Origin of the sequence: Pseudomonas floridensis (assembly GCF_002087235.1) — a bacterium.
Lineage (GTDB): Bacteria > Pseudomonadota > Gammaproteobacteria > Pseudomonadales > Pseudomonadaceae > Aquipseudomonas > Aquipseudomonas floridensis.
On the sequence record NZ_MUIO01000115.1, the window covers coordinates 1 to 40,911 of the forward strand.

Annotated in this window: 38 protein-coding genes, 1 tRNA gene and 3 pseudogenes; 17 read left to right on the forward strand and 25 right to left on the reverse strand. The window is 56.1% G+C overall.

The features are described 5' to 3' along the window. Positions 1–1,270 (forward strand): M48 family metalloprotease (locus BZK31_RS24620; RefSeq protein WP_083185882.1); only part of this gene is annotated, 1,270 nt, incomplete at its 5' end. A gap of 78 nt (positions 1,271–1,348) precedes the next feature. Here BZK31_RS24620 and nadA read toward each other — a convergent pair. Both nadA and BZK31_RS24630 read right to left on the reverse strand, forming a co-directional pair. Then, positions 1,349–2,407: a quinolinate synthase NadA gene (gene nadA / locus BZK31_RS24625; protein ID WP_083185883.1), complete on the reverse strand. Its 1,059-nt coding sequence runs from the start codon at positions 2,405–2,407 to the stop codon at positions 1,349–1,351. 210 nt (positions 2,408–2,617) lie between these two features. After that, positions 2,618–3,175, reverse strand: a complete 558-nt coding sequence (locus tag BZK31_RS24630; RefSeq protein ID WP_083185884.1) for a helix-turn-helix domain-containing protein — start codon at positions 3,173–3,175, stop codon at positions 2,618–2,620. A 299-nt stretch (positions 3,176–3,474) separates the two neighbouring features. On the opposite strand from BZK31_RS24630, the gene BZK31_RS24635 reads away from it, so the two are divergent. Genes BZK31_RS24635 through BZK31_RS24660 form a run of 6 tightly spaced genes read left to right on the forward strand, consistent with a single transcriptional unit; the run spans position 3,475 to position 9,644 of the window. Continuing rightward, complete coding sequence (locus BZK31_RS24635) at positions 3,475–4,185, forward strand: iron-containing redox enzyme family protein (protein ID WP_083185885.1); 711 nt, start codon at positions 3,475–3,477, stop codon at positions 4,183–4,185. Between the two features lie 29 nt (positions 4,186–4,214). Beyond that, the gene (locus BZK31_RS24640) at positions 4,215–5,342 is read left to right on the forward strand and encodes a pyridoxal phosphate-dependent aminotransferase (protein WP_083185886.1); all 1,128 of its coding nucleotides are present in this window, start codon (positions 4,215–4,217) and stop codon (positions 5,340–5,342) included. Then, positions 5,342–6,511 carry an NAD(P)/FAD-dependent oxidoreductase gene (locus BZK31_RS24645; protein WP_208617232.1) on the forward strand — a complete coding sequence of 390 codons (1,170 nt, stop codon included), beginning with the start codon at positions 5,342–5,344 and terminating at the stop codon, positions 6,509–6,511. Before BZK31_RS24640 ends, BZK31_RS24645 begins: the two co-directional genes overlap by 1 nt. Further along, positions 6,508–7,377 carry a TauD/TfdA dioxygenase family protein gene (locus tag BZK31_RS24650; protein WP_087881695.1) on the forward strand — a complete coding sequence of 290 codons (870 nt, stop codon included), beginning with the start codon at positions 6,508–6,510 and terminating at the stop codon, positions 7,375–7,377. Before BZK31_RS24645 ends, BZK31_RS24650 begins: the two co-directional genes overlap by 4 nt. Continuing rightward, a complete protein-coding gene (locus BZK31_RS24655; RefSeq protein ID WP_083185888.1) occupies positions 7,370–8,653 on the forward strand; it encodes an ATP-grasp domain-containing protein in 1,284 nt (427 codons plus the stop codon). The genes BZK31_RS24650 and BZK31_RS24655 overlap by 8 nt, the downstream gene beginning before the upstream one ends. Positions 8,654–8,696: 43 nt before the next feature. Further along, positions 8,697–9,644, forward strand: coding sequence for a DMT family transporter (locus BZK31_RS24660; RefSeq protein WP_083185889.1), 948 nt, complete (start codon positions 8,697–8,699; stop codon positions 9,642–9,644). Between the two features lie 13 nt (positions 9,645–9,657). Here BZK31_RS24660 and BZK31_RS24665 read toward each other — a convergent pair whose 3' ends face one another. Further along, entirely contained in the window at positions 9,658–10,920 is a 1,263-nt protein-coding gene (locus BZK31_RS24665; RefSeq protein ID WP_083185890.1) for an alpha/beta fold hydrolase, read from the reverse strand. 418 nt (positions 10,921–11,338) lie between these two features. Between BZK31_RS24665 and BZK31_RS24670 the strand changes: the two genes are divergently transcribed. Beyond that, the gene (locus BZK31_RS24670) at positions 11,339–12,628 is read left to right on the forward strand and encodes a M20 family metallopeptidase (RefSeq protein WP_083185891.1); all 1,290 of its coding nucleotides are present in this window, start codon (positions 11,339–11,341) and stop codon (positions 12,626–12,628) included. A 456-nt stretch (positions 12,629–13,084) separates the two neighbouring features. Continuing rightward, positions 13,085–15,355: a catalase/peroxidase HPI gene (katG, locus tag BZK31_RS24675; RefSeq protein WP_083185892.1), complete on the forward strand. Its 2,271-nt coding sequence runs from the start codon at positions 13,085–13,087 to the stop codon at positions 15,353–15,355. Positions 15,356–15,418: 63 nt separating this feature from the next. Here katG and BZK31_RS24680 read toward each other — a convergent pair whose 3' ends face one another. Further along, complete coding sequence (locus BZK31_RS24680) at positions 15,419–16,336, reverse strand: LysR family transcriptional regulator (protein ID WP_083185893.1); 918 nt, start codon at positions 16,334–16,336, stop codon at positions 15,419–15,421. A 110-nt stretch (positions 16,337–16,446) separates the two neighbouring features. Between BZK31_RS24680 and BZK31_RS24685 the strand changes: the two genes are divergently transcribed. The 4 genes and pseudogenes from BZK31_RS24685 to BZK31_RS24705 all read left to right on the forward strand — a co-directional run. Beyond that, positions 16,447–16,941, forward strand: coding sequence for a YagU family protein (locus BZK31_RS24685; RefSeq protein ID WP_083185894.1), 495 nt, complete (start codon positions 16,447–16,449; stop codon positions 16,939–16,941). 52 nt (positions 16,942–16,993) lie between these two features. Continuing rightward, positions 16,994–17,566 carry a cupin domain-containing protein gene (locus tag BZK31_RS24690; RefSeq protein ID WP_083185895.1) on the forward strand — a complete coding sequence of 191 codons (573 nt, stop codon included), beginning with the start codon at positions 16,994–16,996 and terminating at the stop codon, positions 17,564–17,566. Between the two features lie 19 nt (positions 17,567–17,585). Beyond that, positions 17,586–18,596: an SMP-30/gluconolactonase/LRE family protein gene (locus BZK31_RS24695; RefSeq protein ID WP_083185896.1), complete on the forward strand. Its 1,011-nt coding sequence runs from the start codon at positions 17,586–17,588 to the stop codon at positions 18,594–18,596. 252 nt (positions 18,597–18,848) lie between these two features. Continuing rightward, positions 18,849–19,459, forward strand: a pseudogene (locus BZK31_RS24705) (IS630 family transposase); the annotation flags it as partial. A gap of 447 nt (positions 19,460–19,906) precedes the next feature. On the opposite strand, the gene BZK31_RS24710 reads toward BZK31_RS24705, so the two are convergent. Beyond that, positions 19,907–20,560 carry a DUF1826 domain-containing protein gene (locus tag BZK31_RS24710; RefSeq protein WP_083185897.1) on the reverse strand — a complete coding sequence of 218 codons (654 nt, stop codon included), beginning with the start codon at positions 20,558–20,560 and terminating at the stop codon, positions 19,907–19,909. A gap of 674 nt (positions 20,561–21,234) precedes the next feature. Then, positions 21,235–21,876 carry a type III effector gene (locus BZK31_RS24715; protein WP_083185898.1) on the reverse strand — a complete coding sequence of 214 codons (642 nt, stop codon included), beginning with the start codon at positions 21,874–21,876 and terminating at the stop codon, positions 21,235–21,237. Positions 21,877–22,197: 321 nt separating this feature from the next. Between BZK31_RS24715 and BZK31_RS29095 the strand changes: the two are divergent. Together BZK31_RS29095 and BZK31_RS24720 are read left to right on the forward strand one after the other, a co-directional pair. Continuing rightward, positions 22,198–22,420 (forward strand): annotated as a pseudogene (locus BZK31_RS29095) (hypothetical protein); the annotation flags it as partial. After that, positions 22,412–22,749, forward strand: a pseudogene (locus tag BZK31_RS24720) (DNA helicase); the annotation flags it as partial. The pseudogenes BZK31_RS29095 and BZK31_RS24720, both read left to right, overlap by 9 nt. A 452-nt stretch (positions 22,750–23,201) precedes the next feature. On the opposite strand, the gene BZK31_RS24725 reads toward BZK31_RS24720, so the two are convergent. The 17 genes from BZK31_RS24725 to BZK31_RS24805 all read right to left on the reverse strand — a co-directional run bounded on the left by BZK31_RS24725 (position 23,202) and on the right by BZK31_RS24805 (position 36,877). After that, positions 23,202–23,277, reverse strand: a tRNA-Lys gene (locus tag BZK31_RS24725). 62 nt (positions 23,278–23,339) lie between these two features. Next, positions 23,340–24,029, reverse strand: a complete 690-nt coding sequence (gene queC / locus BZK31_RS24730) for a 7-cyano-7-deazaguanine synthase QueC (RefSeq protein WP_083185899.1) — start codon at positions 24,027–24,029, stop codon at positions 23,340–23,342. Between the two features lies 1 nt (position 24,030). Beyond that, positions 24,031–24,678: a 7-carboxy-7-deazaguanine synthase QueE gene (gene queE, locus BZK31_RS24735; protein WP_083185912.1), complete on the reverse strand. Its 648-nt coding sequence runs from the start codon at positions 24,676–24,678 to the stop codon at positions 24,031–24,033. A gap of 171 nt (positions 24,679–24,849) precedes the next feature. Beyond that, positions 24,850–25,665 (reverse strand): tol-pal system protein YbgF, encoded by an 816-nt coding sequence (gene ybgF, locus BZK31_RS24740; RefSeq protein ID WP_080266022.1) that lies wholly within the window; start codon positions 25,663–25,665, stop codon positions 24,850–24,852. A 6-nt stretch (positions 25,666–25,671) separates the two neighbouring features. Then, entirely contained in the window at positions 25,672–26,169 is a 498-nt protein-coding gene (gene pal / locus BZK31_RS24745; protein ID WP_004879156.1) for a peptidoglycan-associated lipoprotein Pal, read from the reverse strand. 52 nt (positions 26,170–26,221) lie between these two features. Next, positions 26,222–27,523: a Tol-Pal system beta propeller repeat protein TolB gene (tolB, locus tag BZK31_RS24750; RefSeq protein ID WP_083185900.1), complete on the reverse strand. Its 1,302-nt coding sequence runs from the start codon at positions 27,521–27,523 to the stop codon at positions 26,222–26,224. Next, the gene (gene tolA, locus BZK31_RS24755) at positions 27,520–28,590 is read right to left on the reverse strand and encodes a cell envelope integrity protein TolA (protein WP_083185901.1); all 1,071 of its coding nucleotides are present in this window, start codon (positions 28,588–28,590) and stop codon (positions 27,520–27,522) included. The genes tolB and tolA overlap by 4 nt, the downstream gene beginning before the upstream one ends. After that, entirely contained in the window at positions 28,590–29,054 is a 465-nt protein-coding gene (tolR, locus tag BZK31_RS24760) for a protein TolR (RefSeq protein ID WP_002554654.1), read from the reverse strand. Before tolR ends, tolA begins: the two co-directional genes overlap by 1 nt. A 14-nt stretch (positions 29,055–29,068) precedes the next feature. Continuing rightward, a complete protein-coding gene (gene tolQ, locus BZK31_RS24765; protein WP_043305411.1) occupies positions 29,069–29,764 on the reverse strand; it encodes a protein TolQ in 696 nt (231 codons plus the stop codon). Next, complete coding sequence (ybgC, locus tag BZK31_RS24770) at positions 29,754–30,221, reverse strand: tol-pal system-associated acyl-CoA thioesterase (RefSeq protein WP_083185902.1); 468 nt, start codon at positions 30,219–30,221, stop codon at positions 29,754–29,756. The genes tolQ and ybgC overlap by 11 nt, the downstream gene beginning before the upstream one ends. A gap of 136 nt (positions 30,222–30,357) precedes the next feature. Beyond that, on the reverse strand, positions 30,358–31,416 hold the full coding sequence (gene ruvB / locus BZK31_RS24775; RefSeq protein ID WP_083185903.1) for a Holliday junction branch migration DNA helicase RuvB: 1,059 nt from the start codon (positions 31,414–31,416) through the stop codon (positions 30,358–30,360). Further along, positions 31,417–32,025 carry a Holliday junction branch migration protein RuvA gene (ruvA, locus tag BZK31_RS24780; RefSeq protein ID WP_083185904.1) on the reverse strand — a complete coding sequence of 203 codons (609 nt, stop codon included), beginning with the start codon at positions 32,023–32,025 and terminating at the stop codon, positions 31,417–31,419. It abuts the gene before it with no gap. 106 nt (positions 32,026–32,131) lie between these two features. Beyond that, complete coding sequence (ruvC, locus tag BZK31_RS24785; protein WP_083185905.1) at positions 32,132–32,656, reverse strand: crossover junction endodeoxyribonuclease RuvC; 525 nt, start codon at positions 32,654–32,656, stop codon at positions 32,132–32,134. Between the two features lie 129 nt (positions 32,657–32,785). Continuing rightward, positions 32,786–33,532, reverse strand: a complete 747-nt coding sequence (locus BZK31_RS24790) for a YebC/PmpR family DNA-binding transcriptional regulator (protein ID WP_083185906.1) — start codon at positions 33,530–33,532, stop codon at positions 32,786–32,788. A gap of 114 nt (positions 33,533–33,646) precedes the next feature. After that, positions 33,647–35,422, reverse strand: coding sequence for an aspartate--tRNA ligase (aspS, locus tag BZK31_RS24795; protein WP_083185907.1), 1,776 nt, complete (start codon positions 35,420–35,422; stop codon positions 33,647–33,649). Between the two features lie 289 nt (positions 35,423–35,711). Then, a complete protein-coding gene (locus tag BZK31_RS24800) occupies positions 35,712–36,056 on the reverse strand; it encodes a ribbon-helix-helix domain-containing protein (RefSeq protein ID WP_087881694.1) in 345 nt (114 codons plus the stop codon). A gap of 347 nt (positions 36,057–36,403) precedes the next feature. After that, positions 36,404–36,877: a Dps family protein gene (locus BZK31_RS24805; protein WP_004879132.1), complete on the reverse strand. Its 474-nt coding sequence runs from the start codon at positions 36,875–36,877 to the stop codon at positions 36,404–36,406. A 459-nt stretch (positions 36,878–37,336) separates the two neighbouring features. Here BZK31_RS24805 and BZK31_RS30315 point away from each other — a divergent pair, with 459 nt between their 5' ends. Further along, positions 37,337–37,942, forward strand: a complete 606-nt coding sequence (locus BZK31_RS30315) for a cold-shock protein (protein WP_167378099.1) — start codon at positions 37,337–37,339, stop codon at positions 37,940–37,942. A gap of 60 nt (positions 37,943–38,002) precedes the next feature. Here BZK31_RS30315 and BZK31_RS24820 read toward each other — a convergent pair whose 3' ends face one another. Both BZK31_RS24820 and BZK31_RS24825 read right to left on the reverse strand, forming a co-directional pair. After that, complete coding sequence (locus BZK31_RS24820; RefSeq protein WP_083185908.1) at positions 38,003–38,209, reverse strand: SlyX family protein; 207 nt, start codon at positions 38,207–38,209, stop codon at positions 38,003–38,005. A 2-nt stretch (positions 38,210–38,211) separates the two neighbouring features. Continuing rightward, positions 38,212–38,637, reverse strand: a complete 426-nt coding sequence (locus BZK31_RS24825; RefSeq protein ID WP_083185909.1) for an HIT domain-containing protein — start codon at positions 38,635–38,637, stop codon at positions 38,212–38,214. Between the two features lie 894 nt (positions 38,638–39,531). Between BZK31_RS24825 and BZK31_RS24835 the strand changes: the two genes are divergently transcribed. After that, positions 39,532–40,854, forward strand: a complete 1,323-nt coding sequence (locus tag BZK31_RS24835; RefSeq protein WP_083185910.1) for an OprD family porin — start codon at positions 39,532–39,534, stop codon at positions 40,852–40,854. Positions 40,855–40,911 lie beyond the last annotated feature (57 nt).

The window sequence follows — 40,911 nt, forward strand, 5'->3', positions numbered from 1 at the left end:
CAGCCAGCTTTCGGATCCGCAGCTCAAGGATTACGTCGAGACGTCCGTCTATCGTCTGGCCGAAACCAGCCAGGTACAGGACCGCCGCCTCGAGTTCATTCTGATCAACAGCCCGCAGCTCAACGCCTTCGCCGCCCCTGGCGGGATCATCGGTGTCAACGGCGGCCTGTTTCTCAACGCCCAGACCGAGGGCGAGTATGCCTCGGTGCTCGCTCACGAACTCGCTCACTTGTCCCAGCGCCACTTCGCCCGTGGCGTCGAAGCCCAGCAACGCATGCAGGTGCCGGTCATGGCCGCCATGCTGGCCGGTATCGTGATGGCTGCCGCCGGTGCCGGTGATGCGGGTATCGCGGCAATTGCCGGTTCGCAGGCTGCCGCGATTCAGGAACAGCGTCGTTTCTCACGACAGAACGAGCAGGAAGCCGATCGCATCGGCATCCTGAACCTGGAAAAGGCCGGTTACGACCCACGCAACATGCCGACCATGTTCGAACGCCTGATGCGCCAGTACCGATTCGATGCAAGGCCGCCTGAGTTTCTGCTGACTCACCCGGTCAGCGAATCGCGGATCGCTGACACCCGCAACCGCGCCGAGCAGGCCAAACCCGGCGGCAAGGAAGACAGCGTGCTGTATCAATTGATGCGGGCGCGTGTCGCGCTGATCTACGAGGAAACGCCCGGAATCGCCGCCAAACGCTTCCGCGCTCAGTTGGTCGAGAATCCCAAGTCCGATCCTGCGCGTTACGGTCTGGCCATCGCACAGATCAAAGGCGGTCAGCTCAACGAAGCCCGCGAAAACCTCAAGCCCCTGTTGGAAAAGGCACCCAACGACATCACCTACAACCTGACGCAGATCGATCTGGACATCACCAACAACCGCCTCGCCGACGCACAACAACGGGTCGACCGCATGCTGGCGCTGTACCCGAACAACTACCCGCTCAACGATGTGCGCATCGACGTGCTGCTCAAACAGAACCGCACTGCCGAAGCCGAAAAGGGCCTCGAAGCGCTGTTGAAGACACGGCCTGACGATCCGGACATCTGGTATGTGGTGGCGGAAACCCGTGGCCTGAACGGCAACACCGTCGGCCTGCATCAGGCAAGGGCCGAGTATTTCGCGCTGGTGGGCGATTTCCGCCAGGCCATTCAACAACTGGACTTCGCCAAGCGTCGCGCCGCCAGCAACTTCCAGCTGGCGTCACGTATCGATGCGCGGCAGAAGGATCTGATCGAGCAGGAGCGCATGGTCAAGGACATGATGAACTGACGGCGCGCGACTCACAGGCTCGTCAAACGGAAAGCCCGACACTTGCGTCGGGCTTTTCGTTTGTTTTAACGGCGCCTGTCAGGCGTTGCCTGCCTGCCTCATACGCGCTGCCTGGGTGAAATCGAGCATGCGCTGCAAAGGACGTAAAGCATTGGGGATCAGTGCCGGGTCGACGAATATCTCGTTCGAACCTTCTCGCAGACACTGCAAGGTGCGCTCAAGTGTGTTCATTGCCATCCACGGGCAATGTGCGCAACTGCGGCACGCCGCGCCATTGCCAGCGGTTGGGGCCTCGATGAAGATCTTGTCCGGGCACACCTGCTGCATTTTGTAGAAGATGCCGCGATCGGTGGCCACGATGAAGGTCTTGTTGGGCAATCGTTGCGCGGCAGCAATCATCTGGCTGGTCGAGCCTACGACATCGGCCAGTTCAATCACCGCTTCCGGTGATTCCGGGTGAACCAGAATCGCAGCTTCCGGGTACAGCGCTTTCATGTCTTCCAGTTGCTTGGATTTGAACTCCTCGTGGACGATGCAGGCTCCGTCCCACAGCAGCATGTCGGCACCGGTTTCGCGTTGAATGTAACGCCCCAAATGCTTGTCCGGTGCCCAGATGATTTTCTCGCCATTGTCCATCAGGCTCTCGACGATCTCCAGCGCGCAACCCGAGGTCACCACCCAGTCGGCCCGGGCCTTGACGGCGGCAGAGGTGTTCGCGTAGACCACGACCGTCCGCTCAGGGTGCTGATCGCAGAACGCCGAAAACTCATCGACCGGACAGCCCACATCCAGCGAACAGGTGGCTTCCAGCGTCGGCATGAACACGCGCTTTTCCGGATTGAGGATCTTGGCCGTCTCGCCCATGAAACGCACGCCCGCCACCAGAACGGTACTGGCCGAATGGTTATTGCTGAAACGCGCCATTTCCAGAGAATCGGCAACGCAGCCGCCGGTCTCTTCCGCCAGCGCCTGAATCACCGGGTCGCAGTAATAATGGGCGACCAGAACGGCGTCCTGTTTCTTGAGCTCAGCGGCAATTTCGGCACGGTAGCGCACCTCTTCTGCCGGGCTCAACGCCTTGGGCTGCTTGGCATCGAGATGCGCCTGTACCAGAAAGCGTTCGGAAATCTGTGTCATGTTCGCGGGACCTGAAGGCGCGTGAGCGCGAAAGGCAAGTTTACACCCTGCAAGCAGGCATTAAAAAACCGGAAGCCTCGTTTGACGGAATCTTCCGACCTGACGTCGGACAAGCCCGCAGCACACATGGGCGCACGCCCGATCCGCCAGCGAAGGCCGGCAGATTCTAACGCTAAAAAGCTGATTTAACAGGCAAACATGACTCACCGACTAGCGGTACACCAGGGCGATGACATATTCACATACCGCATCGGTCGCATTGGTGAACGTGCAGTCCTCCTCAGGCAACCCCAACTGCAGACAATCTCCGGCAACCAGTACGTAAGCGGTGGTGCCCTTGGTGAAGTTCAATTCTCCCTTGGTCACCCATACCTGCTGATGAAGAAAGGCATAAGCCGTCGCCGGGTAGCTGATACTCACGCCCGCGGGCAACTGCACGTTGAGCAACTCAAGCGGCCAGCCCTCTCGGGGCGACACCTTCTGCCGCCTGTATCCAGTCTCCGGATCGATCCAGACTGGCTGATCGTCGTGCCGGGAAAGCAAGCCGGAGCGGCCTTCCGCACGATGCAACAACGTGGAAAGAGGAAGACCGAACGCGCCCGATAGCTTGCCCAGAATGCTGGAAGTGGGACTGACCTGAGAATTCTCGATCTTGCTGATCATGGCCTTGGACACGCCCGAAAGCGCACTGAGCTCGCCGATGGACCAGCCGCGAGCGGAACGCTCCGTCTTGACTGTCAATGCAATATCGATTGGATTTTTGTTCACTATAGGATATTTCCAGTTTCGAAATGGGCAGACCAAACAGGTCAACCCTTAGGCACGATCACGGTGCCAAAAAAATAATTTTGCCGAAAAAATCACACTCAAAAAGATATGATTATCTACAAGCTATTGATTTTATTATAAAAATCATTAAGCCATCATAAGAGCTTTGCTATCGATATGCAAAACAACGATTAGCAAAATCAATTTGTCGTCTTAACGTTTGCGTTTACTATATGAAACAGACGCGCAACACTTGTCTATCCGCTAATCACCTCACTCTAACGTATTTGGGGGTTCCTATGCTGGCCCGGACAAAACAAACCGATTATCTGTCAGGCGAAGAAATCATCCTATCCATGAAAGCGATGATTGACGAGTCTGGAATCAATACGAACGAGTTTTACCAGACCTTCCGAAAAGCGCCACTGCCGAAAACCACGCTTAAAAAGGTATTTCAACAATACTTTTATTACATTCGTACTTTCCCGCAGATTCTGGCAGGGACCTCTCACCGGACAGAGAGCGAAGTGATCAGAATGAAACTGGCTCGCACAGTGGTTTCAGAACTGGGCGACGGTGTCGGTGAACCCCACTTTATAATGTTCGAGCGGGTCCTTGCCGGCGTCGGTGTAACGCTTGATGACTGGAAAAACATTGATTACATACCCGAGGCCAGACAGTTGGTGGAGGGCCTGCAACGTATCTTTCTCGAAGGCTCGACCGAACAAGCGATCGGCGCCCACTACATCATCGAAGAATTTGGCTTCCCGATGATTGCCAATCTGTACGAGGGCTTCAGGCTCTACGACGGCTGGAAACATGAGGACTTCACCTACTTCTACCTGCACATGCTGGTCGAAACCGATCACGTGGAATGGATTACAGAGGCCGTCATGGAAGCTGCTAAAAATCCCGAGACCGGTACCGAGATTCTGGACGGCGCAGCGGATGTACTGAACCTGCTGACGCAATTCTGGAAGGGACTGGATCGTATCGCAAGACACTCGTAAGTCCACGTGCAAGACAGGGGCGGGAAGCCATGGAACTTTCAGAACTGGTCGGGCGCGCGGCAGTGTTCAAAGACGCCAGCGACTATGCGCGCACAACACAAGCGATCAACTTGTCCCAAGGCGTTCCCGAACCCCGTTTCGACGACGAAATGAATACGTACCTTTGCGCAGAAGCCGCCCTCGGGTGGCAATATGCAGACCCGCGAGGAGATGCGCATTTACGTTCAAGTATCGCCGCTCATTATTGTGCGCAAGGCGATAACTTCAACACTGTTCTGGTGACCTCAGGCTGTACCGAATCGCTGTATATCGCCTTGCAGGCGGCCAACGTCGAGTTCGGAAATCACGTCGCTTTTTTTGCGCCTTTCTATCCTTATTATCCTGGACTGGCAAAACTTTGCGGTCTGACATTTACACCGATAGCCATGACGACGGATGCGGACGCGAATCGCGTTGATTGGGACCTTGTTGAAACATCACTGCGTGCAGGCGTGAAGATCCTGTTAATCAATACACCGCACAATCCAACGGGTTGGTGCATGGGCCAAGACGACTGGTTACAACTCGATGCGCTGTCCGAGCGTTACCATTTTTTAACTATCGTGGACGAAGCCTACAAATATTACACGTACGAACAACGCCAGCCATCCACCACTCGGACACTCAGTGCCCGACTTCTGATCGCGGGCAGTACATCCAAGATGCTGTCCATGACCGGTGCTCGTATCGGCTGGCTGGCAGGGGATCCCGAGACTCTGGAGCAGGCCTACGCTCACCATCTCTACCTGAGCTATTGCCAGCCCCCGCCCCTGCAAAGAGCTGTCGCATCCATTCTTGACGGACTGGATGCTTCACGGATTCAAACGCTACAAGAACATTATCGTCGTAAACGCGACCGTCTGACCGCTGCCCTGTCGAACGCCGGATTCCGGTTTTCGACACCGGAGGGCGGGCATTACGTCATGGCGGACTATTCACTGATAAAGCCACACCTCGATGCACGTACTTTCAGCAGATACATGGCTGAACAGGTGGGCGTCATGCCGCTGACTGCCGAGCCTTTTTATATGAGCAGCAGTCCGCGTCAGGTCAGATTTTCCTTCTCTGTTTCGAACGCTGTTCTCGATGAAGCCTGTGGACGAATGGAGGCAATGTGATGATGGCTCAAGACGTATTCGATGTCATTGTAATTGGGGGTGGTCCTGCCGGTTTGAGTGAGTGCTTACGGCTGCAGGCCACCGATCTGAATATCGCCGTAGTCAGTGATGTCTTTGGCGGATGCATGGGAATGATGGGCGCGCTACCGCTGCAGTCCTACTGTAATGAACTGGAAATTTCCGGGGCGCCGATTCCGCTCAGAAAGTTCTTGAATCGACTGGCAATAAGCCCGACAGGCGAGGAGTACTCCAACTACATCAGGAGCAACTTCGAAACGCTGCCCCTGACCCGGTTCGAAGAACGCGTCATGACCCTGAGCAAATCCGGCGAGTTCTTCGAACTTGTACTGGGAGACGCCAGCGCAGGAAAAACGCTACGAGCCTCACAAGTCATCCTTGCCACTGGAATTCGCCCCAGAGCTGCACCCCTCGAAGCGGAAATGGCCACATGGAGAAGCTGCTTTGACGTCTACACCCAAGTCAGTAATGGGCAGATCGATACGTTCTCGGGCAAGGATGTCTTTATCTTCGGCAGCGGAAACAGTGCCTTCCAGATCGCTCTGTTACTGGCTCCGGTGGCTCGCAATATCACGGTTCTGGTGAAGTCTTATCTGGGCCTTTATCCACAAGAGACAAACGATCGGTTCGCCTTGCGCTCACTTAGCCAGCGCACGCTGGAAATGATCGCAAAATGCGGTTCAGAGTCGGCTCAAGGGCCGATAAACGGCGTGGCAACGACTCATCGCGCGCATGTCTGGCTGCATGCTTACAGCGACGTTCAGGCCTGTGCAGATTCGCTGTTGCTCACGCTCCCTCATCGCCTCAATAGCCACGCTCTTCTTGAGGGATCATGCAATGAAGCACTCAGGAGAGGCCGACTGGGCTTTTTGAATGACGGGTCCGGCTACCGCTTGATGATCGATTGCTCGGCCAGACAAAGCTGCCTGGTCTCGGCAACCGGAGTCACCGCTCAGTTACCGGATACCGAGTGGCCACAACTGATCGACAGTGATTCCGGGTTCGCCGCTCATTGCAATGGCCAGACACCGATCGAAGGCCTGCATGTGGCAGGGGCCGTTTCCGGATATGCGTCGGTCAACACCATGTTGCCCGCCTCCCCCACTACCCTGCGCAACGATAGCGTACAGGAGCGTGTGTCGTGGGCATGACTCAAATGGTGCCGCTGACTCTGGACTATCGGGAGGCAGTGAACATGCCGGATCACCAGCTTCGGCAAGCGATTGCAGAGTACAAAGTGGCGGTTATCAAATGCCGTGATGCAGCGCTGGAACCGTATGTCGATTTGATGAAGCGTCTTGGAAAACCTGTACATCATATTCTGGAAAACTTTTGCCTGACCCATTACCGGGAAGTGCTGACGATCAGCAATGTGTACGAAAAGGGCGCTCCACTGGGCGTACATGACGGAGGCGCTTATTGGCATACGGACATGTCCTATAAGCAAGCCAATACCGTGCTGACCTCCATGCTTTCAGTGAAGGTTCCCGATACGTCAGGTGAAACAGAGTTCATCGACTGCGTATCGGGGCTGCAGCGCGTGCGAAGCTGGATGAAAACCGGTGAGTGTCCGGACTTTATCAAAGAACTGAACCTCGACTCGCTGCAGGCAAGCCATCGATTTGGCAACCGCGACGCCTTGAGAAACGCCGATGCCAAATCCCAAGTGTTGGAAAAAACACAGCGCGACGCGATGGAAGCCCAGGTTCTGCATCCGCTGGTTATTCAACATCCGTTGACCGGTGCTCACGCCCTATACGCGGCCGCAGCGACGTCGTTTGGAATAACAGGATGGCCTGACGAGTTTGCCCGCCAGGTGCTGGACACCCTGTTCGATTTTCTGCTGCTTCACGCCCCCAGGTATAAGCACCACTACCAACGTGGCGACATTGTGATCTGGGACAATCTTTCAACGCTGCACAGGGGACCTGTTATCCCCAAAAGTGAAGGCGGTCGTGATGCTCGTCTTCTCTATCGCATGAACGTGGACTTCAACGAGGGACTTCATCATGGTTAAGACAATCATATTCCTGACACCCCACTACCTGAACTTCGCCTCCGAGGCAGCGCTGAAAGAACTGCACGGCACGTGCCGAACCGTATTGATTGCGTACCACAAGGACACGTTGTCGGCCACGCTCGAACGGCACATGTCGACGATCATTCGCGTTGAGGGCGACCCCCAGCGCAACATTCGTCCGCTGCTGGACCACGAACAATGCAGATCCGTCCTGCGTAACGAACTTCGTCAACTCAATGGCGACGCCGGGCTGATCAGGATCTTTTGCCAGGAAGAATGCCATGTCGAACTCGCAGCCCAATTGCGCGAGGAATTTGGCATCGAAGGCGACCGCATGGAAATTGTAGAAAATTTCCGTGACAAGATAAAAATGAAAGCAGCAGTTGCCAGGAAAGGCATTCGGGTCCCACGCTTTGCAAGACTCAATCAAGCGCGCCTCAGGCAGGACGCCGACACCTATTACGATGAGCTTCGCAGTGAGTTCGGCCTGCCCTTTGTCATCAAGCCGGTCAACGCAGCGGGCAGCTTTGAAGTTTCCATCATTCATGACGAACACGGCTTTGAGAAGGCACGCCAGGAGGTGATGAAATCGCCTTACCACTTTGAATATGAAGTGGATGAGTTCATCCGCGGACAGATGTATCAGTGCGACTCTCTGGTGGTCAAAGGCGATGTCAGGTATTGCGGCGTACTTGAGTTGGGATGCACGAACTTTGATTTCGTCCAGGGAAAACCGTTGAGCGTCATTCCAGTGCTCGACCCCGTCTTGAAGGCTCGTCTGGAGGCTTTCAACCGTGATGTGATCAACGCCTTGAACTTCAGTGACGGCTCCACTCACCATGAAGTGTTCATTGACCATGACAGCGGCGAACCGGTCTTTCTGGAAATCGCGGCTCGCGTGCCTGGCGGCATTGGTGTTCCGTACCACGAAAGAAACAGCGACATCAACCTGATCGATGCCAATCTGTTTTTAACGGCGAACTCTGAAAAACTTGGCAATGTCCGGCCCCACCCGAAAAACAATGTTGTGTCCGCGCTGCTGCCATTGCGCAAAGGCACCATCAAACAGCTTAATGAACCGCCCATTTCAAGTGAGTACACAATCGACTGGAAAGTAGCTCCCGGCATGATCGTGGACTCCCGCTCCCTGGCGGATACGGCGGGCATCCTCACGTTTTATAACCTGGACCCGGCGACCTTGCGGGCTGACTTCGACGCCCTGCAAAACTACCAGCCGACTCAGGTAGAGCTGCCCACGGCGGCTGCAACGTGAGCATTTCATTCAAGACGACTTCCAGCGTCCTTCAGGAGCACTTATGAACGGGGCCTATCTTGGCGCTTTGAGCATGGCCATTTATTGCTTGTCCACGGCGCTGTCAGCCGTTTGGGTAATGTTTTCGTTCACCCGCATCAATGGCGCCACCCTGACGTTCATCACGTTCCTGCTGGCCTGGTCTGTATTCTTCGTGGTTCACCGCCTGCGAGGCCATGATCCGCTGCGATTGCTGAAAGACAAATGGCGTGCGGTGACACTGCTCAATGTACTGACGCTGTTCAGTTGGTGGTTCATGTTTATGGCACTCCAACGGATTGAGGCGTCAGTAGAGTCCGCGATTTATCAGGGCTGGATGCCGTTGGTTGTAGTGGTCTGTGAAGCATTGACCGGAAAATCGCGCGTCAGCCGCTTTCGCTGGCTGGGTGCCCTGATGATCCTCGTATCGCTGCTCGGGCTGGTAATGGTGCGCCTGGCCCTGGGTGCAACAGCGATGGTGAGCGTCGAACACTTATACGAAGGCATCGCTCTTGCGACTGTCGCCGGAATAACCGGAGGCATTTATATCTACAGTTCGGGACGTCTGAACCTGAATCAGCAATACAGCGCCATGGACATACTTTGCGTGCGTTTCTTTCTGCTGCTGCTGGTGACTGGGTGGATCGGCCGCGACAAGCTCTTGCAGGTCTTGACGCTGGACACGCATATGCTCTTTCAACTGATGGGGCTGGCGGTTTTCTCGGTGTTGATCCCGGTATTCAGTTTGCAGTACGCCATTCAACGACTGGGCGGCGGGCGCGTGTCCATATTGACGCCATGTGTGCCGGTAATCGCCCTGGCTGCCGAGTTCTTCCTTTCGGCCTGGCACACGCTCTGGGTGCCGTTCCTCGTTACCATGGTCTGCGTTGCGGTGATCCTTTCAAACGTATGGTTTACCCGCAACGTCCGTTTGGGGCTGCCCGTCCAGTCGCCCGCAACCCTGCCAAAATAATTACGCAGCAGCATCAGCGATCTTCATCGGATGACGTGCCTCGAAGGCCTGGTAGAACCGAACGGCAATTGCCGGTGATCACTTCACCGGCAAATGCCTTACGGACGAATTGCGTTGAGTCATTCAGTGAACCGTTCACGGTTGCGGAATGATCGAGCTCTGGATACAGATGCCATTCGATGCGGCTACCCGCTTTACAGGCATCGGTCACCAACGCCGTCTGCTGCGTGACGGATACATCGTGATCCTGACCGCCGGTGCCGATGAAGATCGGTATGTCCGACTTCAGCGTCGGGTAAGCAGACGCACGATTTATCCTGTCGAGTACCGACTGCGGTGATCGCTTGAAGCTGTTGTCGAAGGTGAGACGGTCCGAAATGACCCGCTGATTGATCGCATGCAGGCAGGCACGTTTGCTGAGTTCGAAAGCAGGCATGGCGCGCTCGTGCAGATAGTCACCTGGCACGAAGGCTGGATCGAGCAACATGCCAGTGCTCAGCCTCAACAGGTTGTAGGAAAACGTCGAAGCATTAAATCCCCCGACCTTGCCCACGCCCGCCTCGGCCGGACGTTGTCGCACACCGGCGTAAGGAGTACCGGTCGCCACCACGCCAACGATGTTCAAGTCCGGCGCGTAGGCCTTGGCGTACACCGCCGTCGCGAACGCTGCCCTGCCGCCTTGTGACTGACCAAACACGACAACCCGCTTCGCAAGGTCGAAATTGGCACCGATCACCGCTCGAATGCTGTCGATGATATCGAAAGCGAGCGGGCGGCTAAGTCCGTACGGATGAGGGCCGGGCGTGCCGAGCCCCTGATAGTCGGTCGCCACCACAGCGTAGCCTTGCGCGAGCCACTCATTCAAATAGCGCTTGTCACGCGGGCTGCGTCCTGCAAGCGAAGGAGCGCAGCTGTCGGCAATGCCCACCGTGCCGTGTGCCCACGCCATAAGCGGCCATCCACCTGGCGGAGGACTTCCTTTGGGGATGAACAAGGCGGCGGACACGACGACCCGCTTGTTGCCATCAAGGCCATCGGTGGAGGTGTACAGAAAACGAATGTTCCTGCTCGCATTGTCGAGGCTTTGGGATGGCGTCAACGCCCCGGATCCGAGCAATTGTCCCGGTGCCGCAGGCACAGGCTCTTTCCAGTCGTAGAAGTCCGGAACATCGTCGTCCGCAGTCAACTGCACTGTGGCGGCTTGACTGCATCCGCACAAAAGGATGACTGACACTGCACTTGCGAGGCAACGCGATAACCACCGGCTTGGGCACATTTTCTATTTCTCATGAAGTTCGCGTCGGTATCCGCTCTGCCGGTTGAAGTGACAAACCGGATTCGATTGCCCGTCACGCCCGACCTCTGGACAGATCGCCGAGTCGGGTACTCACGGGAACACCAGAGCCTCGTTTATCAGGATTTCACGGCCATTTCTGCCGTGTGATGGTGGAGCCAATTCACGCTCACTGACCATGAATAACTGCCGGTTAAAAATATTAAGTCACGCCAGTCAATTAATGAATGCATGTCAGAGATAAGGCTACAGCGTGTGGCACCTGAGAGACGTTAGTTGAACATTAATAATATTTAATCCTGTGTCGCCGTGCGGAGTCGGCATCATGGGGAATTTTAAGAATGCCGTTAGTAGCAGGCTTGTAGAGATGCTGCCCCGCCCTCAATCCGGACAACCCAGTATGAAAAAACACCTGTCGCTGTTAATGATACTTCTCGCTTCCAGGTATGCGCTGGCGGGCTCGACGCTCGACGAACAAACCATTGTTTCCTATATCGACAGTCGCAGCACCGAACAGGTGGCCTTGCTCGAACAGTTGGTCAATATCAATAGCGGAACCGACAACGCCGAAGGCGTCGTTCAGGTGGGCAATATCATGAAGCAGAAACTCGAAGCGTTGGGCTTCGATACTCGCTGGCATGACTTGCCGGCAGACATGAAACACGCTGGCAGCCTCGTTGCGCTGCACGAGGGCAACCGGTCTGCCAAACGAATCCTGTTGATCGGCCATCTGGATACCGTATTCCCGAAAACCAGTAACTTTCAGACCTTCTCTTACATAGACGGTGGCAAGAAAGCCAAAGGACCCGGTGTCATCGATGACAAGGGCGGCCTGGTCACTCTGCTGTACGCACTCCAGGCGCTGAAGAACAATGGCTCGCTCGACACCATGAATATCTCGGTGGTTCTGGTCGGCGATGAAGAGCTGGCAGCCAAACCGACGGATATCTCAAGGCGCGTGCTGATCGACGAAGCCAAGAAAAGCGACGTTGCCCTGGGCTTCGAGTTTGCCCTGTCCCCCAACCAACTGGTAACCGATCGCAGGGGCCTGAGCGAATGGTTCCTGACCAGTTCCGGTCTGGACAATCACTCGGCGACCATTTTCCAACCCAAAACCGGTTACGGCGCAGTCTATGAATCAGCCCGCGTACTGGATGAGGTCCGCTCCAAACTCTCGAACGAACCCGGCCTGACCATCAACCCGGGGCTTATTCTGGGCGGCTCCAGCGCAAACGAAGATGTCGCGAACGGACAAGGTACTGCATCCGGTAGAAAGACCACGGTGGCCAGGTCGGTACTCGTGCACGGCGATCTGCGCTTTATCAATGAGGAACAACGCCAGTCGGCAGAAGCCCGATTGAAAGAAATTACCAGTCGGCCTCTGCCACAGACCAGCAGCGAAATGACCATCAAAGCGATCATGCCGGTCATGGAAGATCGCGAAAGCAATCGCAAACTGCTGGAGGCATATAGCCGGGTGAGCCGGGATCTGGATGGCCCGGCGCTGGAATCCGCACCGTCTGCCGACCGAGGCGGCGCCGACATTTCTTACGTGGCCCCGTATGTGAAAGCCAGCCTGGACGGGCTGGGTGCATGGGGCACAGGCGCGCACAGTGAAAACGAAACGCTAGAGGTGAGCGCTCTGCCCATCGCGACTAAACGGGCGGCTATTTTCATGAGCCGGTACTGAGGCGAGCCTCTTGATTGGCAGACGCCAACCTTGATTGCCTTGTCAGCTGGAAACAGGCCTGACAAGGCTCTGGGCATTCAAGAATATGGACGGCAATCAGCGTAAATGACCTGCATCGTAGCCCGTGCGACAGGGCTGTCAGAGTTTGCCTATCAGCACCCAATGTTCTTTCTATTAGAAATCTGCGCGAAGAAGGCTAATCTGGGAAAGCATTGGCGCAAGCCATGCGGCTTACCCCTGATAAAGGGGACGATTGGGCTCAGGTTTATTTCGCACGCTGTGAGCTGGCCTCGCTGCAATCCGATCATCGTTGTACAGCGTATTGGTAGCGCTGGGCTGATTGATGATGAACGGTCGACAGGAACCCAGTGCTGTTGAGCCCCTTCACTATTACTGTCTAAAGTCCCCTGAGTGGACTGGATGGCCTGATGCAAACGACAAAAAGGTGTATCAAGCATGTCAACTGAATCGAAGTGCCCCTTCAACCATGCTGCTGGCGGCGGCACCACCAACCGTGACTGGTGGCCCAAGCAGCTGAATCTGAAGATTCTGCACCAGCATTCCCCCCTCTCCGACCCGATGGGCGAGAGTTTCGACTATGCCAAAGAGTTCAAGAGCCTTGATTTCGAGGCGGTCAAACAGGACCTGCGCGATGCCATGACCCGCTCGCAGGACTGGTGGCCGGCAGACTTCGGCCATTACGGCCCGCTTTTTGTTCGCATGGCCTGGCACAGTGCCGGGACTTATCGTACCGGTGACGGCCGTGGCGGCGCGGGTGCCGGTCAGCAGCGTTTTGCTCCCCTCAACAGTTGGCCGGACAACGTCAGCCTGGACAAGGCACGTCGCCTGATCTGGCCGATCAAGCAGAAGTACGGCCGCAAGATCTCCTGGGCCGACCTGATCGTGCTGACCGGTAACGTTGCGCTGGAAACCATGGGCTTCAAGACGTTCGGCTTCTCCGGCGGTCGCCCGGATGTCTGGGAACCGGAAGAAGACGTGTACTGGGGCTCCGAGACCACCTGGCTGGGTGGCGAAGAGCGCTATGGCGCGCAGAAGAAAATGCAGCAGCCGGGTGACGGCACGCTGGTCGCCGAGCCGGAGAATCACCCTAACGAAGAAAGCCGTACCGCTAAAGGCGAACGCAATCTGGAAAACCCGCTCGCCGCGGTGCAAATGGGTCTGATCTACGTGAACCCTGAAGGACCTGAAGGTGTTCCTGATCCGGTGGCTTCTGCCAAGGATATCCGTGAAACCTTCGGCCGCATGGCGATGAATGACGAAGAGACCGTGGCGCTGATCGCCGGTGGTCACGCCTTCGGCAAGACCCACGGCGCAGGCCCCGCCGACAACGTCGGTCCTGAGCCGGAAGCGGCCGGTCTTGAAGAACAAGGACTTGGCTGGAGAAACAAATTTGGCAGCGGCAAGGGTGGTGACACCATCACCAGCGGCCTGGAAGTGACCTGGACTTCGACGCCGACCCAATGGAGCAACGAGTACCTCGAAAACCTCTTTGGCTTCGAATGGGAACTGACCAAGAGCCCGGCGGGCGCGCATCAGTGGAAGCCGAAGAGCGGCGCGGGCGCTGGCAAGATTCCGGATGCCCATGACCCGAGCAAACGTCATGCACCGAGCATGCTGACCTCCGACCTGGCGCTGCGCTTCGATCCGGCTTACGAGCAAATCTCCCGCCGCTTCCTGGCCAACCCCGATCAGCTGGCTGACGCGTTCGCCCGCGCCTGGTTCAAACTGACTCACCGTGACATGGGTCCGCTGGCCCGCTACCTCGGTCCGGAAACGCCGACCGAAGAGCTGCTGTGGCAAGATCCGATTCCAGACGTGGATCATGCGCTGGTGGATGAGCAGGATGTTGCCGTTCTCAAAGGCAAGATTCTCGCCTCGGGGCTTTCTGTCCCGCAGTTGGTGTCGACGGCATGGGCGGCAGCCTCTACCTTCCGTGGCTCGGACAAGCGCGGCGGTGCCAATGGCGGACGTCTGCGGCTCGCCCCGCAGAAGGACTGGGCAGTCAACCAGCCGGAGCAGTTGGCCGGTGTATTGAAAACCCTCGAAGGAATTCAGGCGGAGTTCAACGCGAGCCAGTCCAATGGCAAGCGGGTATCCATTGCCGATCTGATCGTCCTAGCGGGTAATGCAGGTGTCGAACAGGCTGCAAAAAATGCAGGCCAGCACGTCACCGTTCCATTCACACCGGGCCGCGCAGATGCTTCTCAAGAGCAGACTGACGTCGAGTCATTCAGCTTCCTTGAGCCGATTGCCGATGGTTTCCGCAACTACCAGAAGGCTCATTACAAGGTCTCGGCCGAGTCGTTGCTGGTGGACAAGGCGCAATTGCTGACCTTGACCGCACCGGAAATGACGGTATTGCTGGGTGGTCTGCGGGTTCTGAACATCAACGCAGGGCAGAACAAACACGGTGTGTTCACCGAACAACCGGGAACGCTGACCAACGACTTCTTCAAGAACCTGCTGGATATGGGCGTCGAGTGGAGAGCGACTTCAGGTGCCAATGACACCTTCGAAGCACGTGACCGCACTACCGGCGCCGTCAAATGGACCGGTACTCGTGTTGACCTGGTCTTCGGCTCGCATGCTCAACTGCGTGCGATCTCCGAGGTTTACGGCAGTGCGGATGCGCAAGAGAAGTTCGTCAAAGACTTCGTGGCCGTCTGGACCAAGGTGATGAACCTGGACCGCTTCGACCTGGCTTGATGCCTTCAGTGTAATAAGTGCTCAGGAACGCCTCCCTCGTGGAGGCGTTTTTCTTGGCGAGTATCAGGTGATGACATGTGCCGTGAATGCTGGCGACCGAACCAACTGCATGACCTCATCGCGCAATGACTGTACGCACGGAGACAGCTCGCGATAGGCCAGCGCCAGGACATAGGGAACCGGTGTTCCTGCGCCTGTCAATTCCCGGCACACCAGCCGCCCGGGCTGGCGCTGGGCATAGCGCTGTGGCATGAGCGCCACGCCCAACCCTCCGGCTACCAGTGCAGCCGTGGTCTGCATCTGGCGCGGCCTTTGTACCACCCGAGGTGTGAAACCCGCAGCGGCGCACGCCATCAGAATGCGCGAATGCATGCCCGGTCCGTGATGCGGAGCAAACAGGATCCAGGGTTGATCCGCCAACGCCGCGAGCGCTATGCACGTCTGATCGGCCAACGGATGATCCTGTGGCACGACAGCAACCATTCGGTCTTCGAACAGCGGCTCGATATGAATGTCGCCCGGTTCCATGACCGGTGCCACCAGAATCCCCACATCCAGGCGATCATTGCGCAAGCCTTCCATCTGCTCTGGCGGGGTCGCTTCCTGCAGCTGGATATCGACGTTCGGGTTTGCCGCCTGGTAGCGGCGCAATAGCGCGGGCAGCAGGCCATCAACGACGCTGTCAACAAACCCCAGGCGAATCGTACCGATCATACCGGCCGCAGAGCGACGTGCCATTTCACAGGCCCGTTCAGCCTGCGACAGCGTCTGCCGGGCCTCAACCAGAAACACGGCGCCCGCAGGGGTCAGCTGCGTGGAGCGCGTATTGCGCTGCAGCAACTGCACGCCGAGGGACTCTTCCAGACGACGGATCGCAACGCTCAGCGGCGGCTGTGACATGTTCAAGCGCTGCGCGGCCTTGCGGAAATTCAAGGTTTCAGCAACTGCCACGTATTGACGCATCAATTTCAGATCAATCATCTGATATTCAATTGGTATCAGTGAGTAGGGAAAATAGTATGTTACATATCAATGTGCCTTGCACATACTTGACGGCACCGTAGCTTGGTCTGTCGAAGAAGGACATTGATGTGAAGACGCGTGACTATGGCGTAGCCGCACTGGCCGGTTTCATTGCAGGCAACGTTTCCAGCTTCATCAAATGGGGCACGGAAATCCCCTTCCCGCCTCGCACCCCGGACCGCCCGGTTCCGCCGTTGGAGATGCTCGATTCGCTAGGCATCAACACTCAGCACCTGACCTACGTGTATTCCGCTCATGTCGTGAATTACGGCAGCGCTCTGGTTCACCAGGGCTTTTCGATTTTCTTCGCCATGTTCTATTGCCTGCTTGTGCTCCGGTATCCACGCGCCGCTGTGTGGCAGGGTCTTGGTTTTGGACTGTTGGTGACCCTGGGCTTTCACGGCGTAATCCTGCCGGCGTTTCACTGGGCACCCCCGCTGTGGGCGCTACCGCCAGCGGAGCTGGCATCCGAAACGTTTGGGCACCTGCTGTGGATGTGGGTGATCGAAGTCATACGCCGGGATTTGCAGCAACGCTGGTCGCCCTGCCCAAGCCCAACCTGAGCTGCACGCCTTATGGCATGCGTCTGAAAATTTCCATACAAAGGAGTGATAGATGAAAGCTGTATATGCACTGGCATTTACATGCGCAGCCGCCTGCATCGGAGCAGGCAGCGCCAACGCCACCGTCACATCAGTGCCAAAGGAATCTTCGGAAACGACCCACAGCAATGGTCAACTTCAACCCCCTGTTTCATATGCCACGCTGTGGGCCGATGATGAAGGCGCTACGCATGTGGGCCACTGCCGCCTCGAAGGTCTGGAGTTCAAGAGCTACGCGCCACCGGCAGCACCGCAGTGGATCGGCGTCTCGCCCGATGATATAGAGAGCATCGCCTACGCCGTGTTGCCTCCAGGCTATGTCGGCAGTTGGCATCACGCACCAGGGCCGCAATGGGTGATTACCTTGCAGGGCAAGTGGTCGGTGGAAACCACCGACGGCAGCGTACTGGTGCAGGGCCCGGGAGAGATGCAGTTCAATGCCGACAGCAAGTCTCGGCCGCGTCCTGATGACGAACGCGCAGGGCACCTGACCCGTACCGTGGGTGATGAACCCAATGTGCAACTGATCGTCAAATTAAAGCCGGGGGCGGCTGACAAACGCGCCAACGGCAACTGTGCCTACTGACTCCTACGGACCTGAACATATGAACCCGACCTTCATGAGACGCTTCCTGCATCCCGCGCCATGGCTATTGGGCGGTGCACTTCTGGCCGCAGGCCCGGCAGGCGCCGCCAGCCCTGTCGAACACGTTGTCACTGACCCCGCATTCAGCCAACTGGTTGCTCCCGGAGCCCGCGTCGAGCTACTGACCGATCAGGCGAAATGGGCCGAAGGCCCGCTATGCCTGCCTGATGGCCGCCTGATATGGAGCGATATCAAGGCCAACAAGGTCAGCAGTTGGCGAGCAAAGGAAGGCGTGTCCACCTGGCTGGAAAAGGCCGATTATCAAAACGGGCATACACTTGACGGTCAGCGTCGCGTAGTAGCGGCATCTCACGGCAAACGGGGGATTGTACGGCAGGAGGCCAACGGCGAGTGGCATACCTTGGTCGACACCTATCAAGGCAAACGCCTGAACAGCCCGAACGATGTGGTGACGGACAAAAGCGGCAATCTATGGTTTTCCGATCCCACCTTCGGTGTGCTGAGCAAAAGCGAAGGTTACGGCGGCACACCTGAGCAAGGTGGCGAATTCATCTATCGCTACGTGCCCGATAGCGGTGAGATCACCCGCCTCGATACGCCCGAGGTTCATTCGCCCAATGGCCTGGCCTTCTCGCCGGATGAGCAATTGCTTTACGTGGCCGACTCACAAATGGCCCACGACTTCACCAACAAGAAGCTGGCACATCGCATCATGGTCTATCAGGTACGCGACGGCCGTTTGATCAATGGCCAGGTCTTCGCCGATATCGAGCCTGGTATTCCTGACGGTATCGCAGTCGACGCGCTTGGAAACGTGTGGAGTAGCAGCAAGGAAGGTATCCAGGTTTTTACCGCCGCAGGCAAGCCATTGGGCAAACTGCTGATAGCCAGCAAGGACACCAGCAACCTGACGTTCTGTTCAAGCGAAGGAACCCGTTGGGCTTACATCACCGCCGCAAACAAAGTGCTCAGGGTGCAAGTGATGAAGGGAGTTGCAGGAGAGAAGTAGTCGGACCTGACTGGAATGCTCAAATCGGCGGTATCAAGGGCGCCGTACTGGAAGAAGGTGCCGAGGTAGCATAGAGCTCGGAGAATACTGACTAGTTCAGGTCCGCCGACTGGATTGAAGGCCGTGCACGTGCCTTTACCGCCAATCGGCTTTTTTCAATTTCCCTGATGAGCCACGCCACATCAGGGGTTTCTCGTCACTTATCCTTCGTACAAAGGCCTCAGATTACGTTACGCCCTGAGCGGCTGACGTAACGAGACTGCCCTTGAAGAGAAATTCTGGGACTTCATCGGTTTGTATCTGGATCCTCCTGACAAGGTACTGGTGCTGTGCTGCGATGAAAAAAGTCAGGTTCAAGCCTTGGAGCCTACTTAGCCGGGACTGCCTTTGGGCATCGGCCATATCCGCACGCGATCGCACGATTATATTCGCCACGGCGCCGTAAACCTCTTCACTGCGCTCGATTACGTGAGGGGAAGTTGATCAGTTCTATCGAGCGCCAACACCGGCATCAGGAGTGGCTGGACTTCCTCAAGAAAATCAATCGGGAAATGCCCAAGCGCCTTCAGTTGCACCTGATCCTCGACAACTACGCCACGCACAAACATCCGAAAGTGAAGGTCTGGCTCGAAAAGCGCAAGTGCTTCCCTATGCATTTCACCCCGACCTCAAGTTCGTGGATGAACATGGTTGAGCGTCGCTTTCGTGACATCACGGTATACCTGCGCGACAGTAGTTTCAGCTCGGTTCGCGAATTGGAAAGCTCAATCACCACGTTTCTGGCACTGCCAAATGCTCAGCCGACTCGCTACGTTTGGAGCGCTAAAGGAGAAGACATTTTGAACAAGATACAGCGCCCGCGAGGCGATGACCTCGTAGGCATGAGAGATGTTAATTTTGAGAGGGTACACCAGGCCAGTCAGATCAAAGCGCTGCTCACTTATGTGTTCATCCGCCTGCGCTTGAGTTGCTAGATAAATACCCACGGCTGACTTACCGACTGGCCCCGCTCATTTTAATTCGAAGCTAATTTTAGTTGCCAGCGATGTAATGCAAGCAGACGCAGCTGAATGCAAGCACGCTCGTAACTGATACGAGCTAGAGGGCTCCGTCAGTCGCAGTTAATCCGAGCCGAAAATGGTGTTGACTGCGAGCACTGCTGTTTTCAATATATTGATTAACCGGCGCGCTAGCGTGTGACAAAAAGCGCGCCAGCCAGGAGCAGGAATTGGTTTACATTTCACATCCAGCGTCGAAAGAATGCTGATGGGAGAAACGACAGATTTTACCAGATACCTGCTTCATCGACCTTACTTCCAGCGCGCCATGAATATGGACCTGCCGGTCTCATGCGGTGACCGATGTACCAGTTTAGGAATACTTTCTTCGGTAATGCCCTTGCCAGCAAAAAAATAGAAGCGGTCTGACTTGGCCACTTTGGTCTTTTGTGCGACCACCTCGGCGTCCAGAGGGGTCATTTCTGCATATTGCCCGTGCGTAAACACTGCTTTTGACTCCGTTGACTTGACAAACTCTGTACCGCGGCCTTCAATCGCTGATATGCAAATGACTTTTAGCGGTGCTCTGTCTTGGTGCCATTGTTCTGAACGCGGATTATCTACACGCCTCAGTTGAAACTCATGGGGTCTTAATTGTTGTTTTCTTCCCGTGAGGGAGGCAGCAATGTCTTTTGCCACTTTCGTCATCGAGCGCTCGTGCTCGGTCGTCTGCAGATCAACAACTCTTCCGACGGACTCATTTCGCCAAGCGGGGTTGCTGAGACTGCTTTGCTGGTGCAGATAGCTTCTCGTAGTTTCCGACATGGAAACAGTGAAATATCCTTTCTCTTTAAGTTTTTCCGTCTTTTCCTGAAGTTGTCTCTGGTCAAGTTTCAACTCAGCAAAAGGCTGGGTCTGGGTGTGATACGCCGATGTGCTAGCTGCGCCACGGATGCCATAGGTCACGAATCTTTCCTCTGAACAATGGTGATTTTACCCCTGAAGTGATCTTTCGAGGCCGTCATTCAGTGACGTCAACCCATACTCCAGGTGCCCACATTCTGTGGCGCCAAGTACGAAAAAAGTTCCAGAACGAGGCCTGCTTTCGTACGCAGAAGCCAGAACGTTTAATGCCTTCTTGCCATAATTTAACTTTTCATTATATGGCATTCGACCAATACCGCTACTGAGCCTAGGGCTTCCACTCAACATCCACCGTCATTGTGTTGTATGGATGAAGGTCGACAAGCCCGCAGACACAGAGATCAAGGCACTGTGCAGTAACGCATTGGGATCTGTACTAAAAGTCGACGAGGGAAGGTCAGGCAAGGTAAAAACAGGCCAGAAAGCGGAGTCTACATGTTGTAAATGAGCTTTCCGAGCCTGTTTTTAACTCAGCATCACCAGCGCAGCCACGTTACGTACAGAGCCTAGATCCGGCGCTAGCCACAGAACTGCGCGACGGGAGGCTGGCGGCGGGCTCTTCTATTTGATCCGTTTATTTTCATTCGCAGCTAATATTAAACGGAAGCGACGGAATACGGTTTCGTTCGCAATCAACATACCCGTAATTAATCCTGATTGGAAAAGCATTGATTACAGGTCAAGGCCTTTTCCATAGAAGGTTGCTACAATCGGCTTCAGTCAATCACATGCGTTCGACCATACGTCTCGATCCACTCGTGCATATTGGCGTTCACCGTATAATTTTCCTCACGATGCCTAAATTTCATTCTGGTCTTGAAGTCAAGTTCAACTACGCCCTGTCCCGTCCATGAGTCTACGATAGCCCCCTTCGGAAATTCATTGCTCGGATTGATAACTACATAGTTATGGCTTAGCTTATGATTACTGTAGATGGTAAAGTCTGATATCCCTAACTTATGCCGAAGATGCAAGCCAATCTCCAGCGCCTGCACGTCGCAATTGGAGAATCCGTTTTCGCGGCATTTTCGGACGCAGTCTGTTAGCTGGGCAGGCGACATCTCAATTGCACCACGCAAATTCCCACTGTTGGTGCGATAGATACGGCTCTGCTGCAAATTTGCAAGGTTCATCAGAGTTTCCGATAGGTACGTTCGCTTCGCGCTGTCTGTGTACTGTTGCGCCCTCCTCATTGTCATCAATGCGTCTGCATCCGACTTTTCCGGCTTGTTCAGGCGGCCCATTGCCGTCTGATAACCTGTCGTGGACAAAGTTGTTCTATTACTCACTTTTTCCACAAGATCGTTGACTGCCTGCCAAGTTACTGAAGATGAAGAGCTACCAGAAACTCTATTCATGCTAATTATACTCCGATAAGGGCAACGCTGCTCAACGTGGCAAGAAGATACCATTCGATTGAACTTAGAAAGATTGCTGAATGACCAGACCCCTCTGTACCGCTTTGCCAGATTCATAATTTACCAAGCTGTTTGTGGTAATTACCGACCGATCGGTTCCATGCGGACTGCAAGTTTTAAACGCCGATGCGCTAGTGGAGTATCCTACTCAAACTCAAAAATCCGTTCCCAAGAAAACCTTTTTTCGACTGGAAAACGGTTTCCTAAAGCTTCTGATCACGCTGTTTGCGAACGTGCCCCACCTCTTGAGTGAGGTCCTCCATGAAGCTGGCACTGCGCCCTTCTATTCCCGCGTCACCTTACTGCAAATCCTGGCCCTGATCGTCCTGATCGGCATGCTGGTCTACCGGCAGTGGCAGATTCTCCACCTGAAACAGGTTTTGAATCAGCTGCAAACCTGGAAACCGTCAACGCCATCACGCAACGCATCAATGGCGTGGATGACCGGCTCCAAGCCGCCAGCCAGCTGAAGTCCGCGAACCTGGTGCAGATTCAAAAAATCACGCAGGTAACCGTCGGCGGCCGCCATCAGCAACTCTATGGGTTCAGGGGGCTGTGGATGCGCTTAACAGCCCGGCAATGATTGATGCCGAAAAACATTTTCTGACCCAGGGCTTTAGATTTGGGCCTGCAGGTGCCTACGTGGCCAACGTCATTCTGTCGTTCAAAGGCGAGACGATCCCGCTGCAGCGACAGACATTGGTCAAGAGAGCACTGCCGGTCGACCTTCCGCATCGAACCTAATTGCACCGCACTGTGAGCGGGGTCATTGAGAACGCGCTTCGCCTCATTAATCAAGACCACAAGATGCAGTAGCTGGGAGGTGGGCTTCTACAGGATCCCATAGGTCAGCAGATCCCCTCAGTGAGCCAAAGGCTTGAGAAGATGCCAAATGCCATCATCGTTCCGAGTCGACTCAGCAGTCATTCGGCCTCAACAAACCTATGCAATAGCCGATGACAGCAACACTCGGCATCAGCCGGAATAAAACGCGCGGCCTTGAGCAGTTTTGACCTGGCACTCCGACCCGCAATTTGACGTCACTAGTTTCCGGCGTTACGTTTCGCGACAGACGGCTGCTTGTCTGGGCGCATTACGCTCCATCGGTACTACTGCCTTCAGCTTCCAAAAACTTGCCAACCGCCTTAAAGATCGTTGCGTCAACCCCACGACGAAAGCTCAGAGCAGCTTTCCGATTTAGCAATCTGCAACGCAAAAAAAAATCCGGAAATTCTCACTTTCGTGGACCTTCCGGATTTTCAAAATGGTGGGTCGTGTGGGATTCGAACCTACGACCAATTGGTTAAAAGCCAACTGCTCTACCAACTGAGCTAACGACCCTCTGTTGTGTGGCGCGTATATTACTGATTTTTATGAGTAATTCAACACCTATTTTAAAAAACTTAAAAATAACGCGTTGGGTCTGCTACACCGGCGGCGGCGAAGCCTTCTGCGCGCAGGCGGCAGCTGTCGCATTTACCGCAAGCTCGGCCTTGATCGTCAGCCTGGTAGCAGGAGACCGTCAGTGCGTAATCGACGCCCAGCGTGGTGCCAGCCTTGACGATGTCGGACTTGCTCAGGTTCTGCAGCGGCGCGCGAATGGTGAAGCCCTGCCCTTCGACACCAGCTTTGGTGGCCAGGTTGGCCATACGCTCGAACGACTCGACGAATTCAGGACGGCAGTCAGGGTAGCCGGAGTAGTCGACGGCATTGACACCGATGAAGATGTCACGGGCACCCAATACTTCTGCCCAACCCAACGCCAGCGACAGGAACACCGTATTGCGCGCAGGCACGTAAGTGACCGGAATGCCTTCCGACGGCGCCTCAGGCACTGCAATTGAGCTGTCAGTGAGCGCCGAGCCGCCGATGCCATTCAAGTTCAGGCCGATCACTTTGTGTTCAATGGCGCCCAGATCGCGAGCAACCTGCGCCGCTGCGTCGAGTTCGGCACGATGGCGCTGGCCGTAATCGAAACTCATGGTGTAGCAGGCATAACCTTCAGCGCGAGCCATGGCGACAACGGTCGCCGAGTCCAGGCCGCCGGACAGCAGAATCACTGCTCTTTTCTCAGTCTTGGTCAGTTCAGTCATTTCAGCGCCCCGGCTCGTCGTCCCAAAGAAATTTATGCAACTGCATCTGCAAGCGTACTGGCAGGTTATCCGCCACGATCCAGTCGGCCAGATCTCGCCCTTTCAACTCATGATGACTGGCGGAAAACAGCACTTCGCCAGCCCGGCGATCCAGTCCGTACTGAATGAGCTTGGATACCGCCCAGTCGTAGTCTTCGCGGGAGCAGATCACGAACTTGACCTGATCGTTCGGCGTGAGCAGCTCCATGTTTTCGTAGCGGTTGCGTGTGACTTCCATCGAACCTGGGGTCTTGAGGTCAACGACGCGGCTCACGCGGGGATCTACTGCAGAGATATCCAGCGCACCACTGGTTTCCAGCGAAACTTCGTAGCCTTCGTCACACAGGCGCTTGAGCAACGGAATCGCATTTGGCTGGGCGAGTGGCTCTCCGCCAGTCACGCAGACATAGCGAGGGCGATAAGCCGCCACCTGACCCATGATGTCGTCCAGCGTCTGAATGGTGCCGCCGCTGAAAGCGTAGGCGCTGTCGCAGTACTGACAGCGGAGAGGACAGCCTGTCAAGCGGACAAATACGGTGGGCAGCCCAGCCGTACGGGTTTCACCCTGCAAGGAGTGAAATATTTCGGTGATGCGTAATGTGTCTTGCATATCAGCCACGGGCGTAACAGCTAAACAGGCCGTCCGCCTCCGTCAGGCACTTCAAGAAACCCTGCAACCGCAGAATCCAGAGAAGCGTAATGTGTACCGGAATTTCGGGTGCGAGATTCTAACGAAAAAAGCCGCGACGAGCGCGGCTTTCTTGAACGGCGAGTCAGAACGTCAAAGACGCTGCAAGTCTCGCTGCGCCAACTGGGCAGCGGAAGTGCCCGGATATTGGGCTACGACCTGCTGCAGAATGCCTTTGACCTTGTCGTTGTGACCAAGGCGACGCTCCACATCCGCCAGCTTGTACAGCGAATCAGGCACTTTGGCATGCTTCGGATACTGCTGACTCACCTTGGCGAATGCCTGACCAGCACCTTGAAGATCGCCTTTGGCCAGATTCACTTCGCCTAGCCAGTATTGGGCATTGCCGGCATACGAGCTGTTGGGGTACTTGCGCAGGAACGCGGTGAAGGCCTGACTGGCCTTATCGAAATCCTTCGCCTTGATCAGATCGAAGGCCGCCTCGTAATAAAGCTTTTCCTTCGCCGGGTCAGGAGGCTCGGTGCCTGCTGCCGGTGCCTGGGCTGCTGGAGCCGAAGGCGTCCCACTGGCGTCAACAGCGCCACCAGAAGGTTGTGAATTATTGGTAGCCGGAGCGGCAGCGCCACTGGCTATACGTTGATCGAGTTCCTGATAACGCTCCAGAGCTTCCTGCTTCATGCGCTGGATATCGTTCTGCTGGACCTCGACAACACCGCGCAAACGCGCGATTTCGTCTTGCATCTGCTGCAGCTGCATGAACAGCTGACCTTGTGCCGAGGGAGGAGGTGTAACCCCTCCCCCGGCATAGGCGCCGGACGTGCCATAACCCGCTGGCGGATAACTGCTGCTGCCAGAGCCAGAATTGTTATCGACCACAGGAGCCGCACCCAACGCTGAAAGCGGAAGGGCGAGGGCCAAAACGGTTAGAGCACGTCGGCACGTTCGCATGTCAAATTACTTACGCAGTTCGACGCGACGGTTCTGGGCCCAGGACTGCTCGTCGTTGCCGGTAGCAACTGGACGCTCTTCGCCGTAGGAAACCAGTTCCAGCTGAGCTGGGGAAACACCTTGCAGTACCAGGTAGCGCTGAACGGCTTTCGCACGACGCTCGCCCAGTGCCATGTTGTACTCACGAGTACCACGTTCGTCGGTGTTGCCTTCCAGAACAACGCGAGCGCCGTTAGCTTTCAGGTCTTTGGCGTGCACGTCCAGGGAGCGCATTGCTTCTGGCTTCAGGTCCGAACTGTCGTATTCGAAGTAGAAGGTGGTGATTGCGCGCAGAGCAGCTTCTTCGCTCAGGGAGCCGTCAACAGCACCAGTGTTGGCGCCGTAACCAGCGTTAGGGTCGACAGCGCCAGCACCGGCATTGTCGCCGCCTTTGGACGAGCAACCTACAGCTACAGCCATGGCCAGAGCCAGCGCAGCAAACTTACCAAACTTCAGCATTTCCATCTTGAAACTCCTAATGAACCCCAGTGTGTTAAGCAAATCGTGTAGCGCCGCGTCAGTTCAGGTAAGGGGACCAGGAAGGTTCTCTGACTTCGCCTTGAGCGGTAGGAAGCGGGAGCCTTACGCGTCCGTTAATGGACACGAGCATCAAGACTCCCCGGCCCTGCTGGCGGGTGGCGTAGATTACCATGGTGCCGTTGGGCGCAACAGTAGGCGACTCATCAAGGTTGCTATCTGTGAGGATTTTTACACTTCCGCGGGCCAAATCCTGCACTGCGACCTTGAAATTAGTGAAGCCTTCCTGCCTGTGAATCATCACCAGCGTCTTTTCATCGGCTGACAATTTCGGATTGGCGTTGTAGTTACCCACGAACGTAACACGTTCGGCACCACCACCATTGATATTGGTTTTATAGATTTGCGGCTTTCCACCACGGTCCGACGTGAAGTAGATCGTCGAGCCATCCTTGCCGAAGAACGGTTCGGTGTCGATGGAGGAATCGTTGGTCACGCGACTCAGCTGACGCGAAGCCAGGTTGATCACGTAGATTTCCGGATTGCCGTCCTTGGACAATACGAATGCCAGCTTCGTGCCATCTGGCGACCAGGCAGGTGCACCGTTCAGGCCTTCGAAGTTGGTAATCTGCTCGCGACGACCGGTATCGATGTGCTGAACGAAGATGCGCGGACGCTTCTGTTCGAACGATACATAGGCAATGCGCTTGCCGTCAGGCGCAAAACGCGGCGACAGGATAGGCTCGCGGGACTGCAACAACGTGACTGCACGCGCACCGTCGTAATCCGAACGCTGCAGGGTGTAGCGCGTGTTGTTTTCCGAGAAGCGCTCGGCCGTGACGTAAAGCATGCGCGTCGAGAACGCACCCTTGATGCCGACGAGCTTCTCGAACGACTGGTCCGCAATGTAGTGCGCCATGTCGCGCAACTGGTCATTGGTGCCGGAAACGTTACCGGTCAGGACCTGTTGCTCGGTAGCAACGTTGAACAGCGCGTATTGAATCTGCAGGCGACCGCCTGCAGGAACAATGTTGCCGACCATGACGTACTGGGCACCCAGTGCTTTCCAGTCACGGAAAATGACTTCGCTGGCCTGGGTCGGCAAGCTGATCATGTTCTGCTTCGGGATCGGCGAGTAGTAGCCGGAGTTGCGCAGGTCATTGCCAATGATCTCCGCCATGTCTTCCGGCAGCACGTTGCCGCCCTGCCAGCCAAACGGCACGACAGCGATCGGTGTGGCGCGGTCACTGCCGCTGGTGACCAGAATGTTCTTTTCTTCTGCCGCCGCCACTCCGGCTGCACAACAGAGAACGAAAAGCAGTCCTCGAAAAAGGTTGATCACAAGGCTAGATCTCCAGGTGTGAATGTCATCTTGAATGAACGATAGGGAGCGAAGTCAGCGGGCTTCAGACCCTGCATTTCTGTCAAACGCCCAATGTTTTTCACCGCAGCAACCGCAGAACTGTCGAACGGCCCGTCGCCACTGGACTTGGCAATCGACACCGAAGCGATCGTCCCGTCCGGCAACATACCAATCTGCAACGTTACCGACATGTTGTTACGCGCCGATGGAGGACGACTCCAGCCTTCGGATGCACGTACACGAATCAGATCGTCGAAGCTGCCAGCTGTTTCGTCGCCACGCTCATCTGCCAGAGCCTGTTGCCGTTCGGTCTTGTCGGACAGCAAATCGGCCAGTGCCTGCGCCTTCTTGTCTTCTGCAGATTTGCGCGCAGCTTCCTGCGCCTTTTTCGCGGAGTCGGCAGCGGCTTTCTTCTTCGCGTCCTCGGCAGCCTTTTTCTTGGCGTCCTCAGCGGCCTTTTTCTTGGCCTCGTCGGCAGCCTGTTTCTTGGCTTCCTCGGCAGCGGCTTTCTTGGCGTCTTCTTCGGCTTTCTTCTTCGCTTCTTCTTCGGCTTTCTTCTTGGCTATGTCGGCCAGTTGTTTCTCTTCGGCCTTTTTGGCGTCGGCGACCTTCTTGGCTTCATCGGCTTTTTTGGCATCGTCAGCCTTTTTGGCTTCTTCCGCCTTTTGCTCAGCCTTCTTCGCCTCGTCGGCAGCCTTCTGTTCTTCCGCTTTTTGAGCGGCCTCTTCTTTCTTTTGTTCCGCAGCTTTAACAGCTTCCTGTTTCTGCTGCTCGATTTTCTTCTGCTCCAACTGCTCGACTTCAGTCTGTCGCGCAGCAGTCTTCTTTGCCTCGCCGGCAATTTTCTGGTTGGTCTGGGTCGTTGCCTGACTCTTGGACTTGAGCTGATAGAGCGTTGCCTGAACGATAGGCTTGGCTTCAGGCAGATCGGGCGTCATGGCAAAGCTCACGAACAGCATGCCAAAAATCAGGATGTGCAACGCCACAGCCCAGACACTGGGCCAGAAATAGCTTTCCGAGGCAGACGGCTCTCGAATCGGCTGCATCAGGGTGCCTCGGTAATCAAGCCAACGTTCCCGACCCCAGCCTTCTGCAGCCCGCCCATCGTGCCCATGACCGAACCGTAGTCCACGGTCTTGTCACCACGAATGAACACCTGTGTCTGCTTGCCGGCATCACGCCCGGCAGCAACAATCTTGGTCACGGCAGCAGTCAGTTGAGGCAAGGTCATCGCCTTGTCCATCTGCTTGTCGGTATCGACTTCGCTGCCAAGGTTCCAGTAGTAGGTCTTGTCAGCCTTGATCGAAATGGTCAGGACCTGATTGTTATTGTCCTGCGGCAAAGCCTCGCTGGAGACCTTGGGCAAGTCGACCTTCACGCCCTGGTTGATCATGGGAGCGGTCACCATGAAAATCACGAGCAACACCAACATCACGTCGATGTAGGGCACTACGTTCATTTCGGCGACCGGCTTGCGTTTTCTGCGACGATCTCGAGCGATTAAAGCCATGGGGAATTACCTGCTCACTCTTCGCTGGTGTGCACTTTACGGTGCAGGATTGCCTGGAACTCTTCAGCGAACGTGTAGTAACGGCTGATCAGAGTCTCGCTACGCGCGGAGAAACGGTTGTAGGCAATAACGGCCGGAATTGCCGCGAACAGACCAATGGCCGTCGCGATAAGGGCTTCGGCAATGCCGGGAGCCACAGTAGCAAGAGTTGCCTGCTGAGCGGTGGCCAGACCCCGGAAGGAGTTCATGATCCCCCAGACGGTACCGAACAGACCGATGTACGGGCTGGTAGAACCTACTGTTGCGAGGAACGAGAGGCCGGATTCCAGCTTTTCTTCCTCACGGGAAATGGCAACGCGCATGGCGCGGGCCACACCCTCCATCACGGCATCGGGATCAACGCCGGACTGCTGACGCAGGCGGGAGAACTCCTTGAAACCGGCACGGAAGATCTGCTCCACGCCGGAGTCCGGATCAGGATTGCTGCCCGCCTGACGGTACAACTTGGACAAATCGATACCGGACCAGAAGCGCTCTTCAAAGCTGTCCAGTGCACGCCGACCTGCGCGCAGCATATTGCTGCGCTGAAAAATCACGATCCATGAAGTGACCGAGGCGGCCACCAGAATCAGCATCACCAACTGAACAACAATGCTGGCATTGCTGACCAAACTCCACATGGAGGAATGGTCGACGACGTTAGCTTCCACGCTTTATCTCCTGCTCTGAATGTTTACCCGCGCCGCTCTGATCGGCAAAGGCCGCTCGCAGAGCTTCGGGAATGGCCCGGGGTTTCAAACTATCGGCGCTTACGCACGCCACCAAGAACTGCCCCTCACAGAGCAGCGTTGCATCCGACGCCCGCCTGACTTGCTGTTGAAAGCGCAGGCTGACACGGTTCAATTCGGTTACTTGTGCACTGACGAGCAGTTCGTCATCCAGCCGCGCCGGCTTGTGATAACGCGCTTCGCTGGAGTGCACGACAAATAAAAGATTGTCCTGAGCCATTGCGGACTGGACAAACCCCAGCTCGCGCAGCCGCTCGGTACGAGCCCGCTCCATGAATTTCAGATAATTGACGTAGTAGACGATGCCGCCAGCATCGGTGTCCTCGTAGTAAACGCGACAGCGATGTGCGAACGACTGAACCCCGTTTTGCGCGCGCATACTCTAGTGCTTACTCCTCACGTTGCCAATCGGGTCAGGCAACTGTTTTTCAACGATTTGCCGCTTGCTAGCTGTAACGCTCACGAGACTGGCAATGTGACCACAGCAACCGCAGATAAATTGCATGGCATCGCGTTTAATCGGCGCCGTCATCGACAAATTCCTCGGCGGTCGGCAGCTCGCCCATCCTTGACGGTATGTTCAGGCCAAAGTGCAGATAGGCGTGACGAGTCACTACCCGACCACGAGGTGTGCGCATCATATAGCCTTGCTGGATCAAATAGGGTTCCAGTACGTCCTCGATCGTGTGACGCTCTTCACTGATCGCCGCCGCCAGGCTGTCCACGCCGACCGGACCGCCGTCGAACTTCTCAATCATGGTCAGCAGCAGGCGCCGGTCCTGATGGTCGAAGCCATGCTCGTCGACATCCAGCAGGTTCAGAGCCTTGTCTGCAGTCTGCCGGGTGATCTGGCCGTTGCCGCGCACTTCAGCGAAGTCACGCACGCGACGCAGCAGACGGTTGGCGATACGCGGAGTGCCACGGGCGCGACGCGCGATCTCGAACGCACCTTCCGGCTCGATGACCAGCCCCAGAATGCCAGCCGAGCGGGTCACGATGGTTGAAAGGTCGGCGATGCTGTAGAACTCCAGACGCTGCACGATACCGAAACGGTCGCGCAGCGGATTGGTCAGCATGCCTGCGCGAGTGGTCGCCCCCACCAGCGTGAACGGCGGCAGATCAAGCTTGATGGAGCGGGCCGCAGGCCCTTCCCCGATCATGATGTCCAGCTGAAAGTCTTCCATCGCCGGATACAGCACTTCTTCGACGATGGGCGACAGCCTGTGGATTTCGTCGATGAACAGCACATCGTTGGGCTCGAGGTTGGTGAGAATGGCCGCCAGATCTCCGGGCCGTTCAAGTACCGGGCCTGAGGTGCTCTTGATCGAGACCGACATTTCCTGAGCGATGATATTGGCCAGGGTGGTTTTGCCGAGCCCCGGCGGGCCGAAGATCAAAGTATGGTCCAGAGACTCGTTGCGGCCCCGTGCAGCCTGGATGAACAACTCCATCTGCTCGCGAACGGTGGGCTGCCCGATGTAATCGGCAAGGCTTAAGGGGCGAATCGCGCGATCGAGTTGTTCGTCGCGATCACGACCACCCACGGCGGCTATCAAACGGTCGGCTTCAATCACTTACGCCATCCCCTTCAACGCACGCCGGATCAGATCTGCACTGCTCAAGTCTTTTTCCTTGATGGCGGAGACGGCTTTGCTCGCCTCTTGAGGTTTGTAGCCCAGCGATATCAGCGCACTGACTGCATCGGACTCGGCCGAAGCCACTGGCTCCACCTGATTCGGACCACTGGAAACCAGCGTAAAGGTGCCCGGCAGTGATTCCCAGGCCTTGAAGCGGTCCTTGAGTTCGACCAGCAGGCGCTCGGCGGTCTTCTTGCCCACGCCCGGTATACGGGTGAGCGCCGAGGTATCTTGGGCCTGAACACAGCGGACCAGTTCATCGACTTCCAGACCCGACATGAGCGCCAGCGCCAGTTTGGGGCCGACACCGTTGAGCCGGATCAGCTCGCGAAACAACTCGCGCTCGCGCTTCTCGTAGAAGCCGTACAGCAGATGCGCGTCTTCACGCACAACAAGATGCGTGTGCAGGGTTACAGGCTCACCGACATGGGGCAGCCGATACAGCGTGGTCATCGGCACCTCCAGTTCGTAGCCGACGCCATTGACGTCCAGCACCAGGTGCGGAGGCTGTTTCTCGGCGAGAAAGCCGCGTAAACGTCCAATCACGTTTCAGATCCTTTCGTGTTGCCTATCGCTTGCGCGAGAAAATTGAGGACAATCATCACAGGAGTAGCCAGACCTGCAAGTAAAAAAATGCGTACGAATGATGCAGTCAGAGCCGCAGCCTGCCGCCGCGGCTACGCGCCGTGCCCAGACCATGAGGAATCAGGCTGGAACGCGTATGAGCATGGCACAAGGCGATGGCCAGTGCGTCGGACGCGTCGATTTGCGGTTTCTGGGTCAGCTTGAGCAGATGCATGACCATCATCATGACCTGTTCTTTATTGGCACCACCGGCTCCGGCCACGGCCTGTTTGACCTGAGTCGCGGTGTACTCGGCGATTTCCAGCGCCTCCTCCGCGCCAGCGACGATCGCAGCGCCTCTAGCCTGACCCAGCTTGAGCGCGGAATCGGCGTTGCGCGCCATGAAGACCTTTTCGATGCCCATGGTCACCGGGCCGTAAGTCTTGATCACCTCACGTACCCCGCGATAGACGATCTGCAACCGTTCGTGCAATTCGCCACTGCCCGTGCGAATACAGCCCGACGCGACATAGACACAGCCACGGCCGGTATCACGTACCACGCCATAGCCGGTAATGCGCGAACCGGGGTCGATACCAAGAATAAGAGTCATAACGCCTGCAGCTAGAGAAGGTGACGCAACACAATGAGCGCAGCATAAAGGCAGAAGCCGGAGGCCGATAGCCGCATGACACTCACGGCTTCGCTCCCCCGGCTCCCGATACGGCTTGTCTGATGGCGATCAGCCCAGTTGCTCCATGACCTCGTCCGGAATTTCCGCGTTCGAATACACGTTCTGCACGTCATCCAGGTCCTCGAGCATGTCGATCAGCTTGAGCACCTTTTCGGCGGTTTCCAGGTCGAGCACGGCACTGGTAGTCGGCAGCATCACGATTTCCGCATCCGACGCCTTGAAGCCTGAGGCCTCCAGCGCATTACGCACCGAATAGAAGCCGGAAAAAGACGTGAACACGTCAATGGAGCCGTCTTCGTTGGTCACGACGTCATCGGCATCGGCCTCCATCGCCGCCTCGATCAGGGCATCTTCGTCCACACCGGCAGCGAAAGATATCTGACCCTTGCGATCGAACAGGTAAGCGACCGAGCCATCAGTGCCCAGGTTGCCACCGCATTTGGTGAAGGCATGACGCACGGCGGCCGCCGTACGGTTACGGTTGTCGGTCATGGCCTCGACCATGATCGCCACACCGCCCGGACCGTAGCCTTCGTAACCCAGCTCTTCGACATCATCACCGTCGCAAGCGCCGACACCACGTGCCACCGCACGGTCGATAGTGTCACGGGTCATGTTGGCACCGAGCGCCTTGTCCAGCGCCAGACGCAGACGCGGGTTTGAACCCGGATCACCACCGCCCTGACGAGCGGCAACCGTCAGCTCGCGAATCCACTTGGTGAAGATCTTGCCCTTCTTGGCATCCTGACGCTCTTTGCGGTGCTTGATGTTCGCCCACTTAGAATGACCTGCCATCTCTCGCTCCAGATTCTTTTTGAAACACCTTCACCTTTCGCCTCGTGCAGCAGGCAAAAAGCTTCACTCGATTCGGGCAATGCAGGGCGCATACGGGATGCGCCCTGCCCGGCATCACTCGGCCTTTGGCTGCTCGCGCAGGCGAATGTGCAGTTCACGCAGGGCCTTGGCATCCACCACGCCAGGCGCCTGAGTCATGACATCGGCAGCGCTCTGGGTTTTCGGGAAGGCAATGACTTCACGGATGGACTGGGCGCCGGTCATCAGCATGACCAGACGATCCAGACCAAATGCCAGACCACCGTGCGGTGGCGCGCCGTACTTCAGAGCGTCGAGCAGGAAGCCGAACTTCTCCTGCTGCTCGTCTTCGGCGATACCCAGCAGACGGAACACCGCCTGTTGCATTTCCTTGCGATGGATACGGATCGAACCGCCACCCAGCTCGGTGCCGTTCAGGACCATGTCGTAGGCACGCGACAGCGCGGTGGCTGGATTAGCCTCCAGCTCTTCGGGCGTGCACTTAGGCGCAGTGAACGGGTGGTGCAGCGCGGTAAAGCTGCCATCATCGTTTTCTTCGAACATCGGGAAGTCGACGACCCACATCGGTGCCCATTCGCAGGTATGCAGCTTCAGGTCGTTACCAACCTTGATACGCAGTGCGCCCAGCGCCTCGCTGACGATCTTGGACTTGTCTGCACCGAAGAACACGATATCGCCATCCACCGCGCCAACACGATCCAGGATCACGTTGAGATTGGCTTCAGGAATGTTCTTGACGATCGGCGACTGCAGACCGTCCACGCCATTGGCGCGCTCGTTGACCTTGATGTACGCCAGGCCCTTGGCACCGTAGATACCGACGAACTTGGTGTAATCGTCGATCTGCTTGCGCGGCATGCTTGCCCCGCCTGGAACACGCAGCGCGGCGATACGGCATTTCGGATCGTTGGCCGGGCCGCTGAACACCTTGAACTCGACGTCCTTGAGCTGATCGGCGACATCGACCAGTTCCAGCGGGTTACGCAGGTCTGGTTTGTCGGACCCGTAACGACGCATGGCTTCTTCGAAGGTCATGTGCGGGAAATCGGCGAACTCCAGGTCCAGGACTTCCTTGAACAGCTGACGCACCATCTTCTCGGTCAGCCCCATGATGTCTTTCTCATCAAGGAAGCTGGTCTCGATGTCGATCTGGGTGAATTCCGGCTGGCGGTCGGCACGCAGGTCTTCGTCACGGAAGCATTTGGCGATCTGGTAGTAACGATCGAAGCCGGCAACCATCAGCAGCTGCTTGAACAGTTGAGGCGACTGCGGCAGCGCAAAAAAGCTGCCCGGGTGTGTGCGGCTTGGCACCAGATAGTCGCGAGCGCCTTCCGGAGTGGCACGGGTCAGGATCGGCGTCTCGACGTCCAGAAAACCGTTGTCGTCCAGGTAGCGACGAATGCTGGTGGTGATGCGCGAACGCAGACGCAGCTTTTCAGCCATTTCCGGACGACGCAGGTCGATGAAACGATACCGCAGGCGGGTTTCTTCACCGACATCCGAATATTCGTTCAACGGGAACGGCGGGGTTTCCGACTCGTTCAGCACTTCCAGCTCGTAGCCCAGCACCTCGATCGCGCCAGAGGCCATGTTGGCGTTCACGGCACCGGCAGGACGCGCACGGACCTTGCCGACGACCTTGACCACGTACTCGCTGCGCACACGGTCGGCAGCAGCGAAGGTGTCCGCACGATCAGGGTCGAACACCACCTGAGCCATGCCTTCACGGTCGCGAATATCGAGGAAGATAACGCCTCCATGGTCACGGCGACGGTGGACCCATCCGCAAAGGGTAATTTCCTGACCTTCCAGGCTCTCGTTCAGTTGGCCGCAATAATGGCTGCGCATCATGATGGTGTTTTCACTTCTCGTAATTCGAAAATTCGGTGGGGCTTTCGCTCCTGGCTTGCGCTCAATAGTGCAAGGCACCGGCACACAGTTCAAGCCAGCCCTCGCCCACGCAGAGTCATGCCCGTTAGCAAGGCGAAGGATTATATAGAGTTAATCGATGCCGTGCAGCCGAACGAACCCATCCCGACAGGATAAGTTCGTGGCTGCTCCGTGCGATCGAGCGGTTCACTCGCAACGCAGGGAAGGCGCGGCCCCGCCACAGGCAAAGCCGCAGAAATGAGGGGTCAAGCTACGCCTGGGTGATGTCCAGACGATCGGTCTTCAACAGATGAGCCACACAGACCACACGAATCAGGCCGCTGAAATTCTTTACACCGCCGTAACGCAGATGAACCTCTCTGTCTATGTAGGAAAGCACCGCGTTCACCGAACAGTCATTGGAATTCGCAATGCCGGAAAGTATGTTCCAGTACACCTTCTCGAGACGCAGGCATGTGGCCAGGCCGTTAAGCCGGACCGACTTGGAATGAGGCTGCGCCAGCGTCATGTTGAAATCTTCGACAAATGGATCATCCCGTATCGCCGCCTGACGATTTAAATCTTTAACCTCACGTTCGACACCTCGTGCAATCATTCTTTTGACCCTCTGAAAGTTAAATTTAAAACAGGAAAGAGAAATATTTATAAACAAGTGAACACCTGACCTATAAAGCCCGATCCATAAATTTATATCCAGCAGGGCCTGCACTTGATCGTCGTAGGACATGACTACAGAAGACCGAGGAATATCGAACTGCTGTAGGCGATAACTCAAAAGCTCGCCTGACATGTGTTTAATATTTATATGAGTGCAAATATCGAGATACGCTCACTCACCTCGGATGAGGTGGCGATTCGGGTGCGCCAGATGGAGTGTCGGAGAAGAAGAACAGCGGGAGGACAACGCGGGCGAGCGGCAACAGGCGCCACTCGCCCTGGGGATTACTTCGACTCGAGCATCGAGCGCAGCATCCATGCGGTTTTCTCGTGAACCTGCATGCGCTGAGTCAGCAGATCAGCCGTCGGCTCGTCACTGACCTTATCCAGCAAAGGAAAAATACTACGAGCAGTACGGACAACAGCCTCTTGCCCCTGAACCAGACTTTTGATCATATCTTCAGCACTTGGCACGCCTTCTTCTTCCTTGATGGTCGAGAGACGTGCGTAGGTCGAATACGTACCCGGCGCAGGAAAGCCCAATGCACGAATACGTTCGGCAATGGAGTCGACCGCCAGTGCCAGTTCGTTATATTGCTCTTCAAACATCAGATGGAGCGTACGAAACATCGGCCCACTGACGTTCCAGTGAAAGTTGTGGGTCTTGAGGTAAAGTACATAAGTATCCGAAAGCAGATGCGACAGACCGTCAACGATCGATTTGCGATCTTCTTCACTGATACCAATATCGATTGCCATGTTTCATGTCCTTTAATTGAGGATTGGAAAGCAGTAACCGCGCCTACTCTATCAAGAGACGGCGAACCGCGCAGCTTTCCGTCGACGCCCTGGCGAATGTCTGCACTGCCCTACGGAAAAACCCCACAGGATCGGCCGGCCCGGCCCTGCATCGACACATAGAGGCCTGGCAGGACAGAAAATGGTGAAAAGCGGCTGGAGGGCTCTGTTCCGGGCACTTTGAAGCCATTGAGGCAGGCTTTTCCAGTAGCGCCCTCAACAGGGGGCTCGCTGCGTAAGCGGCTGATTTGAGTAGCATCGGGCTTTGCTGTTAAATACACCGCGTGTCGCTAATGAGTTGTCATCTGGCTTAGCGCATAGGCTGGCCCATCGCTCGTGCATCACGCCTCCTCTTGTTCAGAAGCGTACCGGGCGTTACCCGCTATTTCTTGTAATCCTTCTTCTGTGAGCTTTTTAAAAATGTTGAAAATTGTCCATCTGGTAACGGGAGCAGCAGCTCTGTTGCTTTCTTTCATCCCCAGTCTGCGTAGTGAAGTCATCCCTTCCTACCTGCAACAGCCCGACGCGCTTTCACTGGCTTTCCTCGGGCTGCTTAACCTGGTTCTCGCTCCGGTGATCCCTTACTGGAACCGAGGTACACGTCATCATCTGCAAAATCTGGTCAGCGCCCTGCTGGTTATCGCTGTCGTTGTACAAATTCTGACGCTGCTCGTTCCACTGCAAACCCTTGCAGGCCAGCCGGCACTCATCGCCAGCCTGAGCCTGACTTTCCTGGCCGTCGCCCTGCATTTGGGTGTTAGCTTTTACAGGTCGTCACCGTCGCCAGCGCCTCAAAGCCATGACATGAGTAATCGCGATACCGGCACGGTGAAGTGGTTCAACACCTCAAAGGGCTTCGGTTTCATTTCGCGTGACTCCGGCGACGATATCTTCGTGCATTTCCGCGCCATTCGTGGCGAAGGCCATCGCGTACTGGTCGAAGGTCAGCGCGTCGAGTTCTCGGTGATGAACAGAGACAAGGGCCTGCAGGCTGAAGATGTGATCGCGGCCTTGCCACGCCGCTGATTGTTCAATGCAACAAAAAACCGCGACCTCCACCGGGGGCCGCGGTTTTTTTACGGCTGATCAGTAGTGAGGCGGAGGCGCGTCCTCTTCGAAGGTCTCGAACTGACTGCCCAACTCTTCCTGCCGCTTGAGCATTGCGGCCATCTGCAATTGCAAGTGATCAAGCTCGCGTCGCTGGGTGACCAGCACATCGTTCAGTGCCTGAATCGTATCGTCCTGAAAAGCCAGGCGACTTTCCAGTTCCATGACTCGCTCATCAAGGTTCATGATTATTCCCCCTCAAATCGGAAATCATTGCTTAATACCGGCCTGAGCTGTTCACGAATCGCGGCATACTCGGCCTCGGTATAAGGAACGGCTGGATGCCTGCCCCACACCGGTGCAGGCCAGGCAGCGTCGTCACGCTTGCGCACGATCACATGCATGTGAAGCTGGCTGACGACATTGCCAAGCGCCGCGACATTAAGCTTATCAGCGTTGAACAGAACCTTGAGGATCTTCGACAGAGTGGTGGTTTCCTGCCAGAGCTGCAGTTGCTCTTCGGCGCAGAGCTCGAACACTTCGCTGATCGCAGCACGACGCGGCACCAGAATGAACCACCGGTAGCTGGAATCATTGGACAGCAGCAACCGGCACAGAGGGAAATCGCCCAAGGGCAGAGTGTCTTGCAGCAGACGTGAATCCAGAACGAACACGATAAAAGCTCCTGATTGCCAGGTAGATGTCTGGCATGCCCTGTCGGTAACAGGGCGCCTCGTAAATGCGGTCAGGATACGCGTGATCGGCCAGCGCATCATCCCTTCCAGTCACGCCTCTCTGAGACCACTTTTAACCGCCCCCCGCAACGCACCGCCAGCGTGCGCACCAACATGAAGCCAGCACCTCTGACAGCGCACCGATTTAAGACCCTTCGAAATCCACCAATTACAATGCCTGTCCGTATCTTCCCGGACTTGGGCATCTCACTGCTCAAAAAAGCGCATTCAGGTCATGAAAATGAAACAGGGTCTCGATCACCATGAGTCATCCCTATGCGCGGCTCCATATTCAGGCGGTCGGGCCGGGCAGTGCACCAAAACCACACACTGATGTTGCGTCAACAACACTGCGAGTGCGCTATTTACCCAAATAGCAGCGTGGTCAGGTAACAAATCCGTAGCCTCGTGCCTTTTCTAGCGCCACGGAACGCTTGGGAGGAAAATTTTTATTTTGAAATTTTCACTTTGAAACAAGGAGATACAGCGTAAAGTCGACGCTGATTCTGATTTTTCACAAATTTTTTTCATTCCAGGGAATTTTGTGCACGCTTGTTGCTATATCACCCACATGGTCAAAGTGTCTCTGGCGGAAAACAGAAGTCACCCTGACCAAGGGAAAGCAGCTCGCAATCCGTAAAATGGCATTGCGACAAGGATGGATGTACTCAGCGATACCGCTGTAAAGATTCTGAAAGGATAGGGCTGCACCTATCGAAAGCACCGTCAGCGTGATGTAGATTTTCCGCCGACATAAAAATAGAAAGAGCCGCCCAGATAAAAAAACAGGTGGGACGGCTCGGATACCTTCTAAAAACCAAAGGAGCAATCACGATGAGAGTGATGAAGTGGAGCGCAATCGCACTGGCAGTTACCGCAGCCAGCGCCCAACTGGCAACAGCGGCACCGTTCGTCAGTGATCAGGCTGAAGCCAAAGGTTTTGTCGAAGGCAGCACGCTTGACCTGAAATTGCGCAATTACTATTACAACCGTGACAAGAAAAACGGTGCTCAGGACGACCGCGACTGGACGCAGGGCCTGTGGACCAATTTCAGCTCCGGTTACACTCAAGGCACCGTGGGTGTTGGCGTTGAGGCGTTCGGGTACTTCGGTCTCAAGCTCTGGGGCCCTGACAAATATTCGGGCTCCGGCAACCTCGTTACCGACTCCAATGACAGAAACGAAGAAACTCAGGGCAAGGTCGGTGGTGCAGTCAAGTTCCGCATCTCCAAGACCGAGTTGAAAGTAGGTGACATGCAGCCTACCAGCCCGGTATTCGCCGTTGGCGGTTCGCGCCTGCTGCCTCAGACCGCAAGCGGCCTGAGCCTGCAGAGCAGCGAGATTTCGGGTCTTGATCTGGAAGCCGGTCACTTCTACTCCGGTACCAGCCAGGACGATACCAGCCATGATGGCGGCATCTTCGCCACGTACGCTGGCGTTGAAGCCAAAACCGCCGACTTCGCGGGCGGCAAATACGCCATCACCGACAGCCTGGGCGTTGCATTCTATGCAGCCAAGCTCGAAGACATCTGGGATCAATACTACGGTAACGTGAACTACGCGCTGCCTCTGGGCAATGAGCAGTCCCTGGCGTTCGACGCGAACATTTATCGTACCGTCGACGAAGGTAGCGCCAAAGCCGGTTCGATCAGTAACACCGCGTTCTCCGGCTCGGTAGCTTACTCGTTCCTGGCCGCACACACCCTGACCCTGGCTTTCCAGAAGATCAACGGTGACACCCCGTTCGACTACATCGGTATCGGTGACAACAACCGTGGTGGCGACTCGATCTTCCTGAACAACTCGATCCAGTACTCCGACTTCAACGGCCCGGGCGAAAAATCCTGGCAGGCTCGCTACGACCTTAACATGGCACCGTACGGCGTTCCTGGTCTGAGCTTCATGACCCGCTACATCAAAGGCACCGACATCGACGGCACCAATACGCCTACTGGCAGCCGTTATGCCGGTCTGTACGGTGCAGACGGCGAACATCACGAGACCAACCTCGAAGCCAAATACGTCCTGCAAACCGGCCCGGCCAAAGACCTGTCCTTCCGCATTCGTCAGGCATGGCACCGCGCCAATGCCGACCAGGGCGAAGGCGACGTCAACGAGTTTCGCCTGATCGTCGATTACCCGATTTCGATCCTGTAATCACCGCGCAGCACTCGGCAATACAGAAAGCCCGGCACATGCCGTAATGCTGTTCAC

Coding starts and splice junctions, on each gene's coding strand:
- BZK31_RS24805 (WP_004879132.1), bottom strand. CDS start 36,877: ATGGCAATCGATATTGGTATCAGTGAAGAAGATCGCAAATCGATCGTT.
- queE (WP_083185912.1), bottom strand. CDS start 24,678: ATGCAAGACACATTACGCATCACCGAAATATTTCACTCCTTGCAGGGT.
- tolR (WP_002554654.1), bottom strand. CDS start 29,054: ATGGCTTTAATCGCTCGAGATCGTCGCAGAAAACGCAAGCCGGTCGCC.
- BZK31_RS24695 (WP_083185896.1), top strand. CDS start 17,586: ATGAACCCGACCTTCATGAGACGCTTCCTGCATCCCGCGCCATGGCTA.
- ruvC (WP_083185905.1), bottom strand. CDS start 32,656: ATGACTCTTATTCTTGGTATCGACCCCGGTTCGCGCATTACCGGCTAT.
- ybgC (WP_083185902.1), bottom strand. CDS start 30,221: ATGCGCGCGCAAAACGGGGTTCAGTCGTTCGCACATCGCTGTCGCGTT.
- BZK31_RS24635 (WP_083185885.1), top strand. CDS start 3,475: ATGCTGGCCCGGACAAAACAAACCGATTATCTGTCAGGCGAAGAAATC.
- katG (WP_083185892.1), top strand. CDS start 13,085: ATGTCAACTGAATCGAAGTGCCCCTTCAACCATGCTGCTGGCGGCGGC.
- BZK31_RS24655 (WP_083185888.1), top strand. CDS start 7,370: ATGGTTAAGACAATCATATTCCTGACACCCCACTACCTGAACTTCGCC.
- BZK31_RS24645 (WP_208617232.1), top strand. CDS start 5,342: ATGATGGCTCAAGACGTATTCGATGTCATTGTAATTGGGGGTGGTCCT.
- BZK31_RS24660 (WP_083185889.1), top strand. CDS start 8,697: ATGAACGGGGCCTATCTTGGCGCTTTGAGCATGGCCATTTATTGCTTG.
- BZK31_RS24790 (WP_083185906.1), bottom strand. CDS start 33,532: ATGGCAGGTCATTCTAAGTGGGCGAACATCAAGCACCGCAAAGAGCGT.
- BZK31_RS24665 (WP_083185890.1), bottom strand. CDS start 10,920: ATGTGCCCAAGCCGGTGGTTATCGCGTTGCCTCGCAAGTGCAGTGTCA.
- BZK31_RS24640 (WP_083185886.1), top strand. CDS start 4,215: ATGGAACTTTCAGAACTGGTCGGGCGCGCGGCAGTGTTCAAAGACGCC.
- BZK31_RS24680 (WP_083185893.1), bottom strand. CDS start 16,336: ATGATTGATCTGAAATTGATGCGTCAATACGTGGCAGTTGCTGAAACC.
- BZK31_RS24670 (WP_083185891.1), top strand. CDS start 11,339: ATGAAAAAACACCTGTCGCTGTTAATGATACTTCTCGCTTCCAGGTAT.
- BZK31_RS24690 (WP_083185895.1), top strand. CDS start 16,994: ATGAAAGCTGTATATGCACTGGCATTTACATGCGCAGCCGCCTGCATC.
- nadA (WP_083185883.1), bottom strand. CDS start 2,407: ATGACACAGATTTCCGAACGCTTTCTGGTACAGGCGCATCTCGATGCC.
- pal (WP_004879156.1), bottom strand. CDS start 26,169: ATGGAAATGCTGAAGTTTGGTAAGTTTGCTGCGCTGGCTCTGGCCATG.
- aspS (WP_083185907.1), bottom strand. CDS start 35,422: ATGATGCGCAGCCATTATTGCGGCCAACTGAACGAGAGCCTGGAAGGT.
- ybgF (WP_080266022.1), bottom strand. CDS start 25,665: ATGCGAACGTGCCGACGTGCTCTAACCGTTTTGGCCCTCGCCCTTCCG.
- tolA (WP_083185901.1), bottom strand. CDS start 28,590: ATGCAGCCGATTCGAGAGCCGTCTGCCTCGGAAAGCTATTTCTGGCCC.
- BZK31_RS24835 (WP_083185910.1), top strand. CDS start 39,532: ATGAGAGTGATGAAGTGGAGCGCAATCGCACTGGCAGTTACCGCAGCC.
- BZK31_RS24820 (WP_083185908.1), bottom strand. CDS start 38,209: ATGAACCTTGATGAGCGAGTCATGGAACTGGAAAGTCGCCTGGCTTTT.
- BZK31_RS24650 (WP_087881695.1), top strand. CDS start 6,508: ATGACTCAAATGGTGCCGCTGACTCTGGACTATCGGGAGGCAGTGAAC.
- BZK31_RS24715 (WP_083185898.1), bottom strand. CDS start 21,876: ATGAATAGAGTTTCTGGTAGCTCTTCATCTTCAGTAACTTGGCAGGCA.
- queC (WP_083185899.1), bottom strand. CDS start 24,029: ATGACTGAACTGACCAAGACTGAGAAAAGAGCAGTGATTCTGCTGTCC.
- BZK31_RS24800 (WP_087881694.1), bottom strand. CDS start 36,056: ATGATTGCACGAGGTGTCGAACGTGAGGTTAAAGATTTAAATCGTCAG.
- BZK31_RS30315 (WP_167378099.1), top strand. CDS start 37,337: ATGTTGAAAATTGTCCATCTGGTAACGGGAGCAGCAGCTCTGTTGCTT.